The following is a 55,046-nucleotide window of genomic DNA, read 5'->3' on the forward strand; positions in this document are numbered from 1 at the left end:
CCCGCGGAGCGGGTACTCCACCGCTGCGCGGTGGAAAAGCGAACTACCCTGCTGCGCAGGGTAGTTGTGGCCCCTCGCTGCGCGAGGGGCCCGGCCGCTGTGCGGCTTGGCCACTTCCGGTGCTGCGCACCGGAAGTGATGCTCCGTTCGCTGCGCTCTCGGAGCACAGGGTGTGTCCGCTGCGCTCCCTCACCATGTGGGCCCGCTTCGCGGGCCTGGCTGGCTGGGAGGGTCAGGAGCGGGACCAGGGTCGGCGTCTGCTGGTGGTGGTGTGGCTGGTCCGGGCAGCTCCGATGCCGGCGAGGTGCAGGGCCAGGGCGGTGAGACCGAGGAGCATGATGTTCGTGGAGGAGAAGACATCGTTGGTGCCGATGTCGGCTGCGTTGATCAAGAAGGAGATGAAGAACAGGACGGCAGCGGCTATACCGAGCATGTGTGGGTTCCTTTCGGAGAGAGTGGCGTGCTCGCGTGTCCCGCGGTGGCATGGCGCCGTGGGAGCGGGGTGGGGGTGTGGGTGGGTTCAGGCTTGTTGGGGGTGGCCAGCGTCGCCTTCGACGACCAAGCGGTCGATGCCGGGCTGCTCGGCGCGTTCGACGATGGTGACGTCGATCTGTCCGTTGCCGGTGGTGTCGAATTGGTAGAGGTCGGCTTTGCCGTCGCCTGTGGTGTCGGTCATCCACACGTCGGGCTTGCCGTCACCGTTGGTGTCGGCGCTGAGGACGACATGGTGCTCATCGCCCTGGGTCTGGATCGCTTCTTCAGTGTGCGCTGAGGTGTCCATGACTGCCGGATGCCCCGGAGTGAAGGACGGAAACGAGCACGGGTCAAGGGAGCTTTAGGCAGCGGGAAGGTAGTGTGCCGCTCCGTTGGGCTGCGCACACGGGGGCGGCGCGGCTGCGCGAGGTCGGGGCTTTCGCTGCGCTCCAGCGCACGGGTGGCGAGGTCGCTGCGCTTCCCCGCCCTTGGCGGACTCTTCTGATGGTGTCTGCGGCTATTGTTTCGGCCTGCTGACGCGGGCCGGCTGATGGGGCTGGCGGTCAGGTTTGATCGGTCTGGTCTTCGGGCGTCCAGGCCCAGGGCTTTGCCGTGGGCGGTGGGCCCTCTATGGCGCTGCGGAACTTTTCCCTCAAGCTCTTCGGTGGTGCTTCCTTCTCTTCCCTTGAGTGCACGAGCTGGGCTGTGGTCACGCGTATGTGGCATTCGCGGTGGCGTTGCTTCACCAGCACGATCCATGCTCCGTCCTGGGTGAGTAGGGCGTGGCGGGCTGGTTCGTCTCCCGGGCGTGCGTGTCGGGCCAGGATGCCTGGTAGGTAGTTGAGGGCCGCGTCCTCGGCGGCCGCGGCCGCTTGTGTGCGGTTGGGGCCGATGCGGTGAGTCCCGGTGAGTGCCCAGTGGTGCAGTTTCAGTTCGGTGCCATCGGCGCGTTGGGTGGTGCGGGTGTCCTCCTCGATGAGGACGTACCAGTCGGCGGTCATGTCCGGACCTTATCCAGTAATGGGAGAGATGGGATGTCTGTTGGGTTGATGCAGTATGTAGAAGTAGCGGAATGAAGGGATATGCTGAGGGCTGTCTACTGGATCCAGATGCTGAATTTCGTTTTCGGTGGATCGCACTGGCCGTATTCGACGGCTTGCTCGATCGAGTGGCTCCCCAAGTACACACAGTCGGGGTAGACCGGCTGCAGGCCGTACCAGACGACGCTGATGAGCACGGTGATGGCGAGTGCGGCAGCGAGGTGCCTTCGGGTGGGAGGGCCTGCGACAGGACGGATCATGACGCCGATCATAGGACGGGAAGCAGGGAGCGTGATTTCACTCAGGGAACATCAGGTGGACCAGCGTTCGGCGTTTCGCAGGTGGGTGGGATTTCCCGCACGACGGCCTGTTCCCGCGCAGGGCGTGCGGGGCACGATCGTGTCGGCGACCGGTTCGGGCAAGACGATCACGGCCGCCGCGTGCGCATGGGAGTCGTTCGCGGACGGCCGGATCCTCGTCATGGTCCCGACTCTGGATCTGCTCGTGCAGACAGCCCAAGCGTGGCGTCTGGTGGGGCACCGGTCGCCGATGGTCGCGGTGTGCTCGCTGGAGAACGACACCGCGCTGAACTCGCTGGGGGTCCGAACCACGACGAACCCGATCCAGCTCGCCCTGTGGGCCAGAACAGGTCCCGTGGTCGTGTTCGCCACCTACGCCTCTCTCGTGGAGCGTGAGGGTCCGGAGGGCACGACGACCGGCCAGCGCAAGGTTCACGGGCCGCTGGAGGCCGCTTTGGCAGGCGGGGAGCGGCTCTACGGCCAGCGCATGAATGGCTTCGACCTCGCCGTCGTGGACGAGGCCCACGGAACCGCTGGTGATCTTGGTCGGCCGTGGGCGGCGATCCACGACAACCAGCGTATCCCCGTCGCCTTCCGGCTCTACCTCACCGCGACGCCACGCGTCCTCGCCACGCCCCGGCCGCAGAAGGGCACCGACGGCCAGGAGGTGGAGCTCGCGACCATGGCCGACGACCTGGACGGCACATACGGCGCGTGGATCGCGGAGCTCGGTCTGTCGGAGGCGATCGAGCGCGAAATCCTTGCGGGGTTCGAAATCGACGTGCTGGAGATCCGCGATCCTTCGCCGGTTCTCGGGGAGTCGGAGGAGGCGCGGCGTGGCCGGCGTCTGGCGCTCTTGCAGACGGCTCTCTTGGAGCACGCCGCCGCGTGCAACCTGCGTACGGTCATGACCTTCCACCAGAAGGTGGAGGAGGCCGCCGCGTTCGCGGAGAAGCTGCCCGAGACCGCCGCCGAGCTCTACATGAACGACACCTCCGACGCCGACCTGGCCGCCGCCGACAAGCTCCCGAAGTCGTCGATCGACGCGGAGTTCTACGAGCTGGAGGCCGGCCGCCACGTCCCGCCGGGCCGGGTGTGGTCAGCGTGGCTGTGCGGCGACCACCTCGTCAGCGAGCGGCGCGAGGTCATCAGGCAGTTCGCCAACGGCGTTGACGCGGCCGGGCGCCGGGTGCACCGTGCCTTCCTCGCCAGCGTTCGCGTGCTCGGGGAAGGCGTCGACATCACCGGCGAACGAGGAGTCGAGGCGATCTGCTTCGCCGACACCCGAGGCTCACAGGTCGAGATCGTCCAGAACATCGGCCGGGCCCTGAGGCTCAACCGCGACGGCAGCGCCAAGGTCGCCAGGATCATCGTGCCGGTGTTCCTGGAGCCGGGCGAGGACCCGACCGACATGGTCGCCTCCGCCAGTTTCAAACCGCTCGTGGCCGTGCTCCAGGGCCTGCGCTCGCATGATGAGCGACTGGTCGAGCAGCTCGCTTCCCGGGCGCTCACGAGCGGGAAGCGCAAGATGCACGTGCGGTGTGACGAGGACGGGCGGATCGTCGGCGTCGGCGGCACCGGCGACGGCGAGGATCAGGAGGACGACGACACCCAGGCCGCCGCCGAAGCGGCCCTGCTCCACTTTTCCAGCCCGCGCGACGCCGCGACCATCGCCGCGTTCCTGCGCACCCGGGTCTACCGGCCCGAATCCCTGGTCTGGCTGGAGGGCTACCAGGCCCTCATCCGGTGGCGGAAAGAGAACGAAATCACCGGCCTGCACGCCGTTCCGTACGACGTCGAGGTCGAGGTCGGCGTCACCAAGGACTTCCCGCTCGGCCGGTGGGTGCATCAGCAGCGCAAGGCGCTGCGGGCAGGAGAGCTGGAGGACCGGCGCAAGACGCTGCTCGACTTGCCGGAGGCCGGGATGGTGTGGGAACCGGGTGAGGAGGCGTGGGAGAACAAGCTCGCCGCACTCAGGTCCTACCGGCGGGCCACCGGGCACCTCGCACCACGGCAGGACGCCGTATGGGGCGAGGGCGAAACGATGGTGCCCGTCGGGCAGCACATGGCCAACCTCCGGCGGAAGGGCGGGCTCGGGAAGGATCCGGAGCGGACCGCCGTACGCGCACAGCAGCTGGCCGCGGTCGACGAGGACTGGAACTGCCCGTGGCCGCTGAACTGGCAACGCCACTACCGCGTCCTCGCGGACCTGGTCGACGCCGACGGCCACCTGCCGGCCATCGAGCCCGGGGTGCTGTTCGAGGGCGATGACATCGGGCGGTGGCTTCAGCGGCAGAAGAAGCCGGGCACCTGGGCACAGCTCCTCCCCGAACAGCAGGCGCGCCTGGCGAAGCTGGGCGTACAGGCATCACCTCCCACCCCGGTTCCGGCGCCGGTGGCGGGAGGCGCGGGGAGGGGGCCGTCCAAGGCACAGCAGGCATTCCAGCGAGGCCTCGCCGCCCTGACGCAGTGGGTCGAGCGGGAAGGCGCCGACCGGCCCGTACCGCGAGGCGCGGTCGCCGAGGTCACGGTCGACGGCGAGGCGGAGCCGGTGCCCGTGAAACTGGGGGTGTGGATCTCGAACACCAAATCCAGAAGAGACCGGCTGGATACCGACCAGCTCGCCGCGCTGCAGAAGCTGGGCATGAAGTGGGCGTGACACGGGCGATGGTCCGTCGTCAGGCCCTGGGTCGAGTGAAGTGCACAAAGACCCCGGGTGGTCGTGGTTGATGCCCGGGGTCTCATGCTGTCTACCGGACGGAAGACGGATCCTATCCGCCCCGGCTGACCTCTGACAGGCGATCTTGATCGTTTGCCAAGCGATCTCGACCGTCGGCCCGAAAGTGCCTACCCGCAGGCGCTGCTGCGGGATCGTGCTCAGCAGTACGTCTCGATGAAGAGAAGGACGCGGCCGTCGTCCGCCGTGAACTGGTACGCCTCATGGGCCGGCGGGTAGGCGGCGCCGAGGGTGGCCCGCGCTTTGAGCCAGATGGCCGGCCGCTCGGCCTCCGGCAGGAAGCGGGGAAGCCACCGTCCGACCTCATCGTCGTAATAGATCCCCATTGACATCACGTCGGCATCTGTGGCGAGCCGTTCGGCCCGACGGGGGCCCAGCGGCCCGCGGGCGAGCCGCCAGTGGGTGCCGTCGGCGCCGGTGAAGCCGCGGGCTGCCACGGGTGGGTCGACGTACGAGCTGCGTGGGCCCTCCGTCGCTGGTGGCGGCAGGGCCACGGCCATCTCGGCGAGGGTCGCCGCGCGCTTCTGCTTCTTCGGCATCTCCACAGGATGCCAGGCCTACTTCTGTTGACCTGCGGTCAAGATCGCTTGGCAAATGATCAAGATCGCCCACCAAAGGACAACCAGAGCCCCGGCGCCCGGCCCGTGGAAAGTCCCTCACAGTCACACAGATATGTGTTCATCTGACAGAACGATGCGTGAGCCCACAAAGAGCACTTACCAAGAAGTCTGGCAGTAAGTCGGACCTGACCTGCTTACCACGGCGGTTCCACAACGCTCGCCCCGCTGGCCACGCAAGGGCGGGTCGGGCGCAGAAGGGTCGCGGATCACCGGGCGAGGAGAGGTGGCAGCGAGGCCATTCTTTTGGCGCCTGGACGGCCGTGAACGGTCTGACGCGGCACGGGTGACGGCGAGCGCGTCAGAGGCGCCCTGATGGGCTTACCAGCGTGCTGACCTGCCTTGATGAGCGTGGTAATAGGCGCGATGGTAAGCGGGCCGACTCTTCGTAACGGGCGAGACTCGTCCGCTGAACACCGCCGCCCAACCCGGCCCGGCCCGGCTCATGGAGAACAGGCCTATCTCTGCGGCTGACGCGTAGAAATAGGTGTCGGCGCGGGAAACAGGCTTGCCCATAGAGTCTGGCCAGGCACGATACTCACGATCCAAAAATGGAGGTTCACTCCTGCGGGGCAACGCCCAATGCAACTCATAGAGCAATCCCGTAACCCCCCTCCGACACAACCCTCCCTATCCCTTTTGGGGGCATATTCGCGAAGCTTGCCCACCAGGCTTGCCCAAGCTCTCGAACCCGCGTCGGACCGGCTGTCACATGACCAAGCCCTTCGAACCTCAGGCGGGAGTCCGGGGGGCTTTGCCGAGGTCAAGGCGTCGCCCGCGCGTGACAAGCAGCTCGTGCGACAGGACGCGTGAATAGGTCGTGGGCCAAAGAGGCGGGCCCGCCCCCGGCTGGGGGGGTGGCCCGGAAGCCGGCCGCGCAACTCCAGCAGACTCCCCCCTCCCCGACACCCACTCCAGAGATGGCGGAGGGACCGGGACATGGCGAACGGCTCGCACCATCCGCCCGATGGTGCGAGCCGTTCGTCAACCCGAGAGCCAACCGGAAGGGGGATACCGGCGGGCCCTTCCTTCACAGGGGTCCCATGGACTCAACCGTCTCCTGCCCCCGAACCCCGCACCCATCCCCCCGACTTTCCAGGTGGCCACCGACCGGTCAGGGAAGGTCGCCCCGTTCCAATCCAAGCAACCCGGATCGCCTGGGCGCGGGTCGTACAGGGCACGTCCGCCCGGCCCGTAAGAGCCGGACACGGCGATCAGGGCGACGCCTCCGCCGATCTGCTCGCTCCTCCAGCCGGTGATGTCGAGCAGCTGCCCGTCCAGCGGTCCACCGACCAGCTCGGCGTAGCGATGACCGGGTTGTGGGCCGGGGTCGGGATCGTCCTGGTCGCTGCCGTAGACGCGGCGGCCGACAAGCAGGGAAGGGTGAGGGCAGGACGATCAATCGATCGACCAGCCGTGCTCCTTGTGTGCAGCGTCGGCTTCTTCCTCACCAAGCCAGACGGGGCTGAACCGCCGGCCCCGCAGTCGAAAGATCCCCTCTGACCAGTCGGCAAGCTCCTCGTCGAGCTCGTCAGCGGAGATGATCCCGTCATCGAGGTCGGGCAGCTGCTGGGCTGGGTCGACGCAGGACAACGCCCACTCGGGAAGCTCTTGCGGATTGCCCCACCGCCTTCGCCAGAAGGGCCCTTCTCTCCACCGGCCGAGTACCCGATCAGCTGTCGATCACCCGCTGAAAGATCTCGGAGAACTCGCCGTTCTCGATCAGTCCGGCGATCACGCCGGTCATGTTGTCAATGCCGGGATCCCTGACGATCAGGCCGTCCGGGACCCAGAAGTATCGGCCGCCGAGTGCCTCGTCGGTTCCTGCCCAGAGTTTCATCAGGCGCTCGACTTCCGCGACGGTGAACACGGTCGCGGTCCAACGAGATCCATCCTTCAGAGTCACGAGGACATCGATGTTGCAGACCTCGTCCAGGTCCTCGCCGTCGCTGGGAAGGAACGACGCCTGGAAGTCCTCCATGCGGACCCGATACCAGGGCTCGTCCCACGCTCGCCCGATCGGTTCAGACGGTGTGCTGTTGCTCATCGCGCGAGTGTCCCTGGGCGGGACATCGATCTCAACCGAGATCCTCTGCAGTGCTGCTGCCCACGGTCAGAGCTGGGGACGTCCGTCCGTACGCGGCTGGGGAAAAAGTCCGTACACCGACAGTCAGGGGGCCGCTGGGGATCGGTCGAGATCGGGACGCAGGGCAAGCCTCTCGATCCATCCATGCTTCCCGTCCGCAGTCGCCCGCCTCAAGGGACGACGGGCCGGTACCCACTCCTCCATGCGGGTGGGCAAGCCTCCCTTCCAGAAAGCTCGCCGAACACCGGACAAGGCTTGCCCGCTTCTGGGCAAGCCCCACCGGAAGAAGGCCTGCCTTGCATCAACCATGGCTTGCCCACCCCTTCGCTGCGGTGGCCGGACAGCTGGCTGGGCGTGGCCGATCCTCCCGCCACAATCGGCCGAACCGCAGTTCAGCGCCGTGGCCGATCCATGCAACTCCCGCCGCCGGTCATCGGCCACCGGCCATCGGCAGTCGACTCCCCAAGTGGCGCGGTGGCTTTAGGCTTACCCGGTTCAGCCGCGCAAACGGGAGAACCACCTGGTGGCCTTCTGGTTAGGCACCGCCTGGTCCTGCTCCCGGCGCTCCTGGGTGTCGGCCACTGGACGGAGCGGAACCCACCCGTGGAGAGTGGAGTCCGCTCAGCGGCTCGGCCCACCGCGTCCGGTACCGGGCTGCCCGGCATGCTGCCGGCGCTGCTGGTCCTCGAGGACCGGCCGGGGAGCGGGAGCTTCCGGGCGGGGCGCGTAGCGCTGTCGGAGTGCCTCGCCGCGTTCCTTCATCTCCTCGATGCGGGCCTGGATGCTGTTGATCTGCTCAGTGGTCAGGTCCTGCGCGCCCGTCTCGGCGCGCCCTCTGGAGTGCCCGCAGCCGCTCCATGTAGTCCGTCGGCTCGTCCCGACCTCCGGCTCCTCGATGTCGGAGGCGGTGTCGAAGACGGGGAGGAGCTGTTCGGGCATCGCGGTCTGCTGGTACGCGGTGACGCCCTCGTAGTAGCGGGCACGTCCCGTGCCGCGCGCGGCACGCATCTGGTGGGTGAGGGCGGTGCAGGCGATGACCGCGCGGTCGTAGCGGAGCGGGACGCGCGGGATGTCCGACTCCCCCATCTCCACCGGCAGGGCCGGACCGTCCGGGGCGGTGAGGCCGGCCGGTGGTCGACGTCGGGGGCCGCCTCCGGTGAGCGCCGGCGGGTGCGGGCGGGATCGGAGTGGATCCAGTGGGTGGTGTAGAGGCGGTAGTCCGCCAGCAGGCCGCGGGCGGTCTTCGGTTCGGTGATGTCCAGGCAGTACGCCACGATGGCCGCGTTCACGATCGTCTCGTCCAGGCCGGGCTCGCGGCGGCCGCGCTGGACCAGGGCGAGGAACCGGCGCGCCTCGGCGAGCAGATGGCGACGGTGGAAGAGACCGTTGCCGCTCATCACGAACACCATCGCGCTGACGCCGAGAGCCGCCAGGGCGACATCCAGGGTCTCGGCGACTTGGGCGCGGATCGCGGCGACGGCGGTCCGGGTCCGCTCCAACAGGCTGCCGACGAGATGCGCGGCCTCCCCGAGGAACTCCTTCGCGCCTGCCCCCCCCCAGTCGGTACGCAGCTGCGCGAAAGAATGGGCCTTCGGCTTCGGCGGGCGGGTCTCACGGGCGGCGATCCGGTTCAGCTTCGTGCGGGCCTGCTCGGAGACGACGGGTCCGGACCTGAGGTTGCCGTCCTCGTCGACGGTGGTGACGTACTCGTGCTCCAGTTCCTGGCGGCACAGGTCGATCTCCCGGCCGCGCTTCGACATCCAGCCGATCAGCTCGTGCGGCACCCCGCCGGTCTCCATCACCGGCCGGCGCCCCGCGTTGACCGTGCGCGGCTCGGAGGCCACGCCCAGCGCCTCGCACACCTCGGCCATGACGAGCTCGTTGTAGAGAGAGGAGGCCGCGACCACGTTCTCCAGTAGCGCCGTGAAGTGCACCGCACCCCACCTCCCGTCCGACCGCAGGCCCCGCAAGAACACCAGGACATGGTTGTGGAGCAGCGGCGTTCCGGCTCTCGACTCGTAGTGGCGGAAGCGCGCGAAGGCCAGACCGTGGACCGGGCGGGTGGGGTAGCGGCCCTGGGCGCCGACGCGGATGGTCGCCGCGTGGACCTCGATCCAGGCGAGCGTCGTCTCGATCGCCCGCTCGTGCGCGGCCTCGATCACCCGCCGCGTCTCCTCCTCCCCCAGCGCCCAGAGGAACTGGATGGTCGGCTGCGGGCGGAAGACGAGATCCGCTCCGGTGACCCGTGGATTCCGGGACCCGAGGAACGACGGACCCGCCCTGCGGGCACCGGTGGAGTCGGTGTCGCGGGCGGGTTCGGGGTCTGTCCAGCGCGGCGCGGCGCAGTGATGTGCGTGGTCACGGCCGGCGAGCGCCGGCACGGCGGATGCCGTAGGCCGAGGCGCCGGCCAGCAGGACAGCAGCGCCAGTGAGCACGGAGGGCAGCGGGAGGGCGAATGCCAGGACGAGGCAGCCGGTCAGACCGACGACGGGGATGATCCGGGCCGGACGGCCTTCGGCGGCGGTCAGGGTACAGGCGGAGGCGTTGGCGATGGCGTAGTAGGCCAGGACGCCGAAGGAGGAGAACCCGATCGCTCCGCGGACGTCCGTGGTGGCGGCCACGATGGCGACGACGGCGCCGACGAGGAGTTCGGCGCGGTGGGGGACCTTGAACTTCGGGTGCACGGCGGCCAGGGCGTGGGGCAGGTGGTGGTCGCGGGCCATGGCCAGGGTGGTGCGGGAGACGCCGAGGATGAGGGCGAGCAGGGAACCGAGCGCTGCGACGGCGGCACCGGCGCGTACGACGGGGATGAGCCATTCGGCGCCGGCGGCGCGCGCGGCGTCCGTCAACGGTGCCCCGGCGGCGGCAAGACCGTCCGGACCCAGGACCAGCAGGACGGAGATGGCGACGAGGGCGTAGACGACGAGGGTGATGCCCAGGGCGATCGGGATGGCGCGCGGGATGGTGCGGGCCGGGTCGCGGACCTCTTCGCCGAGGGTGGCGATGCGGGCGTATCCGGCGAACGCGAAGAACAGCAGTCCGGCTGCTTGGAGCACTCCGCCCGCGGTCGCGTCCGTCCCGACGTCCAGGCGGGCCGCGTCCACGGCGCCCGAGGTCAGGGAGGTGACTATAAGGGCGGCGAGGACCGCGAGGACGAGGGCCACGATGATGCGGGTGAGCAGGGCGGACTTTTGGACGCCGGTGTAGTTGACCGCGGTCAGGGCCACCACGACCGCGACCGCGACCGCGTGGGCCTGGCCGGGCCAGACGTAGGTGCCGACGGTCAGGGCCATGGCCGCGCAGGAGGCGGTCTTGCCCACCACGAAGGCCCAGCCGGCCAGGTGGCCCCAGAACTCGCCAAGGCGCTCGCGCCCGTAGACGTAGGTGCCGCCGGAGGCCGGGTAGAGGGCGGCGAGCCGGGCGGAGGAGGTGGCGTTGCAGTAGGCGACGACGGCGGCCAGGGCCAGTCCGAGCAGCAGGCCGGAGCCGGCCGCGCGGGCGGCCGGTGCCAGGGCGGCGAAGATCCCGGCGCCGATCATCGACCCCAGACCGATCGTCACCGCGTCCGGCACGCCCAGGCGCCTCTGGAGTTCGTCCGGCAGGCCGGCTGCGGGTGGGGGCGTGCTGCTCACGGTGTTCTCTCCTTGCCGGATGCGCTCGCGGACGGGTTCCGCGGTGCGCGGGCACGATAAGGGATCGACCTGAACGACACAGGGCTCGCCCGGCCTGTGGGACGGGGTCCTGGCGTCGGCGGGCGGTCTCTACTCGTCGTGTAGTTCAGCGCGGACGCGGCGCGAGGGCTGGAAGGCGTACAGGTCGAGGACGCCGGGAGGCTCTGCCACGCCGGGGCCGCCGTCTCGGATCCAGGCGGTGATGTCGGCGGCCGCCCCGGGGTCGTTGACCTGACCGAGCCAGACCGGCCGGCCTCCCGCCTTGCGTCCCTCGGCGGAGGGTTGGATCACGATGACATTGGCGCGCTCGCACGCGTCGAGGCAGTCGGTGCGCCGGATGGTCGCGATGCCGGACAGAGTGGTGCGCAGGTCGGTGAGCTGGGCCTCGTGGTCGAGACGGGGCACTTCGGCTACGGTGCCGCAGCAGCAGCCCCGGCAGATGGTGACCGTGCACCGTGCCGCCGCACCGGCTGCCCCGCCGGGAGCGGCCGTGTTGTCCCGGCGCGTGCGGCGGCTCACCTGGTCCCCTTGGCGAGGGGGTTGGTCCAGGCGCGTTCACTCAGGAGGCGCAGGCCGTTGAGGCCGACGATGACGGTGGAGCCTTCATGGCCGGCGACGCCGAGCGGCAGCGGGAGCGTGCCGATCAGGTCCCAGGCGACGAGGACGGTGATGAAGATCCCGGCGACGACCAGGTTCTGGACGACGAGGCGACGCGCCCGTCGGGAGAGGTCGATGACGGCGGGGATGGTGGCGAGTTCGTCGCGGACGACCACTGCGTCGGCGGTCTCCAGGGCGAGGTCGGAGCCGGCCTTGCCCATGGCGATGCCGGTGTGGGCGGCGGCCAGGGCCGGGGCGTCGTTGACGCCGTCGCCGACGACCAGGACCCGGCGTCCCTCGGCCTCCCAGCCCTGGACGGCGGCGACCTTGTCCTGCGGGAGGAGTCCGGCGCGGACGTCGGTGATGCCGACCTCGGCCGCCAGGTGGCGGGCGGCGCGCTCGTTGTCGCCGGTCAGCAGGACCGGCGTGCGGCCGGTCAGGGTGGTGAGGGCGGCGACGGTGGCCCTTGCGTCCGGGCGGAGCCGGTCGGAGATGCCCAGCACCCCGGCCGGTGCACCGTCGCGCAGCACGAGGACAGTGGTACGGCCCTGTTCTTCGAGGGCCTGCACCAGGTCGTCGGTCGCCGCATCGCCGGTGGTGGCGAGCCGGACGGGCGAGCCGACCCGGACGGTGCGGCCGCTCACGGTGGCGGTGACGCCGGCGCCGGGCTGGGAGGTGAAGTCGGTGGTTTCGGCGAGGGTGAGGCCGCGTTCGCGGGCCGCGGCGACGACGGCGCGGGCCAGGGGGTGTTCGCTGGAGTGCTCGGCGGCCGCGGCCAGCGCCAGCAGCGCGTCCTGGGCCAGGCCGGAGGCGGGCACGGGGTGGACGTCGGTGACGCGGGGGGTGCCCTCGGTGAGGGTGCCGGTCTTGTCGAGGGCGACCGTGTCGACCCGGCCCAGGCGTTCCATCACGACGGCGGACTTGGCCAGGACGCCGTGGCGGCCGGCGTTGGCGATCGCGGACAGCAGCGGCGGCATCGTGGAGAGCACCACCGCGCAGGGCGAGGCGACGATCATGAACGTCATCGCCCGCAGCAGGGCCGAGGAGAGGTCGTCGCCGAAGGCGAGCGGGATCCCGAAGACGGCCAGGGTCGCGACGACCATGCCGATCGAGTACCGCTGCTCGACCTTCTCGACGAACAACTGCGTGGGGGCCTTGGTCTCGGAGGCTTCCTCGACCATCTTCACGATCCGCGCGATGACCGAGTCGGTGGGATCACGCTCGACCCGCACGCGCAGGGCGCCGGTGCCGTTCACCGTCCCGGCGAACACCTCGTCGCCCACCTGCTTGGAGATCGGCAGGGGCTCGCCGGTGATGGTGGCCTGGTCGACATCCGAGGCCCCGTCGAGCACCTGCCCGTCGGCGCCGATCCGCTCACCGGGCCGCACCAGAATGGTGTCGTCCACGCCGAGGGAGTCGGCGGGCACCGTCTCTTCTCCGCCGCCGGGCAGGAGGCGGGTCGCGGTGGTGGGCGCCAGGTCGAGCAGCCCGCGCACCGAGTCGGCGGTGCGGGCGGTCGCGACCGCCTCCAGAGCGCCGGAGGCGGCGAAGATGACGATCAGCAGCGCCCCGTCGAGGGCCTGGCCGATGGCGGCCGCGCCGAGCGCGGCCACGACCATCAGCAGATCCACGTCCAAGGTCTTGTCCTTCAGGGCCCTCAGCCCCTCCCACCCCGGCTCCCAACCGCCTGTGATGTAAGTGGCGGCGAACAGCACGCTCCACAGCCAGGACGGGCCGCCCGACAGGTAGACGGGCAGCGCGAGGAGGAACAGGACCAGCGAGGCCAGCGCCCACCGGGCTTCCGACAGCGCCAGCACCCGTGTGCGGCGCCGCGAGGATGCCGGCCGGGAGTCGGCGGGTGGCGCGGGCCGCTGGACGAGGACAGAAGACATGACAAAACAACCCTTCACGGGCAGGTCGGAGCAGCGCCTCCACCATACAGGAACATTTGAATAGGTCTTCAGGTGTCATCGGTATGATGGCCCCATGGGCCACAAAACCGGCAGTGACAGCAACCCCACCACGCGCGAGCGCCTCGACGCGGTCGGAACCGCCGACGTCGCTGCCACCCTCCAGGCCCTCGCCACCCCCTCACGGCTCTACATCCTGGCTCGCCTCCAAGAGGGGCCGTGCTCCGTGAGTGACCTCGCCGAGACCGTCGGGATGGAAGCCTCCGCCTGCTCCCACCAGCTGCGCCTGCTGCGCAACCTCGGACTGGTCACCGGCGAACGCCACGGCCGCTCCATCGTCTACGCCCTCTACGACAACCACGTCGCCGAGCTCCTCGACCAAGCCCTGTTCCACGTCGAACACCTGCGCATGGGCGTGCGTGACGTCCCCGCCTCCGTGCCGGAGCCGGCCGTCGCCGACTGACCGGACCAGGGCGCCGGACAGGCGGATTCGGGCTTGACCTTCGAGTCGGGTTGAAGGTTTACCGTCAGCCGTGTGACGACCTACCGCATCTCGCAGCTGGCCGAGCGCTCCGGCGTTCCGGCCACGACGCTGCGCTTCCACGAGGACGCCGGTCTGCCGACCGCCGACCGCACGCCGTCCGGCTACCGGATGTACGGCGAGAATCGAGGTTGATCCCGGCGAGTGGACACCGGCTTTCATGCGACGAGTGACAGCGTACGCGTTGTGATCAGTCGTTGTTCGAACTCGGCTGGTGTGCGGTAGCCGAGTGCGGAGTGGCGGCGGCGCCTGTTGTCATACGAGAGCCGGCGGAACAGCTCGAGCCGGGTCTGTGCCTTTGAGGTCCAGCGGCGTCCGTGGAGCAACTCGCGCTTGAGGCCCTGGAAGAACGACTCGGCGAGAGCGTTGTCGTGACCCGAGCCGGCCCGGCCCGTGCCGTGACGGGCGCCGTGCCGGCGGCAGACCTCGGCGAAGGCGGCCGGGCCGTACTGGGCGCCCCTGTCGGTGTGAAAAACGACGCCGCGGACCCGGTCGCCACGGGCTGCCACGGCCATCTCGATCGCGTCGGTGACCAACGAGGTGCACATGTGGTCCGCGATCGAGCAGCCGACCACCCTCCTCGAGCAGATGTCGATCACCGTGGCACGGTAGAGCCAGGTCGCGCCGACGGCTGTACAGATGATGTCGCCGCACCACCTGGTGTTGAGTTCGGCGGCGGTGAATTCGCACATCACCAGGTCCGGCGCGGGCGACGCGGTCCTGTCCGCGATCGTCGTCCGTCTCCTCCTCCGCAGGTGCCGGCAGGCGCGGCCTGGACTTCGTCCTTGCGTGCCCACCGTCCGCAGCGGCTTCTCGGCGATACCGAGATCCGCGGCCACCGCCGCGTACGTCCGCTTCCCGGACACGGCGAGGTGGAGCGCGACCGCGTCCTGCCTGAACTCCTCCGGATACGGAGACCTGCGTCCCACCTGGACATCCCTCCCCGGGCCATCAAGATCCATTGTCAGGGTGTCCACTCCAAAGGATCAGCCTCGGTCCTGCTCTTCTCCCAAGGAATGGCCAAAGGAATGGCCACCCGTCAGGACTCCATATCCCGCGGACAGGCCTTCGCCTCCTACGAGCAGGTCCTCATGGAATCCGGCACCGACCGGACCCTCCTGCATCCGGGCGGGTTCGCCCCCCATGCCTACGTCTGAGCACCCTCGGTCGGGGGCCGAACCGTCACGCCGCCCTTCGGCAACGTCGGCCTTCCGGTCATCGACCCCGACGACATCGCCGCCACCGTTCTGACGCGGCCCGGCCACGCCAAGGTCACCCACGAACTCACCGGCCCTGCCTCGACCACCCCACTCCAGCGCGTCGCCGCCCTCGGCGAGCACGTCACTTTCATCGAACGATCCCTGGGAGGAGGTCCGCGCGCAGATGCTCACCTTCATGCCCGCCCCGGTGGTCGACAGCACCCTCGACATCATCGGCACCCCCGCCCGCGCGAGCAGGCTGTCAGCCCCGCCGTCGAACAGATCCTCGGCCGTCCCGCCACCACCTTCGAACTCCGGCTCACCAACAGTGTGGATGCCCTCTGCCGGCCCCTGCATCCGGGAACCGCAGTCGGACCGTAGAAGCGGGAGGGGAAGAGAAGCCACTTTCGAGGACAGGTGCTGGACTTGGCTGCGGCTCCCCCGAAAGGCGACGAGTTCAGTCCGGCGGATCACTCCGGGCACCGGCACGGGAGGCGTGGGGCGATGAACGGGCAGGGAAAAACGGTCCTGAGTATCGGAGACGTGCTTGTGGTGATCGTTCCGGCGGTTCTGGACGACGCGGCAGTCATCGCCCTTCAGGAGGATCTGTCCTTCCGGATCGTCGACCAGGCAGCCCGTGGTGTCGTCATCGACCTTTCCGCGGTCGACATGGTCGACACCTTCGTCGGACGCCGGCTCTCCCTGATCGCATCGGTCGCCGAGATGCTCGGCGCCCACCCCGTACTGGTCGGAGTACGCCCGACCGTCGCACAGACGGTGGTCCAGCTCGGCGTGGACTTCGACGACATGGCCGTGGCCCACGACCTCGACGCAGGTCTGAAACTGCTGAGCGCGCGCTGAGAAGCGGAGATGAGGACGAGGGGCGTGCCTTCGCTCGCGCGCGGCGAGGAAGTACGTGATCGACCAGGAGGAGGTCGGCGAAGACGACAAAGCCGAAGGTCAATGGCGCTGGAGGTGACCGCCGCCGTTCGCCGGGACCGACTCCGGCGGACAGCGGGTTCGTCGCACCGGATGACTGTCGCCCGGTCTCTCTTGAACCGATCCGCCCCGTACGTGAGCACACACCACCGCCCGTGGGCGTCCTCGCCCGGCTCCGGCGGCCCCCCGGCATGATCGCACGGCGCCGGGGGCAGGATCGGTGGGATTGCACAGTGCGGCGGTGGCAGCGGTCGGGTCGCACCGGGAAGGATCGCGGACAGTGATGAGGAAAGACACCGGTGTCGAGCAGGAGCACCCCGGTATCCGGCCGACGGTGCAGGAGACGTACGGGCCCTTGAACCTCGGGCACCAGCCGATGTTCGGCGGTGGCTTCATCAACTTCGGTTACTGGCAGGGCATCGATCTGGCCGGCCCGCTCGGCGAGGACGAGCGGGCCCGCAGCCAGCAGGCCCTGTACCGGCACGTCCTGGACGCCGCCGGGCCGCTGCGCCGACGGCAGGTGCTGGACGTGGGCTGCGGGCTGGGCATGGGCTGCGCGGTCGCCCTCACCGAGTACGAGCCCGATGGCGTCACCGGCATGGACATCCACCCCGACCAGCTGGTCCGGGCCCGCGAGGAGCAGGCCGTGCTGCTGGGCGAGCAGCCGGACCGGCTGCGGTTCGCCGAGGGGGCCGCGGAGCGGATGCCCTGGCAGGACGGGGCGTTCGATGTCGTCGTCAGTGTCGAAGCCATGCAGCACTTCCCCGACCTCGGCGGTTTCGCGGCCGAGACGACTCGGGTCCTGCGGCCCGGCGGAACCGTGGCCGTCACCAGCTTCTTCACCGCGGATGAAGCCCCCGGCCGACCCGAACAACTCGCAAGGCTGCTGGACACGTACGCGAGCGGTCTGGACATCGCCCGGCCCGTGACCGCCCTCTCCGAGGCCTTCACGGCCGCGGGCCTGGCCGAGGTGCGGGCCGTGTCCATCGGCCCGGAGGTCTGGCGCGGTTGGGACTGCTGGCTTTCTCGTTGGTGGGCCCCCGGTACTTGGCCGCGCAACTTCTTGCGCGCATATGAGGACAAGATCCTCGACTACTTCGTCGTCACGGCGCTCAAGCCGCTCTGACCTCCACCCCGACCACCGCCATCCCGGCTGCCTCCCCCGTACTCGTGCCCTGAACGTGCACGTCAGAGGCATGTTCCTGTCTTGAGTAAGCCTGGGACAGCGTCTCTCGCCACACCCCTGCGGGCCTTGCGCCGGACGATGGCCTTCGGTGCGGCCGCCCTCCTGGCGGCCGCCGGCCTCGCGCCCACCGCGGCCCGCGCAGACGTCGTCACGCCCTCGGCCGCGCCTTCCGTGCGGATGCTCACGTGCAAAACCTGCGGTGATCTGTGCGCGCACGAAGGCGTCACAGCGGCGCAGTGGGCCGCCACGATCAAGACCTCGGTGGACAATGGTCCGCCGACACCCCCTGCTGACCGAGGTCTGCTACGGCCAGTACGCCGCCCTGCGCGACAGCCTCACCGGCTGCCAGCCGGTCTGGCTCGCCACGAGCAGCGGTCCGGCAAGCTGCGGCGAGTGGACCAGTGAGGGCGACAAGCGCTTTGGCATGGCGGTGTTCGTCAAAAGCACCGCGCCCGTGGAGCCTCTGACCGCAGACCTGCCGGAGAGCCCTGCCGATTCCAACGAGCGGGCACTGCTCTGGGCCAAGGGCGGTATCGAGGGGCGCACGGCGCTGGCTTGCATGACCCACCTGACGCACAGGGGCGACAAGGGTGAGGACGACGAGGATCTGCTCGACACGGCCCGCGTCCAGCAGGCCCAGGTCGATGCCTGGGCCCTGCCGGTGATCCTGGGCGGCGACTTCAACGCCCACCCCACCGACCACCCCGAGATGGGCGAGTTCTACGGCTTCCAGGGCGGGAGGGGCCGCTACGGCGAAGTGGACGAGACCGACGAGGACCGGCCTGTGCGGGCCTGAGCTACTGCCGTTCCGACGAGCCCGTTCACGACAACGGGAAGCCGGACCACATCTTCGGGTCCGCCGACCACTTCAAGACCGTGCAGGGCGACGCCATGGGCCGCACCGCCAACATGTCCGACCACAACCTGCTGCGGGGCGCGGCAGTCTGGGAGGAGGCGTCCGAAGTGCCCGACCGGAGTGCAGCAGCCCACACATGCGGCATGGCCCGGCCGATGAGAATCGGGTGACCGAAGTCTGCACGCGGGAGGGCCCGACCGAGCTCGTCACAGCGGACACCCGCCCGGTCATGACCAGGCCGCCGCCCACCTTCGGACAAGGCGGGCGGCGATGTCCGGCTTCCCACGCTCCTCGGCCTGCTCGTCGGTCAGAAGCCGCATCGGTGCGAAGCAGGCCGGGGCCGGCCCCAGGGCGGGACCGGCCGCGCGTTTCACCGAATCCGGAGCAGAGAAGTCCGGTTCCGGAGGCGGTCAGGGCCTACGGGCCAGAAGGCCGGCGGGGGTGTCGGGTATCAACCGCGGAATGTCGTAGGCCGTGGGGAACAGGTCTGCGGCGAGAAGCAGGAGCTGCAGGGGTTGGTCCTGCAGGCCTGTCACTGTCGTCCTGCGCTGGGGTTCGCCCTGCGGGGCAGGACCGAACAACAGGCGCAGGCCCGCCACGTCGGTGAAGGACAGGTGTTCCAGGTCCCACAGCAGGTCGGTGACGTGGAGCGGCAGCCGGTCCACAGCAGCGCGCAGCGGAGGCAGGGTGTCGAGATCGATTTCACCCTGCGGAGTGATACGGGCCGTGGTACCGGTGATCGTGGTGGTGACGTTCATACTGGGCACGCCCCCTTCCGGGGGTTGATGAGCCCACAGACGAAACACCCCGGATCCGAAGACGAGGGGTGAACGACGATGGCGGGACCCCGGGTGCCCTGAGTGGGGGCAACTCCCGCATCCCAAAGGCCGCCGCCCATGGCGCCGACCGGTCTCGTGTCCTTTCAGCGTCCCACATCCACCCCCGCATGCGAAACAGTGAACAAATCACACAGTTGCCGGGGAACAAGATTCAGGTCGGTGCGGTGCTTCTTTCAGCCGGGCTGTACCCGCTCTCCCACAGCTAATGGACAGTGCGCGGTTCCGCGTCCCGGGCGAAGACGATGCCGACGTCAGCGCCCATACCGGGTGGGTGAGGGACCAGAGGTCCGCTTGACGAAACCCCTGGCCCCCGCCGCCTCCCTCCCTTATGCCGGGGCAGGGGTGTCGGCCAGGGCGAGACGGGCGGTGATGCGCTTGCCGACCGGTTCCTGCTCGATGAACAGTTCTTCGGCGACCGCTTTGATGATCTCCAGACCGTGCTGGCCGACCCGCCCCGGATCAGCGGCACGAGCAGCCGGAACGGCCGGATCGCTGTCCCACACGACGATGTCCACGCAGACGGCAGTGACGCGCAACTCCATCAGGACGGGACCCGGAGCGTACTTGTGGGCGTTGGTGACCAGCTCGCTGACCACCAGTTCGGCCAGATCCCGCGCCCGCTGCGACACCGGCAGACGGTGTTCGGCGCGGGCCCGGTCCAGGAAGGCGGTCGTGTGGTGGCGGGCGGCGGCGATACGACCGCCGTCGCCGTCCAGCGCGTAGCCGGCGCGCATCAGGTACCCGTCCGGAGGAGGCTGGGTGTCGTTGTCACCGTCGGTATGGGAGCCCATCGGTTTCGTCCTCGTTCCCGTTCACGCGACGCGGCTACCCGCCCGTATGATCCTTACCCGGCAGACGCTGATCGTGCTGCCATCGGAGTGTGCTGCTCTGGAAGGGTGGGGCGGAATCGTCCACGCTCACTCCTGACCCGGGGCAAGCCTAGGCGCTGATGAGGAGACCATGACCAGCAACGAAGAATCCGCGCGGTCCGACCGGCTCTCCGCGACGCCTCATACGATCAAAGATGTTTGTGTCGTGACACTGCAGGGCGAGATCGATCACACCACCAGAGACATCCTGGAACACGCCCTGCTGGGTGGGAACGTCGCCGCGGGACCGCTGCGGATCGTGGCGGATCTGGAAGGCGTGACCTTCATGGATTCCAGCGGTCTCAACGTCCTCATCTCCGCCAATCGGCAGGTCAACGAAGCAGGTGGCCGGCTGAGCATCGCCGCCGCCCAGGAAGCCGTGCAGCGTGTCCTGACCCTGGTCGGCGTCGACACCGTCATCGACTGCCACCCCACCCTCGAAGACGCGCTGCAGAGCTGATCCGCGGCGCATCGCGAAGAAGAAGCAGGGTGGTGACCGCAGTGAGCACGGTCATGTGACGGAAAACCGGAACCGTCCTTTTACGGTGAATGGTGGACCGGGTGGCTCATGGTTTCGAGGACCTGACGGCAAGGCCTCGGGGCATTCGCACCGACCGGGCCATGATCGTCGCCCGTCGGTGACCGAGTTGTTTACGACCCGGCGTCCGTGCTGGTCAAAGGCGTGCTGGTAGAAGAGCGGGCCTGCCGACGGCAGGTCCATGGTCAGCATGTCCGCAGGTGGCTGCCGTTCAGCTCCCTCCCTCCCTCCCTGCCTGCCTGCCTGCCTGCCTGCCTGCCTGCCTGCCTGCCTGCCTGCCTGCCTGCCTGCCTGCCTGCCTGCCTGCCACCGCGATACTCCCACCTTCGCGACAACCGGCTCCGGACCGACGCAGACAGCACCTTCGAGTCCCGCACTCCTCCCCCGTGCCTCCCTCGAACTGATGACGGCAGCCGTGCGGAGGTGCGCTCGTGCTCCCGGGTGGCTGAAGGAGTGCGGATCTCGATCAGGCTTCTGTCGGACCTCGGAACTCGCTGCCGTGAGCGGCCCTCGCCTCTGGGGAACGCGCAAGCCGCTGTTGCGGCATTCGCACCCCGCGGTGGCGTGCAGGTCGCTCACGGGTGGCTCGGTTCATACGAGGTGGCGGAGGGCGAGGCGGGGTGCCGATCGGACCAGGGCGGCCACGGACAGGCCGATGGCGGCGCCGGCGGCGACGTCGGAGGGATAGTGCGCGCCGCTGTGGATCCGTTCGATCGCCACCAGCACGGTGGGAACGGCGCACGCGGCTCCGGCCCAGGGCCAGGTGGGTGCGACGGCGGCGGTGAAGGCCACCGCGGCGGCGGTGTGCCCGGAGGGGAAGGAGGAGCTGTCGGGCCGGTCCTCGACGTCGTCGTGGGGGATCCACTCCTTGGGCGGCCGTCGTCTCTCGACGAGCTTCTTCACCACCGCGTTGGACAGCAGCTCCGCCACCGCCACGGCCGTGATCCCGGCTGCTGCTGCCCTGCGCCCGCGTAGGCCTCCGACGGCCGCCATCGTTGCGGCTGCTGCCCACCACAGCTTGGTGTGCTCGGCTGCTTCCTCCACCGGAGGCAGCAGTTGGCGGGCCCAGGCAGAGTCCCAGGCGGCCATGCGCCGGGTCAGGGAGTGATCGACGTTCCGCGGTGCGGCCAGGATGTCCATGCTTCGCCGTTTCCCCGGTCGTGGCCGTGCCACACAGAGCACATTACGGACAACGGTCTCCGTCATCCCGCGCGCAAGGGGCTCGGGGAGGTGCAGCTCCCCCGCCGTACTGCGAGGGGCTGGCTCCTGGACCGTGGCGAGAAAGTGCGCTTCGCCTGCAAAAGTAGTTCGTGCATACTTTTGCAGGCGGAATACGGCGTCTCGACCGGACCGCACTGACCAGGGGATATGCAGGTTATGGACAGCGGTACACCAGTCGACGGGGGCTTCGGCACGCTTCTGCACCGTCTGCGGACGGAGGCCAGGCTGAGCCAGGAGGAACTGGCGCATGCCGCGGGGGTAAGCGTGCGGGCGCTGTCGTACATGGAACGCGGGCATTCCCGCGGGCCTCAGCGTCGCACCGTGCAGGCATTGGCCGAAGCCCTCGTCCTGGACAAGGCCGGCGCACAGGAGCTGGAACGCCTCGCGAGCCTGGGCCGCCCCCGCAAGACCCGCACTGCGGATGCGCCGTCATCCACCTCGGCGCCGGGCGCTGTCGGCCAGGCCTCTGCGCCTGACCTGCTGCCGCGCGCACCGCGTGGTTTCCACGGGCGGGCGGCGGAGCTCGACGCCCTGTCCCGGGCCGCCGAAGGCGAGGCGCCCGTATGTCTCGTCGTCGGACCCGCCGGAGTCGGAAAGACGGCCCTCGTACTGCACTGGGCCCACCACAGCCCTGCCGGTTTTCCCGACGGGCGACTCTATGCCGACCTGCGGGGCTTCGGCGACACGGGCGAGCCCGCGCTCATGGAGGTGCTGCGGGAGTTCCTGCCGGCGCTCGGTGTGCCGCTCGACCAGGTACCGGAGTCGGTGAACGGGGCGGCTGCCCTGTTTCGTTCGCTCACCGCCGACCGTCGGCTTCTCGTGGTGCTCGACAACGCGCGAAACTCCGAGCAGGTCAGGCCGCTTCTTCCCGGTGGCAGCCGTTGCGTGACTGTTGTCACCAGCAGGCACCGGCTGCCGGGGCTGATCGTCACCGACACGGCTCGGCCCATCTCGGTGGACGTATTGGATCCGCAGGACGGCACGATGCTGCTCGCCGCGGTGCTGGGTGCGCAACGGGTCGGCGCGGAGCCGGTGGCCGCACGGCGGCTGGCCGAATTGTGCGACGGACTGCCCCTCGCGCTGCGGGTGGTGGCTGCCCGGTTGACGCAGTGGCCCGGCTTGTCTTTGGAGGCGATGGCTGAGGAGTTGTCCGACGAGACGCGCAGGCTGAGCCTGCTGGACGTGGAGGACACCGGCGTGCGGGCGGCCCTGCGCGTGACGCTGCAACAGTTTCCGCAGGACGTCTCCCGTCACTTCGCCCGTCTCGGCCGCCATCCCGGTGTCCATATCGATCGGTACACGGCGGCAGCCCTGGCGGACACGGATCCTCCGGCCGCCGAAGCCGCCTTGGAGAAGCTGGCCGCTGCGCACCTCGTCACGGAGACGGCACCCGGTCGGTGGATCATGCACGATCTGGTGCGGCTTTACGCACGGAGCCTGGAGGCCGCGCCCGAAGCACTTACATGCCTGCTCGACTACTACATCACCACGGGCCTCGCGGCCGTGGCGGCGGCCGAGCCCGGAAACGAGGAGTGCTTCCCTCTGCCGGCGGACTACCTGCCGCCTGCCGTGGTGCGGGAGTTCGGTGACCGGTCCGCCGCCGTGGCCTGGTATGCGGAGGAGAGGGACGACCTCACGCTGGCGGTCGCTGCGGCGCATGCCGCCGGACTGCATGACAGGGCCTGGCGGATCGTCATGACGCTGTGGCCGCTGATCGTGTGGCGTGTACGGGACGGCTGGGCCTCGCTCCTGGAGACCGGGCTGGAGTCGGCACGGATCGATGCCGATCAGCACGGCGAGTCACGCGTACTGAACGTTCTCGGCTGGGTGCTGATCGAAGAAGGGCGTATCGAGGAGGCCCTGACTCACCTGAAGGCGGCCTCTGCGCTCGCCCGCCGGACGGGCGACCCGGTGGCCGAGGCGAACGCCCTGATCGTTCTGGCCATGGCGCAGGCGGCTCTCGGCGGCTTGGACGAGGCCGCGCAGGGGTGCGAGCGGGCTGCGGACCTGGCTCGCAGAGCCGATGACCGGACCATCGAAAGACTGGCCCTGCAGCACCTGGCCCGTCATCGGGCCGACGCGGGGAAGTGGCGCAAGGCCCTCGACACAGCGACTGTGGCACTGGCCTTCGACGATCACTCCGGCACGGCCGACATCCCCCGGATACTGCTGCACATGGTGAAGGGAGAGGCGCTGTTGGGCCTCGGGCACGAAGCCGAGGGCATCGAACAGCTCGAGCTCGCAGCCCGGGAAGCGGAGTCCTCCGGCTATGAGGACGGCGCAGTACGAGCGCTTGGCGTCCTGCTGAAGGTCTCGAAGGACACAAGGCTCCAAGCACGGTATGACGCGGCAGTCACGCGGCTCACCACGCGTACGTGAAGCAGGTCGGCACCGGAACGCTTCCGCGGCCGGTGGAACAGATCATTCGTCACGCTTCCGGTCCAGAAGCGGGCTGACCGGCAAAATCCACCTGGCCCGCGACGGCCGCGGCCGCCCGCTCGGCTTCGTCGTGACGGGCGGCGACACCAACGACCGCACACGGTTCCCGAACGGGCCGACCAGGCCCGCAACCGGGCCCGGCGCGGCAGCCACGGACGCCGCCCGCCGGCCTTCGACCGTGAGGTCCACAAGCCCCGCAACGTCGTGGAACGGTGCTTCAACCGCTTGAAGCAGTGGCGCGGCATCGCCACCCGGTACGACAAGAACGCCGAGTCCTGCGCAGCCGCCGTCGCCCTCGCGTCACTCCTGATGTCGGCGTGACATTTGACGGCAGAACCTAGGCGCGCGGAGTGCGCCGGCCGGCGGCCAGCTCGCTGAGCGGCGCGGCGAGGGTGGAGTCGGACAGCTCGCTGAAGACAACGGTGGCGTGCGGGGTAGGGGCGGAAACGGGCTGTCCGTGGTTCGTCTCGGTCGCCTGGCCGGTGGCGGCGGCCACGGCTGCGATGACGACGCCACCGGCCATTGCCAGGGCACCGGCGAACGAAGTGATCTTCTGCTTCATGCGGATTCTTGCCTTTCGCTCTGCTCGACACTTCCCGCTCTTCCTTCCCGGACCATCCGAAGGAGGTCAGGCCGGCGCGCGCGGTGTCAGCGGTGAGGTTGTCCGCCGGTTCGGGGCGGCGCCCCTGCGGCAGGCACAGTCGATCACGGGGAACGGGTACGGTCCCATGCAGTTTCCCCTGCAAAAATACGGTCGGCGTTCTTCCGCCAGATGCACAGGAAGTACGGTTTCGTTCCGATCGTTTCGCGCGGGCCCATCGTTCGAACGCCTGAGTTCACGACGGGTCTTTGTGCAAGTCGGGGATGCATGCCACGCAAGCATCCCCTCGGTCGTCATCAGGCCGGGCAGGTAGCCTGCGTGACCTTGCCGACCTTGCCACCGGTCGTGGCGGGGCCCGGCGTCAGACACTTGCCGGTCCGCTGATTGATGAGGTGGTAGGCACGTGTTCTGCCGTACTGGCCCACCGGGGTGACGTTCCAGAGCTGGCTGCCGGAGGACCAGCAGGTCTCGCACTGCCACCAGAACAGCTGGGTGCCATTGCCGGGCGGGGTGCCGTTGTTGTAGGGCACGGTCAGGCAGGAGCCGTTTCCTGCCTTGATCCAGTAGAAGCCCTTACCTTCGTACGCCGTCGGTGGGGTGGCGGTCCACTTCATGTGGTGCTGTGCAGGGCCTGCGGTGGGTCGGCGCCGTTGGATGGGCCCGTGCGGTCGGGTCCGGCGGCGGAACCAGCCGCGGCCCCTCTCCGGCTCGGGGCCGTCCTGCGGCTCCGGCGCAGCGGCGGCCCGGAGGCGGGCGGCTTCCTCGCGGGCGACGTCGTCGGCGCGGCACGGCCCGCACACGGACTTGTCCCCGGCCCGTACGGCGGTCCGGTGCGGGGCGATCTTCTCCCAGCGCTCGTCGGTGAACTTTCCTCCGCATTGCTTGCACACCGGACACCGTGCCTCCCGCTCAGCGGCGCGGCGCCGCTCGTGCTCGGCGTCGGCGCGGGCCTCCTGCCCGCGTCAGAAGGCGTGGCCGTCGGGGTTGCCGAGCGGGGCCCGTGGCCCGGTCACCGCTTGCGCGGAGACTAGGGGGCCGACCGGGGTGCCTTCTGCCGTTGGTCCTTGTTCTTGGGCCCTTTCGGCTTCTTGGCCTGGCCCGGCGGTCGGTGCGGAGGCCCGACTTTCTCTGCGTCACGCGTTGTGGTGGCTGCGGGGCGGCGTGTGGTCTCCGGTTCGGAGGTCGGGCCGGTCGAGGCCTCAGGGGTGACTTCGGGTGCGGTGGGAGACGGTGCCGCCCGGGACACCGCGGCGCTCTCCCCTGGACCTGAAGCGGCAGAAGGGCCCGGCTCTCCGGCGGGAGCGCCAGTGGTCCCGGTCGCGCCCCGGTCATCGCCTTGGAATCCGGAACCACCGGCGACGGTGAGGGCGGTCACCGCGATGGCTGCGAGGACCACTGCGGTGCCGGCCGCAAGGGTGCGTCCGCGCGTGGACGCTCCTCCGGAAGCGACCCGTCCTTCAGCGGGGGAAGGATGGGCGCGCGTGCCTTCGACCGTCGGTGATGACCTTCGGTCGGCGACGAGGCTCGTGGCGTTCGCCGACGGCCCGTGCACGTTGTGCGTCCTCCCGGGCAGCGCCGCCAGGGCGCGTGCGCAGTCGAGGGCGGTAGGGCGGGACTCCTCGTCCAGGGTCGTCATCTCCCTGAGAAGGGTGCTCAACCCTTCCGGCAACCAGTGGGGGACTACAGGGCTCCGGTGCAGGCGCGCGATCGCGGATTCGAGGGGTGCGCCGTCGTACTCGAGCCTGCCCGTGAGGCATTCGATCAGCACCAGGCCAAGCGCGTACACATCGGCGGGCCTGCCGACCGGGCGACCGAGGACCTGTTCGGGAGAGAGGTAGGCAGCGGTACCGACAAGGGTGCCGGTAGCGGTGTGGGTGGTGGCATCCAGCAGTCGGGAGATGCCGAAGTCGGCCAGATGCGGACGGTGGGCGGTGTCCAGGAGGATGTTGGACGGCTTGACGTCCCGATGCACGATTCCCGCGTCGTGCGCGTGAGCCAGCGCCTGAGCGAGGTCGGCGCCGATCGCGGCGGTCTCCGCGAGGGGCAGCGGGCCTTGAGCGATGCGGTCCTTCAGCGTACCGCCCTCGACGAGTTGCATGACCAGGAAGGCATGTCCGTCGTGCTGTCCGGCGTCATAGGCGGCGATGAGTCCGGGGTGGTGCAGGCGGGCGAGGATGACGGCTTCGCCGTGCAGGCCCTCACCGATCCCGCCGTCGGCTCCGGACCTGAAGACCTTGACCGCTACCGGTCGTCTCAACCGCAGGTCGAAACCTCGGTGGACGTCCGCGGCCCCGCCCGAACCGAGCGGTCCGTCCAAACGGTAACGACCGCTCAAGATCTCGGCGGAACACGGGGCAGCGGTGGCCCGGGCCAAATCGTGGGTCCTCATTGCCTCTCCCACCGCGTCGACGGGTCCGTGTTCTCGGCGAGCCGTGGCCGACGTGCCGCGGTGGGGCGGGTACCCCCGGAAAGCCCGAGCATCCCCGCTTCTCGCGGATACGACCTCCCACCCTGTGCGCCGCGGAGCGCTGTTCTGTGTGGACCGGGGTCTCTTCGCGAAATGTTCGACCTCAGTGGTCAGACCCCGTTTTTGGGACACCGTCTCCCACCGGCGTGTTGCGAGGTTCACGAAACGCCACCGTCCAGCAACCCGAAAACCGCAGCGGTCCGTGGGGCCTGCCGACTCATCGGGTCCGGTCCCGGGGCGCTGCCTGTGGTGGGGGCTTGCTACGGCGTCCCGGTCAGGCGCAGGCGGGTGCGGGACGGCGCCGACGGGGGCAGTGCGTCGACTATCTCGGCGAGCGTGCTGGTGGCGAGGACGTGCCGCCAGGCTTCGTGGGCCCGGGCCATCTTCTCGGCGAGGATGCAGGGGTTCCGGCATTCCTCGGCAGGTAGCGCTCCCTGTCCCCGCTGACGGATCTCACGGCATTCGTACGGCGAGGACGCGCCGTCGACCGCCTCGACGATCTGCAGGAGCGTGATCTCGGAAGCGGGCCGGGCGAGGCGGAAACCGCCGCGTGGGCCGGTCGTCGCAGCCAGCACACCGGCCTTGACCAGCGCCTGGAGCTGTTTGGCGAGATAGGGCGCCGGGAGGTCGAAGTACCGGGCGAGCTGTGCCGCCGACGCGGTGCTTCCCACCTCGAGCTGCGCCAGTGACGTGGCGCAGTGCAACAGCCATTCCGTACTCACTGGCAGCTTCATGGCCTCGAGTCTATCTGAGACATTGCAGATCTTTTTAGTCCGAGATAGCGTCCGGTGCAGCAGACAGGAAGCAAGGGGAGAGAACACCATGCGAGTCGCCGTAGCCGGGGCCACCGGAAACATCGGGGCCCTCACCGTCGCCGCCCTGGAACGGGCCGGACACCACGTCGTGCCCATCAGCCGTTCAATCGGGGTCGACCTGACCACCGGCGACGGCCTCGACACCGCTCTGAGCGGTGTCGAGGCCGTCGTGGACGCCACGAACTGCACCGCGACCGAGCGGGACGAAGCGGTGGCGTACTTCGCCTCCACCACCCGGACGCTGCTCTCCGCGGAGGAACGGGCCGGCGTCCGCCACCACGTCCTCCTCTCGATCGCCGGTGTCGACCGCGTCGAAGGCAACGCTCACTACGCCGGCAAGCGCGAGCAGGAGCGTCTCGTGGCCGAAGGCCCGGTGCCCTGGACCATCGTTCCGGTCACCCAGTTCCACGACTTCGCCGCGATGGTGACGAGCTGGACCGAACAGGAAGGCACCGCCACCCTCGCACCGCTGCTCGTCCAGCCCATCGCACCCGCCGACGTGGCCGACATCCTCGCCGAGATCGCCACGGACGCACCGCAGGGACGCTACCGCGAGGTCGCCGGCCCCGAACCGCAGGACCTGGTGGACATGGCCCGACGCACCAACGACGCGCGCGGCCGCAAGATCAAGCTCGTACCGACGTGGTCGTCGCTGTTCGGCCCGGCGATGGCCGGTGACGTACTGCTCCCCCGCGAGGGCGCCCGCATCGCACCGACCACCTTCGACGCGTGGCTCGCACAACAGCGGTAGCCTCCCGCACCGCTGCGATCCCGATGGAGAGAGGACGGCGGAATCCGGGTTGCCGGAGCCTCCGGGGCGCAGTGGTGATCGTCAGCGGCGCAGGATCCGCCCTGTCGGCACCCGCCTCGGCCCCAAAGGTGTCCCCCGGGTACCCACACCCACGGGTCGTTCGTTCACCGTGACCGGATCAACCCGTTCCTGATGAACGAGTCGGAGGGTCGTCACTTCCGCCGTAGAGGCTCCCCATGAAAGGATCCGCCGCTATGGCGACAGGGGACTCGAACGTCTTGGACCGCCGGGCGCTCAACAGGAGCCTGCTGGTCCGCCAGATGCTGACCGAGCGGGTGGATGCGACGCCTGCCGCGGTGATCACGCGCCTGGTAGGCATGCAGGCCCAGGCCCCCGATCCGCCCTACATCGGACTGTGGACGCGGTTGTCCGGCTTCGTCCCTGAAGACCTTGCCGGACCCGTGCGGGGACGCGAGGCGGTACGGGTGGCTTTGATGCGAGGCACCATCCACCTCGTCACTGCGGACGACTGCCTGACACTGCGGCCGGTCCTTGCCGGCGCTCTTGTCCAAGGCCTCAAGGGCACCTTCGGCCGCAAGCTCGAAGGACTCGACCTGGCGGAGGTGGCTGAGCTGGGTCGAAAGCTGGTCGAGGAGGAGCCCCTCACGCTGGGTGGGTTGGGCATCCGGCTCGCAGAACGCTGGTCCGGGCGCGATCCGTCCGCCCTGGCGAACGCCGTACGCAACCTGACGCCGCTCGTGCAGGTGCCGCCGCGCGGGCTCTGGGGCGAGAGCGGTCGGGCGGTACACACCACGGCCGAGTCCTGGCTCGGCCGTCCCCTCGCAGCCGGCGTGTCCCCGGATTCGATGGTTGAACGCTACCTCGCGGCATTTGGCCCGGCGTCCGTCAAAGACATACAGGTCTGGTCGGGAATGACGAGGATCGCCGAGACCGTGCGCCGGCTGCGTCCGCGGCTGCGCAGTTTCCGCGATGAGAATGGCGTGGAACTCCTGGACGTGCTGAACGCGCCTCTGCCCGACCGTGATCTCCCGGTCCCGGTGCGCTATCTGCCCGAGTTCGACAACATTCTGCTGTCCCACGCCGATCGCAGCCGCATCCTCACCGAGGAGCAACACCGACTGGTCTTCACGCGCAACGGTCTGATACGGGCGACCTTCCTCCTGGACGGCTTCGTCCGCGGCATCTGGCGAATCGAGCAGCAGCGACGCAAGGGGGCTGTTCTGGTTCTGGAGCCCTTTGCTTCGCTGACGAAGAAGGAGCGCGAGGTCCTCGTCCAGGAAGGCGAGGATTTGCTCGCCTTCCTGACCGCACCCGACGGCGCACGCTCCGTCCGCTTCGACTGAACCACGTAGGGCATGGCCGCAGGAGACGGGTCGGACAGGTCTTGCGGCGGGACCGGCGCGCGCTGGATGGTCGCCCCACCCGTCGGTGCGGTGGTGTCATCGGCGGTATCCGGACCGCCGAAGTGGGGAGTGGAGCCGGCTCCGAGTCGCCGGCGGCCCCTGTTCGGCGATGGTGTGTCGAAGTCCAACGCCTTCACCGGGTCTGGACGGCGCGGTACTGCGAGTCCCGGAAGCCTCGCTCTTCAGGCCGTGTTGGGGATCTGCCGCAGCCGCGCCCTGAACCTCGCCGCTCACCCGGACCGCGGGCGGCCCGGGTGGGCCGGCGTCTCGACCGTCGGATGTGGGCGGGCCTCCCCTTCCCGTGCGGGGTTCGCCGGCTCGTGCGGCCGTCCGGTTCCGTCTCGCGCGGCCATGGCACAGGTCTTCACCTCCGGCAGGGCCAAGCACCCTCACCTCCTCGACCTGCCGAAGGCAGAGCTCCTCCCAGCCCTCACCCGCCCATGCGGTGACAGGGAGGTGACGACCCCTTTCCGTGGCCCCGGTCTACCAGGCAGGGGCCGCCGCCGAGATAAGGACGACCACCTTACGGAGACCGAGGCCGGCACGTACAGCCGCTCCCCGACCCTGCCCCGGTCAGCCTCCCGGTGCCCATCGTGACTGCATACCCCCAGGTCAGCGGGATCCTCGTCGCAACCACCAGCAGAAGTAAGCAGGACGGTACTCCTGCCTGGGGAACTGCGTGGTCCCGTTCCCCTCGACCGTGTTGGCTGGAGGAACCGGGGGCCGGTCGGGTCGAGACCGCTCCGCCGGTCCGTACACCGAACCGTCCTTCCGGCTCGTGGCACAGCCTCCTGCGCCCAAGACCGCCTCGCCTCTGGAAACAACATGCACATAACCGATCACTTCAGAATGACCTGCTTGGCCAGAGAGTTGCGTGCTGCGAAGATGCGGCCCCGATCGGACGGTGGGGAACGGGGACACCGGATGACGCGGTGGCAGCTTTTGCAGGGAGACGTCCTGATCGGTGAGCTCGATGAGTACGGCTGTGAGCATCCGTTCTTCCTGGCGCACTTCACCCCGGGCTCGGGATGGGAGACCGTGAGGCCGTTGTTCGAGTCGTGGGCGGCCTACAGAGGTCCTGACCCGGAGGGGTTCGGATCCGTCGCTCCGGTCGGGCCGTTGCGGGATGTGGGACTCACGCTTGCTCCGATCGGCGGTCGGCAGCCTCCGTTGCATCTCTTCGAAGACTGCGTGGTGTGCATCGACGGGCCCGAGGCCCGCCTCCGCTATTCGACGATGTGACCGGGGAAGAGTCCGAGGAACCAGCAGTGGACGACGATCCCGACAACGACTGAACGCCCGGCCTGATCGTCTGTTGTCCGTAGCAGAGCCGAGCAGGATCTTCGTGTCCGGCTCCGGGCCCAGCCGGGGCCGGAGAGGACGGGGGACCACGAGGGCCATGACGGCGAGGATGCCGCCGAAGAGCCAGGTCTGCCACCAGGCCCACCAAGGCGGTGCGCATGGACACGGCGGGGTGCGCGGGAGTCGTCCAGGACCAGGACGCCGTCGACATCGCTCGGGCCGCCACCGCAGACAAGACGGAAACAGGAAGCCGTACCAGCGGGCAACACTCGAATCGGGTTCGACGAGTTCACGAGCGTGCGGCAGTGGACGTGCGAACACGTTCTCGACACCACCCCCGCCACCGAGGGGAAAAGCCGGAGGTCCGGATGAGCCGGGCAGAGGGGTGGGTGATGCACTACACCGCCGTCCACCAGTACTACCAGCGCGAAGGGCGTTTGACCGTGCCGAGGAAACACGTCGAGACCGTCCTCCCCGGCAACGACGAGGACGAGGGCCAGGAGCGGCGGGAGGTGTCGCTCAAGCTCGGCGCGCGGGTCGGCGACCAACGCTCCCGGGCGGCGTCGCTGACGCCGGAGCGGATCGAACAGCTCTCCCGGATCGGGATGGGGCGGGCGTGATAGGCGTGGTCGTGGCTCTCGCCGCCCGATGCCTCCTCGGCCGGGTGCGCTCGTGACGGCGGCCGGGTGACTGGGCGGCGGTCGACGAGTTCCGGTTCACCGGGTCCTAGGGGGTGTCTTGTCGATCGGGCCGGATCGGGGAGCGATGTCCGGTGGCATGCGTCGCGAGGCGGAGGGGGCGACGCGGAGCGTCGGCGAGTGACGACGACGCGGCGGGGTGCGGTGCCGGACGCCGCGAGCCCGGCATGATCGGCGAGACGCCTCCTGGGTGCTCGGCGGCCGGGGCCGCCAGGCCATCGTGGTCGTGGCCCATCTCCTCACCTCGCCGTGCGCGAGCCGGCAGGTCGCACGGGCCTCGGCCGTGAGGACGCCCCGCGGGCGTCGGCATCGGTGCCCGTGCGCGATCCGAAGCGGGCGGCGCGGCGGGCCCGGAACGACGAAGGAGGAACGCCGGCGGTGGGGAGAGCGTGTCGGCCGGGCTCAGCGCCCGGGGCAGCCGGCTCCGGCCCCTGCCTGGCGCAGGGTGGAAGCCAGGACCGCGACGAGAGCGGTCGCGGCCGCACTCCCGATCATGATCATTCCCACGCCGATCACAAACAGGCCACTGGAGTCGTCCGACCAGTCGTAAGCGGCAGCCAGTGTCAGACCGCCCGGGGTGCCCAGCACCGCGGCCGCCCCGTGTCCTCGAAACGCCGCCCAGCACACCGGTACCAGCAGGCCCAGTCCCAGCCCGATGACCTGCCACGCCTCGTAGGGACCGGTCGTAGAGCCGTCGGGACGCACGTCGTAGTGCTGGTCCCAGCCCAGCCAGACCGCCCACATCACCACCGCTGTGCCGGCGAGCAGCACGGTCGTCATCGACAGGGGCGCGGGGTTTCGCCGTTCGTTCGTCATGGCCCCAGCCTCCCGGCATCCCCCCGACCCCCGTCAGAGCACAGATACTCAACCGCACCCGAGTAGGAAACACACAGCCATGTGCGTGGCCGCACCAAGATGCGTCCGCTGTCGACGGGTCGGTCCCCGTGAACGCGGAGAGCGGGACGCCGGTTCCTCGCTCGAAGGGATCGCAGAGGGCGCGCCCCCATGATCGCCCGGGCCCCGCCTCCGTCAGTCGGCTTCGCGCGCCTCGTCCAGCGAGGCCCGCAGGACTGCGGTGGCGCGGGTGAGCCAGTCCGAGAGCACCGCGATCTCCGAGGGAGAGTAGTCGGCGAAGAGGTCGGCCATGCGGCGGTAGTTGCCTCCGTACGCTTCGAAGAGGCGGGCGGAGGCTGAGGCGTCGGAGACGACGTACACCCGTCTGCGGTCGTTCGGATCGTTCTCGCGCCGGGCGTATCCGGCACGTTCCAGCCGGTTGATCACACCGGTGATCGCCCCGGTGGTCAGGTTCGCCCGTTGTGCCAGATCGCCCGCGGTGACGGATTCCCCGGTTCCCTCGGCCTCCAGGACGAAGCCGAGGCAGGTGAGGTCGGTGACGTTCAGGCTCAGGCGTTGCGCCATGTGGTGCTGCGCGACGATGCCGAGCGCGATGAACCGGTCCATCTGGGCGTGTGCCTGCTCCGGGGTTCCAGGAGGGCGCGCCTTGTCAGCCAATGCACGATTCCCTTACAGTCTAAGTAACTTAGCTCGTGAGATAAAACTTCTCTTGAGCCAGCCTATCCCTGTTGTCAGGAAGGACCTTCCATGAGCGCGCACGGTGACGTGGACCTCGGTCACACACTGGCCGGCTGGACGGGTACGGCGCTCGCGGTCGCCGGCCTGAGCGCCCTCGGCGCCTCGGTCGTCGCCCTCTCTCCGTCGCTGCTCCTGCTCGGCACCGGTCTCGCCCTCCTGTCGGGTTTCACGACCTGGGCGCTGCACCTCGCCGGATGGGGCAAGTCGAGCGGCCCCCGGCCCCGGGAGCAGTGGCCATGGCGGGTGCGTGACCTCGGGGCGCGTCGGGGCCACCCCGACTGCCTGGGGTGCCGCATGGCGGGCCGACGACCCGCGACCGCCACGGGCTTCATGGCCGGCCGGGTGACAGCGGTGGATCAGACTGCCTGCACGGTGCCGGGCCCTACCCGGCAGGGTCGGGGAAACTCTCCCGTCCCGGAGTGGAACTGACCGCACCCCGAGACGGGAGCAGGGATATCAAGTGACCATCACCTCCCGGGGTCGCCGAGACCGCTCAGACGCCGAAAGCGGTCTCCCGGGCCGTTGCGGCTCGGGCTCGGCGCCTGACGGTTTGGCGGATCCGGTCGGCGTAGGCGGGCGCGCTGGTGTAGGGGCCCGGTCCGGCCGAGCACGCGACGTCCGGAGCGCCGGGACCGGAGGCGGCTCCGATGAGTTCCCACCGGCCCGGCCCACCCTTCCGGAGCTGCCGTCCACCGGAGTCCCCCGTACACGCCATGGCCCCGGGCACCCGGCTGATCGTGCGCAGCCGGGTGCTCGACGCGTAGCATCGAACACGAGGGGTCTTCCGGCAGTGGATGCGAACGTGTGCGTCCATCCTGCCAGCCGCAAGATCCACCGGACCATCCGGACAGCGACCCGGCTTCTGCGGAGGAACCCGGTCTCGTCGTCCCCTCCGCCCGCTCGCAGGGCGGCTTCCGCCTCCACACCGAGACCGACCGTCGCCCGCCTCGTAGTCGTCCACCGGACGAAGCCCCTGGGCTTCCCCCTGGACCAGACGTGCGACCTGCTGGAAGCCACCGACCGGCTCGATGTCGATGAAGCGCTTGGCGCCGACGAGCGCGAAGCCCTGCTGGACCGCGTCCGCACCCATCGGCAGGCCACCGCCGAACGGGTCGAGAAGCTCCGGGTCCAGCTCGCGCGTGCCGAAGCCTTCGAAGGCACCCTTCGCAGACGTCTGCCGAGGTCCGCACCCGCCAGCGGCTCCTGACGGTCGCCCGCGGAAAGCACCCGTCCGCGGCGTCCCTCCACGGTCCGGTCAACGCCTCGGCCCCGGCCTCCCCGGCATGCCACCGCGAGCCGGGCCGGGCGGCCCGCGGGGACTTCGTCGGCCAGCGCGCGGAGCTGGAAAACCGTCGCGCGGGGCGGGACGGTTTCACGCGCCTCGCCCCCGGATGACGGAAGCGGTCAGCCGTTCGGACTCGTCCAGCCTGCGGGGAGGTGGGCGATGCGCACCCGCTGCGGGTGGTCGCCGACGGGCACGGACGTGATCTTCTGGCCGGTGGCGAAGCTGATGGCGGTGACCTGGTCGGCGCCGCTCTCGGAGATGACGCAGGCTTGGCCGTCGCCGCTGACGGTGGCCCAGTAGGGTTTGGCGGCCGGGACCAGGGGGCCTTCTTGGAGGGTGGTGCGGTCGACGACGGCGGCGTAGTTGTCCATGGTTCCGGCGATGCACAGCTTGGTGCCGTCGGGGTTCATGGACATGCCGTGGTGGCGGGAGTCGTTGACGTAGGTGGTGCGGTCGTCGCTGGTGGCGGCGTTCTTCGGCAGGGTCTTCATGCGGGTGATCCTGTCGGTGGCGACGTCGTATTCGAAGAAGCCGTTGAAGAAGGAGACCTGGAAGTACATCTTGGACTCGTCCGGCGTGAAGGCGACCGGCCGGATCGAGTCGGAGTGGTCCTTTCCTCCGGGGAAGGCGTTCAACCGGTCCCGCATGTCGATGGTCTTGACCACCTGGAGGGTCTGGGCGTCCGCCACGGTGATCTTGCGGTCACCCTTGAGGAAGTCCTGCCAGGGCGCGTCGAAGTCGTTGTTGACCTCGCCGATCGACATGTTCCAGATTTTTCCGTCGCGGGTGAAGACGTTCTCGTGGGGCTTGTCGCCGGTGGCGAAGGAGCCGATCTGCCGGCCCGTGCGGATGTCCAGGACGTGCACGGTGTTGCCGGTCGAGGCCGACACCGCGACTCGAGACCCGTCGGGAGAGACGGCCATGTGGTCGGCCCGGTAGCCCGCGACACGGAAGCGCCACTTGAGCTTCCCGGTGGCGGTGTCGATGGAGGCCACGTCGCCGAAGCTTGGCCGTGACACCACGATCGCCGAGCCGTCGGGGGTGGTGTACATGTCGTCGACGAACTGGTCGTGGCCCTCGCCGGCGGTCTCCCGGATGCCCAGGAAGAAGACCAGCCTGACCGGGTCGGTGTAGATCTCCCACAGGCGCTGGCTCTTGTCGGGGACCAGGTTGATCCGGCCGACCTTGGTGAAGTCCCCCGTGGACTTGATGACGTCGGCGGTGCCCTCCCAGTTGTTGCCGACCAGCATCACCTCCTGGAGGGTGGGCGCCGCCTGCGCGGTGCTCGCGGGCACGATGGCGCCGGCGGTCAGGAGAGCCGCCGCGGCAATGCTCCACAGTCGTCGGCGGCGGATGGTGCTGATCCGGTTGTTGACGGTCTGCTCGGGACTGCTCGGAGCGGGGGCTGATGATGCAGCGTGCATGTTTCGCTCCTCCAAAGGGAGTGGTGCCGAGTCGGGCAGGAAACTGGAGCTGCTGTGCATCGAGCCGGCCTACGGCGCTGAAGCACGCTCTGCCATGAGGCGCGGCAGCGACGGTCCGATCGCTGGTCGTTGGCGGTTCCAGGCGTTCTCGGGCCCGGGGGTCGCTCGCTTCGTTGGCTTGTACACACCCTCCAAGTCTGAACACCGTCAATTTCAGACTTGGATTACCGGATAGTAGGAAGGTGCCCGCGGGCGGCGCAAGGCCCGTGCGGGAGGATTGCGCGTACCACCAGGTAGGGGGATTGCGATGACGGGAAGAACCGCTCCGGCACAGGGCCGTTACGGGGGCAGGGACGCGGCCGAGAGGCGGGCCGAGCGACGTGAGCGGTTCCGCGAGGCGGGCCTGGACCTCTTCGGTACCGGCCTCGGGTACCGGGCGACCAGGCTCGGGGACCTGTGCAAAGCGGCCGGACTGTCGACCCGCCAGTTCTACGAGGAGTACCGCACGCTCGAAGACCTGCTCGCAGACCTCCACCTGTACGTCAACGAGGTCGCCGAGAAGGCAGTCATCGACGTGCTGCCCAAGGTCGAGCACCTTCCTCCGCCGGAGCGGATCACCGCCTACGCCCACGCCTACGTCAAGGGTGCCGCCAGCGACATGCGCCATGCGCGCATCGCCTATGTCGAGATCGTCGGGGTCAGTCCGCGCATCAACCATCAACGCCTTGAGCGTCGCGCCGTCTGGATCGAGTTGCTGAATCGGATCTCGGGAGACGCCGCCGATCGCGGCGAGATTCCGGCGGGCGACTACCGCATCACCGCCGCGGCCCTCATCGGGGCCGTGAACGGCCTGATGCACGACTGGGTCGTCGGATGGGTCGACGCCACTCCGGAGGAGATCGCCGACGAGTTCCTGCAGCTCATCCTCGGCAGGTACGGACTCCGACCGTCCACCTGACCGGGCTCCCCGTCGCTGGCACCCTCGTCCGGTCCACTCGCTGATCCAAACGAAACGGCCCGGAGCCTGTCCGGGCGATCAACTTCGGAGACAGATGGTGAGGGCCGCCACGGTCGCGTTGCCGAGGCAGACGTGGCGGCGTTTGTCACAGCGAGTGGCGACGGACCGATGCCGTCTCAGGCAACCTGCACCGGATCTCCCTCACAGACCCCTCGACCGGACCTCTCAGCCCCGGCTCGTGGGGAACGCCGAGTCGAGCGGGGGGGCGCGACCGCCGCATGCGCTTGCCGATCGGCTCGCGCTCGATGGACGGCTTCTCGGCAACCTCCTTGATGGTCTCCAGACCGCACTGGCCCGCCCTGCCAGGGTCGGCGGCATGAATCACCGGAACAGCCGGGTTGCCGTCCCGCACCACGACATCCGCACCACCGCCACTGGTACGCAGCTGCATCAGGACGGGACCCGAGGCGTACTGGTGGGCATGGGTGACCAGTTCGCCGACCACCAGCTCGGTCGACTCCCGCACCCGCTGCGATACCGGCAGACCCTACTCGGTGCGGATCTTCTCCAGAAAGGTCGCGGCGTGGTGACGGTCAGCTGCGATACGGCTGCCGCCGCCCTCCAAGGTGTGGTCGGCGCGCGTCAGGTCCCCTTCCGACGGAAGCCGGGCACCGCTGCCACAACCGGCATCGAGCTCCACCGGGTCCGGCCTCCTTCCCGCTCACACGGCGCGGCTCCCCCGCCCGATCGATCCTCACCCGGCTCCGCCCGGATTGTCCGCAGGGCCATCCGGGTGTGCCGGGCCTGGGCAGGTAGTGCACAATCGTCCGCGCACGCCCCTGCGAGAAGGCAGTTCAAGCGCTGTCGAGGAGACCATGACCAGCAATGACAAAGCGGAGCGGACAGCACGGCTGTCCGTGGCGCACCGCGTGGTCGACGGCATCCGCATCGTGACCCTGCGCGGAGAGATCGACTACGACGAGCAGGACCTCCTGCGCGAGGCCCTTCTTCCCCAGGGCGAGCCGGTGCTGCCGGTCGTGGCCGACATGAGCGGCGTGAGCTTCATCGACTCCAGCGGCATCAATGTCCTGCTCAGGGCGGGCCGGCAGATCAGCCGGGTACAGAGCCGGCTGCGTGTCGCCGCCCCCGCCGAATCCGTCCGGCGCGTGCTGAGCCTGGTAGGCGCCGACTCCTTCATTCCCTGTCATCCCACCGTCGAAGACGCCCTGAGCACCTGACACGAGGGCCACAACGAGAGGACGGCGGCCCGGGAGAGCCTCGGGCGGCCGTCCTCTCGTCGCACCGAGCGGGTCAGGCGGGTGTGGAGGAGGCCAGGACGGGGTTGGTCGATGTGCTGCTGCTCGATGTCAACGCCGTGTGCGCCCCGCCACGCCTCCCCGGGTGGGACCCGTCCCCGCCCTCGGTGCCGGAACCCGCCCGACCAGGCTCGCTCCCCTTCGGATCTCTCCCACCAGTAGTCGGTGAACAGGAAAACCCCGCCCGGCGTGTCGGCAGCTATGACGAAGCCGGAGGCGGGTAGGCAGAGCGTGACGACATCACGGTACGACCTCGGAAAGTGACCCACCATGACCGACGACGCCTACCTCTTTCTCGCCGACACCACCCTTGGTTCAGGCTGGCAGGGCACGCCCGTCTCCCTCGCCGGGGAGCTGGAATGCCTGCGGACCCCGGCCGTGCGGGCCTGGCTCGACGCTCACGAGACCGACGTGACCTCCCCGGCGCTGCGCATCGTGGCACCCGAGCAGACCGGAATGATCCCCGAGGGGGCCGAGCGGCTGCCGGTGCCGCTGGCCGGGGAGGAACTGGAGCGGGTGCGCCGGGCCGGCGCCACCGAGCCGGTGGCGGCCGTCGAAGAGGAGCTGCTGGCCTACCGCGACAGTGAGGAGGGCCGCAACGCCCTGCTCCACAGGGCACTGGCCGTCGGCGTACCGGCGCACCGCATCGTGGAACTGTCCGGAGTGGACCCCACGGCCCTGCCCGCCACGTCCCGCTCCTGAATCCCCTGGCTTGATCGTCAAGACGCGCCGTCGAACGGTGCGTCGTACTTGATCACTCGGTGCGATATCCGCCGTACACGGAGGCGGCCTTCGTCTGAACGTCTGTTCCGGCCAAGGAACACACACGTTCAGCACGAAGGCCGTGGGGATGCGTCTGCCGCATCGCGATGCCCTGCGGGAGGCCTTGGCGGAACCGTCACGCTTCCGGGGCGAGCTCTACTCCTGTCCCGCCGTTCGTTCGGACGCCCTGTTCGAGCGGGCGGATGCGGTCTTGCGCGGAGACGGGCCGGTGAGGCCACGGGCCGAGTTGTCGCTGGTGGGGAAAGACCGACGCGGTCACGGTGGGCTCTACGCCGCCCTCGTCCAGGACCGCTCGTGGATCCGGTGTCGTACTGCGGGTTCCGGTTCCCACCGGAGGTCGTCTCTCATCGTGTGTGGCTGTACCACCGGTTCAGTCTGAGCCCGTGGGATGTCGAGGAGCTGACGCGCGAGCGCGGCATCGAGGTGACTTACGGGACGAACCATCAGTGGACGCGCCGGCTCGGCCCCGCCTGCACGGCCGTCTTACGCCGACGCCACCCGCAGTCAGGTGACAAAGGGCACCCGGGGTCCCCCAGCAGCCCGCCCGGCACCGGGAACGTGCAATGAAGGGCCTCCGCTGGATGGGCGCGGCCGGAGGTTCCTCAGCGCGTTCAGCAAGCTCTCACCGCACCTCCGGCCCCGGCGTCCCTTCGTGACGGCCGCCCTCCACCGCACCGAGATGGTGGTCCGCTCCGCCATCTGGGACCAGATCACCCATACCAGTGGCGTGCCCCCTACAGGCTGAACCGCAGCCACCACCACGGTCCGAAGCACGCCGGACCGGCCCACCTCACGGACAGCTCACTCGACCTGGCAATGCCAGTATGTGGTGTACGTCCCCTTCTCTTGCTGAAGGCCCGGACGATCTTCCAGGCGGCTATGCCGCGTCAGCGTCGGCTTCGCCGTCCCGGTTCCTGTCCAGGAGGCCGAAGTCGAGGAGACCGGTCGCCTCGGCCCGTGTCTGCTCCGCGATGCGCGCCGCATCGGCAACGACGTCACCGCGTTCGGCTATCAGCAGGTCGTAGATCGGTGCGGCACTGGTGATGGTGACGTTCACGTGGGGCGTCCGTTTCCTGGATGTCAGGGCAAGTGGGGAAGGCTGGCGGATCAGGCGGCGTTCAGGACCGAGTCGTCCAGGGGCCGGGCGTCGAGCAGCTGGTGACGGGCGGCGTCCAGGGCCGCGTCGACGCTCCGAGTGCCGGTGGACACGCACAAGGTGTAGGCGACGTCGTCCACACGCTGCCGCAACTGCGCGCTGTCCCCGTCGGCGGCGCCCGCGGCCGTGAGGGCCTCGTACTGGTCGATCAGCTCCCGCAGAACCGCGGGGTGGGCCATCAACATCACAGAACCGTCCTTCCACGCCGGCGCACATCTGACGCAAGACCATGCACCCGGCTACCCCGGTTCCCGCCTCGCATTCCCTACCGGTCGCGCAACCGCTCGGAGGCCGACTTTCGCCCACCGTCACAGAACCACGGCCGAGCATCACCGAGCGGTCCGACCGCGACGTATGGCCCCGCACCGGGCCTGTCCAGTCAACGGTTCTGTCTCGCATCGGGCCTTGAGCGCGAATCCCGGACACGGGTTATGCGGCTGGCGTCAGCGTAGTCGATGTCGCTCGGGGCGCTGTCTCGAAGGCGACCGGGCTGCGGTGTCCGAGGCGGAAGTGACCGCGTCGGGTGTTGCAGCGGTGGATCCGGCGGAACGCGTCGAGGCGGGACTCGTGCTCGCTGGACCAGGTCTTTCGACCCCGGAGCGTCTCGCGTTTGGATGTCGCGCCGAACGACTCGGCGAGCGCGTTGTCCGCGACCGTCCAGCCGGCCGGGCGGCGTGAGGCGAGGTCGATGACGGTGGCCGGGTAGAGGAACTTCCCGACGTCCAGTGGGAGACAGGTGATGTCGCCGACGTCCTTCGTGTTCGGCTCGATCGCGGTGAAGTCGCGTCCGATCAGGTCCGGGGTCTTCGCCGCGGCCGGGTCCGCCCCCGTGGTGCGGTGCCTGCGCCGCAGCCGCGGACCCGCCGGGCCCGCCGGGCGCATCACGCGGGCGACCCGCTTGTGGTTGACCCGCTCGCCCCCGTCACGGAGCTCGGCGGTGATCCTGGGCACAGCGTAGGTACCGTCCGGTTCGAGGTGCACGCCCGTATCCGGGCGTCGGCAGTCTGCCGGGCGGCCCGGGCCGCAGCCGTTCGGCGCCAGTGGTGGAAACTCGAGCGGGTGACGCCGAGGACGGCTCACAGCCGCTTCACGCCGTGGCGGCGCTGGTGATCGGCGACGAACTGGAAGCGGTTCACCTGCGCGTCTCCCCGGCGAAGTACTTCGCCGGGGAGACGCGCAGGTTCTCGCGTTCCTCCTCCAGCTCACGGACCTTCTTGCGAAGGGCCGCGTTCTCGCCTCCAGTGGCGTGGGCGGCTTGGCGGACGCCTCAGCCCGGCTTCCCCTGGCCGGCTCGCGCCAGGCGCTCGGACCCAGTTCCGCAGCGTCTCCGGGTTCACCCCCAGATCAGCGGCGGCCGACTCGATCGTCGCCTCGGGCCGCGACTCGTACAACGCGACCGCATCCGCCTCGAACTCCGGCGGACAGTGCTTCATGACCACGGAACATCTGTTCTCCTGAACTCGAAATCCAAGTGTCCGACATCCGGGGTCAAAGCCCGTTCGAGGCCGGGTCGTTCAGGGAGTGGAAGCCTTCTCCGTCTGATTGTCCGGTGCGGTGCCGGCGGCGGTGTGGGGGCTGCGGGCGTCCTGGGTGAGGTGGTCGGCGATGCCGGTGAGCTCGAGAATGCGCGTCATGTAAACGGGCCGGTGGTCCAGGTGCAGCGTGATGCCTGCGGGATGGGTGCGGCGATGCAGGAGGAGCAGGGCGCTCAGGGCGCTGGAATCGATGCCGGTCAGGCCGCTGAAGTCCAGGTGCAGGTCCCGTAGGACCGGTCCGTGCTTTTGGTGGTGGGTGTCCAGTGCCTGGTCGGTTTCGTGGGTGAACTGCCTGGCGCTCTCGTAGTCGAGGTCTCCTGCGACGGCCAGGTGCAGCGCGTGCGGATGGGTGCTGCGGGCGGTGACGGTGAGGTCGGTGGGCAGGTAGGTCATGCGGTGATTCCCGGGCCGGTGTGATCGGAGGTGGTGTGCAGTGCGTCGGTGGCTGCTGTGAGGAAGGTCAGAGCGCGGGGGAAGTCGCGCAACTGTCCGGCCAGTACGTCCATGCCCAGGCGCAGGCCGGCGGCGGGAACACCGCGGGCGGTGAGGATGCCGGCCGTCCAGGTGGTGAAAGTGGTGAACAGCTCGGCGTCATCGACGTAGAGGGCGGTGGCGAGGAAGTCGATGATGTGGGCGAGGTCCTCGGTGGTGCGGTCACGCTGCGCGGTGCTGTAGGTGCGCATCGCGGGCCAGCGTTCCTCCAGCGTCTCCAGGCTCTGCTTCACCAGAGCAGTGCGCCGGGTGGTGACCAGGGTGTACTCCTGGTCGGTGAGGTGGGGCAGGTCGTCGTGGATCTGCTGGCGCTGCCCGACGCGGTGCCGTGTCAGGCCCTGGTCGAGGTGGTCGGCTGTCTCCCGGGCGTCAGGGGCCCAGGCGTCGGCGCGCAGAAGTCGGGCGTAGCGGCCGTCAGGGCCGAAGGCACGGCCACCGGCCATGACGGAGACGCCGATGGACTGCAGAGCACTGATCGCCTTGTGGGCGGTGGGCAGGCGGGTGGGCAGGGAGGCGGACAGCAGCACGGCTGCGGGATTGGTCTGGTGGACGTGGGCGACCAGATGCGGGGTGGGGGTGTGGCCGCCGAGGAAGTCGACCTGCCAGCCGCGGTGGGTGAGGACCTCGGCCAGCAACCGGGCGGGCAGAACATGCCACTCGCCCTCCACGCACGCCACCGTCACACGGCCTCGGATGCGCAGTCGCCGGGGGGCCTGGTGGTGGGCGAGGGCGGCGAGGACCCGGTCGGTGATCGCGCTGGCGGCGTGCTCGTCTGCCACGCTGATGCGGTCGGCGGCCCACTCTGCGCCGACGCGGTGCTGCACGCCGGCCACGACATCCAGCAACAGCGCTTCGGTGTCCGCTCCGGCATCGGCTGCCGCCGTCACCAGGCGCATCGCGGTCTGCTCGTCCCGGCCGATCACCGCCGTCCACAGCCGCTCGGACAGCTCCGGCAATTCAGGCAGGGAGTGGAGTGTGGTAATGGTGGTCATCGGTCTTCCCTGCTGGACGTACGGGGACTGTTCTGCCTGCCCACGATGTGCAGTGCACCGTGGCCGCTGGCCGGATTGGTGATCGCCAGGGTGGCCATGTCGTCGTGCTCATGGCCGCCGAGCCACTGCGAGGCCAGCATCTGCACCCGCTCCACCACCGCCTCCGCCGGCATCCGCACACACTCCCGCAACGCCGCCCGCAGCCTCTCCTCACCGTAGAGCTGATCCCCCAGCGGCCCGCCGCGGGCTTCGGTGATGCCGTCGGTGTAGAGCAGGCACGTCTCCCCGGGTGCCAGCACCACCTCCGAGCTCCGGGTGTTGATCTCGGGGAGAGCGCCGATGAGGGTGCCGCAGGTGCCGGTCTCCTCCACCTGGCCATCGGTGCGGACGACGAGCGGAGGCAGGTGGCCGGCGCTGGTCAGGCGTAGCCTCACCTGTCCCTGGCGGCGCTGGACGGAGGCCAGGACCAGGGTGGCGAAGCGGGTGTGGTGGGAGGTGAGCACTGCGTCGTTGAGGAGGTTCAGGACGCGCTGGTGATCTGCGGACAGTGGCAGCAGTGCGTGCAGGACGCTGCGGATCTTTCCTGTCATGACGGCTGCTTCCAGGCCCTTACCCGCCACGTCGCCCAGGACGACGAAGGTCTCCTTCGTAGCGTCGGCACCGGGGTGGACGTCGTAGAAGTCACCGCCGACACGCTCGTGATCCCTCGCGGCCCGGTAGATGCCGGCGTACTCCACGCCGTGGACGCGTTCAAGCTTCGGCGGCAACAGTTCGCGCAGCAGCGTGGCGGTGATCGAGGCCTGCTCGGCATAGAGGCGGGCCGCAGACAGGGCGGCGCCGGCCCGGGCGGCGAACAGCCGCGCGAAGACTTCTTCGCCGTCGGTGAAGGCCTGGCGAGTGCTGGAGCGCAGCAGGATGAGCACGCCAGCGGGCATGCCGTAGCCGGGCAGGGGTGTGACGATGACCGATCCGATCGGGCCGGTGAAACCGGTCGGGACGGCCCAGTCGGGGATGTCGCCCGGATCGATCCACCGTGTGGGCACGGGGGGAAAGCCCTGCAGGGCCTCGGTCAGGCCCGGAATCGTATGAGAGTCGATCGATGCGGTCTTCTGCGTGACCTCACCGCCGACCTGGGCGTAGGTGAGGGTGTGACGGCGCCCCTGGGAGGGGGCGACGATGAGGGCGGCGTCGGCGAGATGGTCGGCGGCCATGCGCACTGTCACCTCCGTACACCGTTCGACGTTGAGCGAGGAGAACAGCGCGGTGGAGATGTCCACCAGCAGTGTGGTGCGCGCCCGTTCGCCCCGCAGGGCTTGTTCGGCCAGGTGCAGGTCGGTGTTCTCCACCAGCCACCACACCGTGCACCCGCCCTTGCCCGGCGACGGGTGCGCCTCGAACGCGCGTCCCGCCACCGTGCCGGAGACGGTCTGCGGTGGGGTGGTTTCCGGTGCCGTGTGCTGGTGGGCGCGGGCCAGCCAGTCCGGCAGCGCGTCGGCCGCCGGGTCTTCGCCTGCCTGGGTGAACAGGTGGCGGGCGGCCTCGTTGGTTTCCACGACGTTCCCGTCGCGATCGACGACGAGAACGGGATAGGGGGCGTTGCTCCACGCCGTACTGACGTGAACGCCACCACCACGCGGACTGTCAGGGGTACCCGGGAAGGGAATCACATAGGAGGGGACGCATCGTGCGCACCCCACCACCTTTCTGCCGCTGGAAAATACTTGTCTGACCGCAACCGTCTCGCATCCGCAAGCCCTATGCAATGTCAGGCCAAAGCCAGCACGACTTCCCCACACCATAAACGACATATCATCCTCTTACAGGCCTGGGAGCACAGGCCCTCACGGGCAAGGCAGTGACGTCGGTCTCTTCTTGGGCCTCCCCGCCCGGCGATGCGCGCGAGATCGTGGCGAAGGACGCCCCGAGCTGGCTCGCAGAGGCGCCGGTCTGTAAAAATGCCCGGATGAACAACGACGTGGAAGTGACTGTTGCCATGGTCGACGGCATACGGACCGTGCATGTCGCTGGTGAGTTCGACACCGACGAAGCCGACGCCCTGGCCCATGCCCTCGCCCTGCTCCCCGACGGTTCTCCGGCCGGTACTGTCGTGGACCTGTCCGGGGTCACCTTCGCCGACTCCTCCTTCCTCCACGTCTTGTTCACCGCTCAGCAGCACCATGCGCGGGCCGCCGTCCCCTTGGCCCTGGCCGGGCTCACTCCGTTCCTGCAGCGGATGCTGGAGCTGACCGACCTGACCCGCGCCTTCACCATCACCCCCACCGCGTCCACGGCCACGGACCTCATCCGTGCGCACATCCCCCAGCCTCGCCGGCGGTGAACCGCGTACAACCCGCCCGCACGGGAAAACGCGAAGGTGACCATACGAAGGGGAGAGGCGGACAGACATGACGACGACGGAACCCCGTGCGAGCCGGCACGCGCTGCCCGCCACCGTCGGCGCGGCCCGCGATCAGGTCCGCGATCTCCTGCACACCACCGGCCGCGCTCCCCCGCCCCGAACGGTCACCGACGACATTCTCCTGGTCGTCTCCGAACTCGTCACCAACGCCTTCCGGCACGGCGGCGGGTTGACCGGATTCACCGCCCACCTCACCGACGGCGCCCTCACCGTCCGCGCCACCGACGCCTCCCCCGTGATCCCACAGGCGAGAACGCACAGTCACCCCACCGCGCCCGGCGGGTTCGGCTGGCCGCTGATCCAGAAGCTCAGCCGCCAGGTCACCATCACGCCCCTCGGGGCGGGAAAGACCATCCAGGTCGTCCTGGACACCACCGATCAGGGCTCGTGAGCGGACACCACGATCGTCGTGGAGCGGGCCCGCTACGAAAAGCAGGCCCAGGGGCCTTCTGTCTCAAGACGGTTCGGTCCGAGTCGCCCCTGAGGTGTCGACGCGTACAGCGGGCAGAGTGACGTCGTCGTGGTGACCGGGGTCGGCGATCTGCTCCAGGAGACCTTCCACCGGCGTACTGCTGCTCTCGGCGAGCAGTCGGGACACCTGCTCGATCGTCCACTCGGAGGAGGCGCCAGGTTCTTCGACCGGGCCGCCGGCGCGGAGCGGCAGACCATGTTCTGGCGCTGGCGTCCGGGCCGGCCGAGTAGGTCTACAGTGAGGGATGCAGCACCGGGAATACCTGACCACAGGTTCACCGGCCATACGGCAGGGGACCTCGCCGTGCTCCACGTCACTACACGTGCAGGCGACCGGATCACCGCCCTGCTGCCCGAGAGCGTCGATCTCCACACCGCACCCCTGCTGCGTGCTGTAGGGGGCCGCATGATCGACGAAGGCTGCCGCCACCTGGTCCTGGACGCCTCCCGGAGTCGTTTCCTCGACTCCAGCGGCGTCACCCTGCTCATCCACTGGTACCAGAGCCTGACCCGGCTCGAGGGCACTCTGAGCGTGACCGGAGCCAATGCCCACGTCTACGACCTGCTCCACCGCCTCGGCCTGGACACCGTCATCACCCTCACCCCCCACGCGCCCACCCCCGATCCGTCCGCCCCGTGGGCGCCCCCGCCCTCGCCGGACAGTGGCATATGACGCGATCCGGCTTCGAACCGGGCAGCGGCAGCACCCTCCACGAGTCGACGTCCTGGTGGCACTACAACGGTGAGTTCCGCCGGCCCACCGCCGTGACGATGCGCGGCCGGCGCGCCCGCGGCCGGCGCAGGACGAAGACGCACCCGATCGACGGGGAGAAGGTCCGTGAGGACGACGCCCCCGACGCCTACGGCACCACCGGTCCGTACGCGGAGTGAGAAACCCACCCCGCCGACGTCGTCGAGCGCACGGTGGCGCTGCCCGAGGATCTGGCGGCGCCACCGGGGCAGGCCCGGGAACGGATCGACCAGCTGTGGCCGGGGACGATCCGGCGCGTCGGTAAGCGGCAATGCCGAGGGCCTGTAGTGAGCCGGAGGCGATCGTCGCCGAGACCGGTGCCGAAGCCGCCCGGGCCCAGGGCCGTGAGCACGGGGGCGGCGATGTCCGCGATCGCCGAAGCCCTCGGCACGGCCGAGAAGGCTTCGCGCGCCTCCCTCCTGCGCTACGAACATCTCACCTGGCGCTGAATCCTGCCGATCAGGGATGACCTCGTACGGTCTCGTCCTCACGGGTGAACCCGTACACGACAAGGCGGAACGTTTCTCCGCCGAACTCCGACGCCTCGCCCGGTCGATGAGCACCCCGGGCCCGGCGTGTCGGCGGGTCCGGGCACGCCGTGTCCACGGGCGTGATCACCCACATGCCGCGCGAAACTGCCGCGTTCTGCCTGGCCCTGACCCCGCTCGCCCTCTCTCTCCCCCCCCCCACCGCCGCCAGCACCGCCAGCACCGCCACCGCCGCCAGCGCGCCTATGGCCACAGCGGGGGCGTCTGTTCCGGCGGTGCTCCCGCTGGAGGACGCCGTCGGCCGGCTCCCCGTCGCCGAGGAGGGCCGCACCGGCTGCACGCGTGCCTCCTTCCGGCACTGGAACACCGGCCTGGACCCCGCCGACGGCTGCAACACCCGCAACGAGGTCCTGCCCGCCGAAGCCGTCCAGGAGCCGACCGTGGCGGCCGGCTGCAGGCTGACCGGCGGAAAGCGGGTCTCCTACTACGACATCGTCGAGGTGGGCGAGGCGGGCGAGCTCGGCATCGACCACATGGTCCCCCTCGCGCGAAGCCGGGGACTCCGGCGCCCGCACCTGGAACGCCAAGCGCCGCGAGGCCTACGCCAACGACCAGGGCGCCGCCGCCTCCCTCGTCGCGGTCACCGCGCGCACCAACCGCTCCAAGGCGGACCAGGACCCGGCCACCTGGATGCCGCCCTGGCCGACGCCCACTGCCGCCACATCGGCGAACGGACCGCCACCAAGCCGCGCTGGAACCTCACGGTCGACCAGACCGAAGGTGTACGCCGAGGCCTGCGAGACCATCGTCGTCCACTACAGCCCCGCACCGTAGATCAGGCGCGGGAAGATGTCGCGCCCCGCACTGGGGTGGCTCGGTAAGGGGCACGTGTGAGTCGCGCAGGGTAGGGCGCGCCAAGCCGAGGGACGGGCTCCTGTCTTCACACGCGGGCGCGGACCGTTTTCGCCGACAGGCCGACCTCGGCGCCGATCGCCTCCCAGGACAGGCCGCGGGCGCGCAGCGCGCGGATCGTGTCCGCGTCGACGTCGGGGGCCGGCCGGTTCAGCCGCTGCGCCTGGAGGTGGGTGCGCCGCTCGTGTTCGGGGATGCGGCGCAGGATGGTGCGGCAGTCCACGCCTGCGGCGCGGCCGATCGCGGTCGCGGACTGCCCGTCCCGGTCACGGGCCAGAATCTCCTCGTCCGAGGGTGATAGCACCATCCGGGCACCTCCCGGCCTCGGCTGCACAGGACCAGGCGGTGGGGCGGAGGCTTTCCCGGCTGGACGGCCACGCAGGTCGGTGTCGGGGATTCGTGTCCGGAACGTGTGCGCGGAGACGCCGAACTCGCGGGCGAGCACGTAGGCGCTCTCCCCCGCCGCGTACCGGCGGCGGGCTCCTCATCGACCAGCACCCGCCGCGCCCGGGGCCGGGACTTCGGGGAGCGGACGCAGGAGCGGATCAGGTCCTCGGGGATCCTGCGCCGGATCGTGGAGGGACGCACTCCGTAGAGCCGGCCGAGCTCGGCCATGGTGGCACCCTGTACGTACCGGGTGATGACCTCGTCCTGCGGCAGAAGCTCGCCCTGCTGTTCAACGGCGAGACGGGCTGCTTCCTGAGGGGAACGACGCTGGGCCGACTCCAGCCGGGCCACCACCGCCCCGACCGAAATCCCTAGCGTGGCCGCCACCCGCTGCTGCGGCATCCCCGAACCGTACAGACGCACGACCCGGGCCCGCGGCGCCTTCTCGTACGGCGGCTCCGGCCGGTTGGAGTGCCGCTGGCGCGCCGCGGCCGCGGCATCACGCCGCTCCTGCACCGGCACATGACGCTGCACGGTGGACTTCGACACCCTCGGCTCTCTGGCGACCACCGCGATACTCGCGCCTTCGCGACACCGACTACGGATCAGCGCCGACAACACCTTCACCTCCCGGGCCGCTTCATCTCCTCCCTCCCTCCGGGCCAACGAGGCGCTTATGCGAGGGATGCGTGGGGGTGGCGACGACTATGAGGGCGGCTCATCCTTGCGGAGGGCGGGCAGCCATGCCGTCTTTACATTACTGAGCACTCCGTCGCTCACTGCGTGGTGCTGCGGTGCTGCGGTGCTGCGGTGCTGCGGTGCTTCAGCGTGTTCGATGTGCTCCGACGAAGGACTGCGGGGCTTCTTCGGTGTGTGGGAGGCCGAGTTCGCTCAGCCGGTCGGCGGATGAGCGGATGGGCGGATGAGCCGGGCGTGCCGATGGCCGACCAGGTCGTGCAGTAGTTGTTGCTGTGCCGCTGTCAGATCGGTGTAGCGGGGTGCGGGGCGTGGCTGTGGAACGGGGAAGAGCTGTTCGAGCGCTTTGCGGGTGCGGGACCCGTAGGTGTCCCAGGCGGTGCGGGGCAGGCACGTGTCGAGCGTCTCGCGTACGACGGCCGGGTCCGGGCCGGGCCGCAGGGCGTGCAGGGGGTGCTCGATGTGGGCGTGGAGGTCACCTTCGCAGTAGTCGGTCACGCGGTCAAACGGACCGCGGGCCGCAGCAGCGAGTTGCGCGACGGCCCGGCCGAGCAGGCCGGGGCCGACAGGGGTTCCGTCCAGAGCGGCGAGGTCAAGCCTCGCCGGTCGGCAGTCCTGAGCAGGTCGGCCCACCCGGATTCGCCGAGGATGTCCTGGAGCGCGGGCCAGGCGAGGGGGGGGGTCGTGCAGGTCGCCCGACTCCGACCGGTGGCGCTTGAACCACCCACCACGGAAACCTCTCCGGCGTCCTCGGCGCCCCCGCCATGACCGCATCCGCCCTCGCCCCCTTCGCCGCCGTCCTCTCGCACCACCCCTGGGCGGCACCTCCACCTCTTCGTCTTCCTGGCCGCTCTCGCTCTCGCATCCGCGTTCGTGGCAGTCGGAACGTCGTCCCGCAGCCCGGCACAGCCCCCGTCCCAAGCCCACACCACCGCGGTCGGGATTTGCCCACGCCGATCCGCACCAACGCTCTTCACGACAGGAGACTGTGACACCGTCCGAGGCCGGGTCCGTATCGACGGGCATGGATGACCTGTTCCTGAACGAGCTCGTTCAGGGGAACGTACCGGCTTGGCCGCCAGAGCGAATCAGGCCGGTCATGGGGCTGAACGATCCGCTGGTCGAGAAGCCAGTCGGTGGCGGCCGCCGCCCGCGCGGGAGCGTCCTCGACCAAGGTGGTCCGCTCCGCAATGATGATCGCACTGCCGCTCATGACCGCGAATCTCAGCTGCTGGTCTCACTCTGGGTGTGGCTCAGGACCCAGACGCCGTAGGCCTTGTTCGCGGGGTGCAGCTGGTAGGTGCCTGCCCGCAGATCGACGCGGAGTCCAGCGGCCGCGAGATCTGCCTCGAACTCGGCTGCGGTGTAGGCGTGAGCGTGCGGGGGCCGGTCCTGGAGGTGGAAGCCGATCAGGATCCGGCCGTTTTCGCCGAGAACGGCGCGCATCGCGTGCAGGGCCGCGCGTTCGGTTCCCTCGGCCAGGTAGAGCATGACGTTGCCCACGCAGACGACCAGGTCGAACGGGCCGTCGTCGGGACCGAGGTCGAGGATGTTGCGTTCCTGGATCGGCAGCCCGGGGTAAGTCTCCCGAGCCTGTCGGACCAGTGCCTCGTCGGGCTCGATCGCGACCACGTCGTGCCCGCACCGCAGAAGTGCCGCGGTGACCCGGCCCATGCCGGCACCGGCGTCGAGCACTCGGGCGCCGCGTGACAGGAGCGTGTCGGCGAGCCGGGCTTCACCGTCGATGTCCTCGCCGGCGGAGACGAGCTCGGCGAACCGCTTGCCGAAGTCTCCGCTGTTGCCCGCCTCCTGCCAGCGGGTCCGCCGCGTCATCATCGGCATGCTCTTGTGTGTGCCAGCGTGGTCCTGTTCATGCTCCACATCCTAGGACCGGCGGCGTACACATGAACGTGACCAGCGGGAACTCTGCGGCAGAAGATCATCTCGACGACACGATCGGCCGGTCCGTGTAGCGGCGACGCAGGGGGGCGATCGAGATGATGCGGTGGTGGGTCGGTGGACACCGGCGCGGTCGTCCATCAGGTGTTTTGCAGTTTGAGTCGGTGAACCTCTTTCAGCCTGAATAGCGGCAGGTCAGCAGGGTGTGGACAGCCTGGACGAGGGTGTTGACGCGATGGGTGGAGCATCGGGCGCGGCGGAGGATTCGCCAGAGCTTCAGTCGGGCGAAGGCGCGTTCGCCAGGCGCCCGCAGCCGGGCGTGGTCACGGTTGAACTGCTGGTGGTGCTCGGGCTGTTCGCGATGGTTCTTGTACGGGGTGCGAACGGTGGCGCCGGCGCCCAGCTCGTCACCACCGGCCGATGCCGCTACCTCCGCCTCGCCCGTCACTGGCCCTGGACCGACGTGATCACCACGGCCTTCGAGCGTCTGCGAGCCCTGCCACAGCCAGGCTGACCAGCCACAGCACTCCCGTCCCAGCGAGAACCAAACCCCCGGAATCGTGGAACCCGGCGCCCACCTGATGCGACATTCGGGCCACCGCCCTGCCCCTCACCGGCCCGAGTAAGCCGAAACGGCCCGCCGGGTGAACCGACGGACCGTCACGAAAGATCGAGGCTGACCAGCCCATTTCACCCTCCAGCACAGGATGAAAGGGGATCAGTCAGGGATGTTGACCCACCAGTTGGTTGCTGTCGTTCCGCTCGGGCATAGAACATAGGGCTGCTTACCGCCGGGCTGCATCCACTCGCTGGCATAGTAGTTGCCGTTGGAACAGCGCACCAACGCCTGGTAGGCGTAAGTGTGGTAACAGTAGGCCCAAGAGCCCTTCTGATCTGTGACGAAGCCACCCGAACAGCCAGGCGGAACATAACCGTCAGCAGATGCGGTGGGCGCTGTTCCGAGTACCAGTGCCGCGGCAGCCGCCGCAGACGAGGCCAGAACTGCCAATTTTCGCCGAGCCCTCATAGCTTTCCTCCCTTTCGACAGAGGGTGTGCTTCGAGCGTAGGAGTGCATAAGTTGATCGGCTAAGGTACCGGCCAGACAAAAGGTGTCCGAAAAGTGAGTACTGAACTTGTTTGGGTGATGTCGGAGTCGTTCGCGTGGCGGCGGCCGGTCCGCTCCGGTGGCCCTGACCACGAGATACGCACGGGGCGGCGGGTTGACCGACGCCGGGAGGACCGCGAGGGAGCGGGGTCGGCTTCAGGCCGTGACACGCTTCCAGGGCGGGCAGAAGAACAGGGAGAGCGCTGCGCCGCTTCGGGCCGGCGAGTGGTCCGTGGAATGGTGGCGCCGTCAGCGGCGCGAGCGCGGTGCCTCGGAGGTCCTGTCGAAGGGATCGCCTGGGCGGCCGAGATGCGGCGAAGCACAGATCGCGAGGCTGGAACGGGAACCGGAGCGTGGGCCGCTGGTCCACGGCTGGGCCGACAGCGGTGGGCACCGGCCCTGACCAAGGCGCTGATAGACCAGCTGTTCCACGTGAGCTACACCGCGGAGGGCACGTGGCTGCTGCTGAAGCGGCAGGACTGGTCCTGGCAGCAGCCGGGCCAGCCGGGCCAGCCGGGCGATCGAACGCGACGACACGGCGGTCGAGGTCTGGAGGGAGGAGACCTGGCCGCAGGTAAGAGCACCGCGGCGGCATGCAACGGCTGGATCGTCTTCGAGGACGAAGCCGGGCGGTCGATGACGCCGCCGCGAGCGAGAAGCTGGGGACGCAAGGGCTCAACGCCAGTGGTCCGGGCCCGTGGCCGGGGCTCGGGCCGGGTGTTCACAGCCGGGTTGACCTGCTACAAGCCGGGGAAGCGGTCCCCGACGTTCTCCTCGGTCCGCGAGTACCGGGGCCGCAAGGGCGAGCCGAAGGGGATCGGGTGGCACGACCTGCGTGACCTGCCGGTCAGGGCGCACCTTCGGTTCGGCGGCCCGATCGTGCTGGTCTGGAACACCCTGCGCATCCACCTGGTCGAACCGATGCGCCAATTCATCGCCGACCACGCGGACTGGCTCACCGTCTTCCGGCTTCCGAGTCACTCACCGGACCCGAACCCGCGGGAGGGCATCTGGTCGCGTGATCACCGCACCACTCCACGGGGCATGACCATGACTCCGGCCCCACCCTGTCGGCACGCCTTCGCTCTCTGGACACCGGAGCCTGGAAGGCGCCGAAAACGGATGGCCGGCAGCCTCCCGTCCGGTCATCCTGACCCGATGGGAGACAGAGCCAACATCCTCGTGGTCCGTGAGAGCGGCACACATGAGCTGTACCGGACCGGCTGGGCGGTCGGAATCGACCTCGACCTGCTGGAAGGGCCGACACCGGTTCTCGCCATGCTTTCCGGACTCCGCCGGGACGGCTGGTGGTTGGACGAGACCATGGCCCAGGGCGGCATACTGCTCGACCTCGGCCGGAAGGCACTCCTGTTCTTCGCCTGGGAGGGACCCAGCACTCAGCTCCGCCACCGCGCGGCCGTGTTCGAGCTGATCCGAGCCGCATGGCCGGGCTGGGAGGTCCGCTGGCTGTACGACGGCTCGGCCGAACTGCGTGAGTACGTGGGGCTGGACCCGGAGTACGTCCGCTGCCGCGATCCAGCCCCCTCTGTGGCCCCGTTCCTCGCCCCCGGCGACGAGGACTTGGCCGGGCCCGATCCGGGCGGTGTGGTGATCACGGTCAGCACCGGTCGCTGCCACGTCGCCTCTGACGCCTTCGACCATCCTGTCAGCGAGGGCGCCGCCCTGCTCGACCGCCTCGCGGACGCTCCCGGGCACGGAGGCTGCCACCTGCACGTCAGCTCCGGCATTCACATCGACCCGGAACGCCGCCATCTGGGCTGGTGGTCTCTCTACTCCTCGCCACAGGCTCACCAGACACCAGAGTTGTGGCCGGGCTGGACGGTGGAGTTCTGGCAGGACGACTGGGAACGCCACGTCAGAGCCAGCGACCGCTTCTCTCCGGCGGCGTTCGACGCCGGAGAGAAAGCCAGAGCCGCGGTGCTCGTCGAGGCCGGGCAGCGCCGGACCGTTCGGGCCCGCAACCGTGCCCAGATCACCCGTCTACGGACCGCACGGGCTCGATCCCAGGCTAGATGATCGAAGACGGACCTGCGATACAGGTGGGAGACCCCGCACTGGACTTCCTCGTAAAAGCTCGCAGGCAGTGGGTGAGCATCGAGACCCTGGTGCGGACATGGGACGGCGACGGCCTCGACACCTTCCTCTCCTCACCGGCCGAGGACTTCCGCGGCTGGGAAAAGGAACGCGCGGCTGGCGCTCCCTGGAACGCGACCTGACGATCTCGGCGGAGCACCGCCCGGGCGGC

55 protein-coding genes and 8 pseudogenes (1 of these 63 running past the window's edge) are annotated in these 55,046 nt (G+C 69.4%); 26 read left to right on the forward strand and 37 right to left on the reverse strand.

What is annotated here, in order from left to right; genetic code table 11:
• Positions 1-232: 232 nt before the first annotated feature.
• The 4 genes from ACIQKA_RS30110 to ACIQKA_RS30125 form a co-directional block, all read right to left on the reverse strand.
• Complete coding sequence (locus ACIQKA_RS30110; protein WP_383157765.1) at positions 233-433, reverse strand: hypothetical protein; 201 nt, start codon at positions 431-433, stop codon at positions 233-235.
• 87 nt (positions 434-520) lie between these two features.
• The gene (locus ACIQKA_RS30115) at positions 521-781 is read right to left on the reverse strand and encodes a hypothetical protein (protein ID WP_383157768.1); all 261 of its coding nucleotides are present in this window, start codon (positions 779-781) and stop codon (positions 521-523) included.
• 256 nt (positions 782-1,037) lie between these two features.
• The gene (locus ACIQKA_RS30120; protein WP_390111174.1) at positions 1,038-1,475 is read right to left on the reverse strand and encodes a hypothetical protein; all 438 of its coding nucleotides are present in this window, start codon (positions 1,473-1,475) and stop codon (positions 1,038-1,040) included.
• A 95-nt stretch (positions 1,476-1,570) separates the two neighbouring features.
• Positions 1,571-1,774 (reverse strand): hypothetical protein, encoded by a 204-nt coding sequence (locus ACIQKA_RS30125; RefSeq protein WP_402542961.1) that lies wholly within the window; start codon positions 1,772-1,774, stop codon positions 1,571-1,573.
• Between ACIQKA_RS30125 and ACIQKA_RS30130 the strand changes: the two genes are divergently transcribed.
• Positions 1,773-4,472, forward strand: coding sequence for a Helicase associated domain protein (locus ACIQKA_RS30130; RefSeq protein ID WP_402542962.1), 2,700 nt, complete (start codon positions 1,773-1,775; stop codon positions 4,470-4,472). The two genes, ACIQKA_RS30125 and ACIQKA_RS30130, sit on opposite strands and share 2 nt — an antisense overlap.
• 218 nt (positions 4,473-4,690) lie before the next feature.
• On the opposite strand, the gene ACIQKA_RS30135 is transcribed toward ACIQKA_RS30130, so the two are convergent.
• The 8 genes and pseudogenes from ACIQKA_RS30135 to ACIQKA_RS30170 all read right to left on the reverse strand — a co-directional run bounded on the left by ACIQKA_RS30135 (position 4,691) and on the right by ACIQKA_RS30170 (position 13,414).
• Positions 4,691-5,089, reverse strand: coding sequence for a hypothetical protein (locus ACIQKA_RS30135; RefSeq protein ID WP_383157779.1), 399 nt, complete (start codon positions 5,087-5,089; stop codon positions 4,691-4,693).
• A gap of 1,206 nt (positions 5,090-6,295) precedes the next feature.
• Positions 6,296-6,544, reverse strand: a pseudogene (locus tag ACIQKA_RS30140) (hypothetical protein); the annotation flags it as partial.
• Positions 6,545-6,565: 21 nt separating this feature from the next.
• Positions 6,566-6,760, reverse strand: coding sequence for a hypothetical protein (locus ACIQKA_RS30145; RefSeq protein WP_402542963.1), 195 nt, complete (start codon positions 6,758-6,760; stop codon positions 6,566-6,568).
• Between the two features lie 79 nt (positions 6,761-6,839).
• A complete protein-coding gene (locus tag ACIQKA_RS30150) occupies positions 6,840-7,214 on the reverse strand; it encodes a hypothetical protein (RefSeq protein WP_402542964.1) in 375 nt (124 codons plus the stop codon).
• Between the two features lie 842 nt (positions 7,215-8,056).
• Positions 8,057-9,634: a MobF family relaxase gene (gene mobF / locus ACIQKA_RS30155; protein WP_402542965.1), complete on the reverse strand. Its 1,578-nt coding sequence runs from the start codon at positions 9,632-9,634 to the stop codon at positions 8,057-8,059.
• Positions 9,612-10,886: an APC family permease gene (locus ACIQKA_RS30160; RefSeq protein WP_402542966.1), complete on the reverse strand. Its 1,275-nt coding sequence runs from the start codon at positions 10,884-10,886 to the stop codon at positions 9,612-9,614. Before ACIQKA_RS30160 ends, mobF begins: the two co-directional genes overlap by 23 nt.
• A gap of 129 nt (positions 10,887-11,015) precedes the next feature.
• Complete coding sequence (locus ACIQKA_RS30165) at positions 11,016-11,444, reverse strand: (2Fe-2S) ferredoxin domain-containing protein (protein ID WP_391096856.1); 429 nt, start codon at positions 11,442-11,444, stop codon at positions 11,016-11,018.
• Positions 11,441-13,414 carry a heavy metal translocating P-type ATPase gene (locus ACIQKA_RS30170; RefSeq protein ID WP_402542967.1) on the reverse strand — a complete coding sequence of 658 codons (1,974 nt, stop codon included), beginning with the start codon at positions 13,412-13,414 and terminating at the stop codon, positions 11,441-11,443. The genes ACIQKA_RS30165 and ACIQKA_RS30170 overlap by 4 nt, the downstream gene beginning before the upstream one ends.
• A gap of 94 nt (positions 13,415-13,508) precedes the next feature.
• On the opposite strand from ACIQKA_RS30170, the gene ACIQKA_RS30175 reads away from it, so the two are divergent.
• A complete protein-coding gene (locus ACIQKA_RS30175) occupies positions 13,509-13,895 on the forward strand; it encodes a metalloregulator ArsR/SmtB family transcription factor (RefSeq protein ID WP_366378035.1) in 387 nt (128 codons plus the stop codon).
• Between the two features lie 72 nt (positions 13,896-13,967).
• The gene (locus tag ACIQKA_RS30180; protein ID WP_391096855.1) at positions 13,968-14,108 is read left to right on the forward strand and encodes a MerR family DNA-binding transcriptional regulator; all 141 of its coding nucleotides are present in this window, start codon (positions 13,968-13,970) and stop codon (positions 14,106-14,108) included.
• 23 nt (positions 14,109-14,131) lie between these two features.
• On the opposite strand, the pseudogene ACIQKA_RS30185 reads toward ACIQKA_RS30180, so the two are convergent.
• Both ACIQKA_RS30185 and ACIQKA_RS30190 read right to left on the reverse strand, forming a co-directional pair.
• A pseudogene (locus ACIQKA_RS30185) lies at positions 14,132-14,734 on the reverse strand (IS3 family transposase); the annotation flags it as partial.
• Positions 14,735-14,959: 225 nt separating this feature from the next.
• The gene (locus ACIQKA_RS30190) at positions 14,960-15,529 is read right to left on the reverse strand and encodes a hypothetical protein (protein ID WP_402542968.1); all 570 of its coding nucleotides are present in this window, start codon (positions 15,527-15,529) and stop codon (positions 14,960-14,962) included.
• Positions 15,530-15,715: 186 nt separating this feature from the next.
• Between ACIQKA_RS30190 and ACIQKA_RS30195 the strand changes: the two genes are divergently transcribed.
• From ACIQKA_RS30195 to ACIQKA_RS30205, 3 genes are all read left to right on the forward strand, one after another.
• Positions 15,716-16,033: an STAS domain-containing protein gene (locus tag ACIQKA_RS30195; RefSeq protein WP_402542969.1), complete on the forward strand. Its 318-nt coding sequence runs from the start codon at positions 15,716-15,718 to the stop codon at positions 16,031-16,033.
• Positions 16,034-16,394: 361 nt separating this feature from the next.
• Positions 16,395-17,237 carry a methyltransferase domain-containing protein gene (locus ACIQKA_RS30200; RefSeq protein ID WP_391096852.1) on the forward strand — a complete coding sequence of 281 codons (843 nt, stop codon included), beginning with the start codon at positions 16,395-16,397 and terminating at the stop codon, positions 17,235-17,237.
• 328 nt (positions 17,238-17,565) lie between these two features.
• Entirely contained in the window at positions 17,566-18,093 is a 528-nt protein-coding gene (locus ACIQKA_RS30205; protein ID WP_402542970.1) for an endonuclease/exonuclease/phosphatase family protein, read from the forward strand.
• Between the two features lie 470 nt (positions 18,094-18,563).
• Here ACIQKA_RS30205 and ACIQKA_RS30210 read toward each other — a convergent pair whose 3' ends face one another.
• Positions 18,564-18,911 carry a hypothetical protein gene (locus tag ACIQKA_RS30210; protein ID WP_383157813.1) on the reverse strand — a complete coding sequence of 116 codons (348 nt, stop codon included), beginning with the start codon at positions 18,909-18,911 and terminating at the stop codon, positions 18,564-18,566.
• 407 nt (positions 18,912-19,318) lie between these two features.
• Positions 19,319-19,783, reverse strand: a complete 465-nt coding sequence (locus tag ACIQKA_RS30215) for an ATP-binding protein (RefSeq protein WP_383157814.1) — start codon at positions 19,781-19,783, stop codon at positions 19,319-19,321.
• 169 nt (positions 19,784-19,952) lie between these two features.
• Here ACIQKA_RS30215 and ACIQKA_RS30220 point away from each other — a divergent pair, with 169 nt between their 5' ends.
• On the forward strand, positions 19,953-20,321 hold the full coding sequence (locus ACIQKA_RS30220) for an STAS domain-containing protein (protein ID WP_383331280.1): 369 nt from the start codon (positions 19,953-19,955) through the stop codon (positions 20,319-20,321).
• A gap of 669 nt (positions 20,322-20,990) precedes the next feature.
• Here the strand turns inward: ACIQKA_RS30220 and ACIQKA_RS30225 are convergent.
• Positions 20,991-21,539, reverse strand: a complete 549-nt coding sequence (locus ACIQKA_RS30225; RefSeq protein WP_383157820.1) for a phosphatase PAP2 family protein — start codon at positions 21,537-21,539, stop codon at positions 20,991-20,993.
• 237 nt (positions 21,540-21,776) lie between these two features.
• Here ACIQKA_RS30225 and ACIQKA_RS30230 point away from each other — a divergent pair, with 237 nt between their 5' ends.
• Positions 21,777-23,999, forward strand: a complete 2,223-nt coding sequence (locus ACIQKA_RS30230) for an NB-ARC domain-containing protein (protein ID WP_402542971.1) — start codon at positions 21,777-21,779, stop codon at positions 23,997-23,999.
• A gap of 58 nt (positions 24,000-24,057) precedes the next feature.
• Positions 24,058-24,380 (forward strand): annotated as a pseudogene (locus tag ACIQKA_RS30235) (transposase); the annotation flags it as partial.
• 16 nt (positions 24,381-24,396) lie between these two features.
• Here the strand turns inward: ACIQKA_RS30235 and ACIQKA_RS30240 are convergent.
• From ACIQKA_RS30240 to ACIQKA_RS30255, 4 genes are all read right to left on the reverse strand, one after another.
• A complete protein-coding gene (locus tag ACIQKA_RS30240; RefSeq protein WP_391096848.1) occupies positions 24,397-24,621 on the reverse strand; it encodes a hypothetical protein in 225 nt (74 codons plus the stop codon).
• A gap of 335 nt (positions 24,622-24,956) precedes the next feature.
• The gene (locus tag ACIQKA_RS30245) at positions 24,957-25,550 is read right to left on the reverse strand and encodes an RICIN domain-containing protein (protein WP_402542972.1); all 594 of its coding nucleotides are present in this window, start codon (positions 25,548-25,550) and stop codon (positions 24,957-24,959) included.
• Between the two features lie 137 nt (positions 25,551-25,687).
• Positions 25,688-27,049, reverse strand: a complete 1,362-nt coding sequence (locus tag ACIQKA_RS30250; RefSeq protein ID WP_402542973.1) for a protein kinase — start codon at positions 27,047-27,049, stop codon at positions 25,688-25,690.
• A gap of 338 nt (positions 27,050-27,387) precedes the next feature.
• The gene (locus ACIQKA_RS30255; protein ID WP_383435095.1) at positions 27,388-27,861 is read right to left on the reverse strand and encodes an RrF2 family transcriptional regulator; all 474 of its coding nucleotides are present in this window, start codon (positions 27,859-27,861) and stop codon (positions 27,388-27,390) included.
• An 88-nt stretch (positions 27,862-27,949) separates the two neighbouring features.
• Here ACIQKA_RS30255 and ACIQKA_RS30260 point away from each other — a divergent pair, with 88 nt between their 5' ends.
• The 3 genes from ACIQKA_RS30260 (at position 27,950) to ACIQKA_RS30270 (ending at position 32,039) form a co-directional block, all read left to right on the forward strand.
• Positions 27,950-28,693 carry an NAD(P)H-binding protein gene (locus ACIQKA_RS30260; protein WP_366378022.1) on the forward strand — a complete coding sequence of 248 codons (744 nt, stop codon included), beginning with the start codon at positions 27,950-27,952 and terminating at the stop codon, positions 28,691-28,693.
• Between the two features lie 254 nt (positions 28,694-28,947).
• On the forward strand, positions 28,948-30,057 hold the full coding sequence (locus ACIQKA_RS30265; protein ID WP_402542974.1) for a winged helix DNA-binding domain-containing protein: 1,110 nt from the start codon (positions 28,948-28,950) through the stop codon (positions 30,055-30,057).
• Between the two features lie 1,730 nt (positions 30,058-31,787).
• The gene (locus tag ACIQKA_RS30270; protein ID WP_402542975.1) at positions 31,788-32,039 is read left to right on the forward strand and encodes a helicase associated domain-containing protein; all 252 of its coding nucleotides are present in this window, start codon (positions 31,788-31,790) and stop codon (positions 32,037-32,039) included.
• Between the two features lie 480 nt (positions 32,040-32,519).
• On the opposite strand, the gene ACIQKA_RS30275 is transcribed toward ACIQKA_RS30270, so the two are convergent.
• Positions 32,520-32,933: a hypothetical protein gene (locus ACIQKA_RS30275; RefSeq protein WP_402542976.1), complete on the reverse strand. Its 414-nt coding sequence runs from the start codon at positions 32,931-32,933 to the stop codon at positions 32,520-32,522.
• A 213-nt stretch (positions 32,934-33,146) separates the two neighbouring features.
• The gene (locus ACIQKA_RS30280; protein WP_402543006.1) at positions 33,147-33,578 is read right to left on the reverse strand and encodes a MarR family winged helix-turn-helix transcriptional regulator; all 432 of its coding nucleotides are present in this window, start codon (positions 33,576-33,578) and stop codon (positions 33,147-33,149) included.
• Between the two features lie 141 nt (positions 33,579-33,719).
• On the opposite strand from ACIQKA_RS30280, the gene ACIQKA_RS30285 reads away from it, so the two are divergent.
• Together ACIQKA_RS30285 and ACIQKA_RS30290 are read left to right on the forward strand one after the other, a co-directional pair.
• Positions 33,720-34,139, forward strand: a complete 420-nt coding sequence (locus ACIQKA_RS30285) for an HGxxPAAW family protein (RefSeq protein WP_390111228.1) — start codon at positions 33,720-33,722, stop codon at positions 34,137-34,139.
• A gap of 438 nt (positions 34,140-34,577) precedes the next feature.
• A pseudogene (locus ACIQKA_RS30290) lies at positions 34,578-34,917 on the forward strand (MerR family transcriptional regulator); the annotation flags it as partial.
• A 197-nt stretch (positions 34,918-35,114) separates the two neighbouring features.
• Here ACIQKA_RS30290 and ACIQKA_RS30295 read toward each other — a convergent pair.
• Positions 35,115-36,419, reverse strand: a complete 1,305-nt coding sequence (locus ACIQKA_RS30295; RefSeq protein WP_383157634.1) for a YncE family protein — start codon at positions 36,417-36,419, stop codon at positions 35,115-35,117.
• A gap of 307 nt (positions 36,420-36,726) precedes the next feature.
• On the opposite strand from ACIQKA_RS30295, the gene ACIQKA_RS30300 reads away from it, so the two are divergent.
• A complete protein-coding gene (locus tag ACIQKA_RS30300) occupies positions 36,727-37,377 on the forward strand; it encodes a TetR/AcrR family transcriptional regulator (protein ID WP_402542977.1) in 651 nt (216 codons plus the stop codon).
• Positions 37,378-37,522: 145 nt separating this feature from the next.
• Here the strand turns inward: ACIQKA_RS30300 and ACIQKA_RS30305 are convergent, their stop codons facing one another.
• Both ACIQKA_RS30305 and ACIQKA_RS30310 read right to left on the reverse strand, forming a co-directional pair.
• On the reverse strand, positions 37,523-37,882 hold the full coding sequence (locus ACIQKA_RS30305) for a hypothetical protein (protein ID WP_402542978.1): 360 nt from the start codon (positions 37,880-37,882) through the stop codon (positions 37,523-37,525).
• Positions 37,883-37,924: 42 nt separating this feature from the next.
• Entirely contained in the window at positions 37,925-38,077 is a 153-nt protein-coding gene (locus ACIQKA_RS30310; protein WP_402542979.1) for a hypothetical protein, read from the reverse strand.
• Positions 38,078-38,252: 175 nt separating this feature from the next.
• Here ACIQKA_RS30310 and ACIQKA_RS30315 point away from each other — a divergent pair, with 175 nt between their 5' ends.
• From ACIQKA_RS30315 to ACIQKA_RS30325, 3 genes and pseudogenes are all read left to right on the forward strand, one after another.
• Positions 38,253-38,615, forward strand: coding sequence for an STAS domain-containing protein (locus ACIQKA_RS30315; RefSeq protein WP_383157641.1), 363 nt, complete (start codon positions 38,253-38,255; stop codon positions 38,613-38,615).
• A gap of 348 nt (positions 38,616-38,963) precedes the next feature.
• A complete protein-coding gene (locus ACIQKA_RS30320; RefSeq protein WP_402542980.1) occupies positions 38,964-39,395 on the forward strand; it encodes a DUF6003 family protein in 432 nt (143 codons plus the stop codon).
• A 148-nt stretch (positions 39,396-39,543) separates the two neighbouring features.
• A pseudogene (locus ACIQKA_RS30325) lies at positions 39,544-39,768 on the forward strand (transposase); the annotation flags it as partial.
• A 585-nt stretch (positions 39,769-40,353) separates the two neighbouring features.
• Here the strand turns inward: ACIQKA_RS30325 and ACIQKA_RS30330 are convergent.
• From ACIQKA_RS30330 to ACIQKA_RS30355, 6 genes and pseudogenes are all read right to left on the reverse strand, one after another.
• Positions 40,354-40,533 (reverse strand): hypothetical protein, encoded by a 180-nt coding sequence (locus tag ACIQKA_RS30330; RefSeq protein ID WP_383157649.1) that lies wholly within the window; start codon positions 40,531-40,533, stop codon positions 40,354-40,356.
• Positions 40,534-40,583: 50 nt separating this feature from the next.
• Positions 40,584-40,817 (reverse strand): DUF5133 domain-containing protein, encoded by a 234-nt coding sequence (locus tag ACIQKA_RS30335; protein ID WP_390111242.1) that lies wholly within the window; start codon positions 40,815-40,817, stop codon positions 40,584-40,586.
• Between the two features lie 244 nt (positions 40,818-41,061).
• Positions 41,062-42,071: pseudogene (locus ACIQKA_RS30340) on the reverse strand (IS3 family transposase).
• A gap of 75 nt (positions 42,072-42,146) precedes the next feature.
• On the reverse strand, positions 42,147-42,560 hold the full coding sequence (locus ACIQKA_RS30345) for an STAS domain-containing protein (RefSeq protein WP_391096836.1): 414 nt from the start codon (positions 42,558-42,560) through the stop codon (positions 42,147-42,149).
• A complete protein-coding gene (locus ACIQKA_RS30350) occupies positions 42,557-43,651 on the reverse strand; it encodes a B12-binding domain-containing protein (protein WP_402542981.1) in 1,095 nt (364 codons plus the stop codon). Before ACIQKA_RS30350 ends, ACIQKA_RS30345 begins: the two co-directional genes overlap by 4 nt.
• Positions 43,648-45,318 (reverse strand): PP2C family protein-serine/threonine phosphatase, encoded by a 1,671-nt coding sequence (locus ACIQKA_RS30355; protein WP_402542982.1) that lies wholly within the window; start codon positions 45,316-45,318, stop codon positions 43,648-43,650. Before ACIQKA_RS30355 ends, ACIQKA_RS30350 begins: the two co-directional genes overlap by 4 nt.
• Before the next feature lie 296 nt (positions 45,319-45,614).
• Here ACIQKA_RS30355 and ACIQKA_RS30360 point away from each other — a divergent pair, with 296 nt between their 5' ends.
• The 5 genes and pseudogenes from ACIQKA_RS30360 (at position 45,615) to ACIQKA_RS30380 (ending at position 48,614) form a co-directional block, all read left to right on the forward strand.
• Entirely contained in the window at positions 45,615-45,989 is a 375-nt protein-coding gene (locus ACIQKA_RS30360) for an STAS domain-containing protein (protein WP_402542983.1), read from the forward strand.
• Positions 45,990-46,056: 67 nt separating this feature from the next.
• The gene (locus ACIQKA_RS30365; protein ID WP_383157663.1) at positions 46,057-46,461 is read left to right on the forward strand and encodes an ATP-binding protein; all 405 of its coding nucleotides are present in this window, start codon (positions 46,057-46,059) and stop codon (positions 46,459-46,461) included.
• A 384-nt stretch (positions 46,462-46,845) separates the two neighbouring features.
• The gene (locus ACIQKA_RS30370) at positions 46,846-47,214 is read left to right on the forward strand and encodes an STAS domain-containing protein (protein WP_402542984.1); all 369 of its coding nucleotides are present in this window, start codon (positions 46,846-46,848) and stop codon (positions 47,212-47,214) included.
• Positions 47,211-47,432, forward strand: a complete 222-nt coding sequence (locus tag ACIQKA_RS30375) for a hypothetical protein (protein ID WP_402542985.1) — start codon at positions 47,211-47,213, stop codon at positions 47,430-47,432. Before ACIQKA_RS30370 ends, ACIQKA_RS30375 begins: the two co-directional genes overlap by 4 nt.
• 482 nt (positions 47,433-47,914) lie before the next feature.
• Positions 47,915-48,614, forward strand: a pseudogene (locus ACIQKA_RS30380) (HNH endonuclease family protein).
• Between the two features lie 106 nt (positions 48,615-48,720).
• Here the strand turns inward: ACIQKA_RS30380 and ACIQKA_RS30385 are convergent.
• The 5 genes and pseudogenes from ACIQKA_RS30385 to ACIQKA_RS30405 all read right to left on the reverse strand — a co-directional run.
• Entirely contained in the window at positions 48,721-48,999 is a 279-nt protein-coding gene (locus tag ACIQKA_RS30385; RefSeq protein WP_402542986.1) for a hypothetical protein, read from the reverse strand.
• A 971-nt stretch (positions 49,000-49,970) separates the two neighbouring features.
• Positions 49,971-50,273: a hypothetical protein gene (locus tag ACIQKA_RS30390; RefSeq protein WP_402542987.1), complete on the reverse strand. Its 303-nt coding sequence runs from the start codon at positions 50,271-50,273 to the stop codon at positions 49,971-49,973.
• Positions 50,274-50,748: 475 nt separating this feature from the next.
• Positions 50,749-50,988, reverse strand: coding sequence for a hypothetical protein (locus ACIQKA_RS30395; protein WP_391096830.1), 240 nt, complete (start codon positions 50,986-50,988; stop codon positions 50,749-50,751).
• A gap of 11 nt (positions 50,989-50,999) precedes the next feature.
• Positions 51,000-51,617 (reverse strand): class I SAM-dependent methyltransferase, encoded by a 618-nt coding sequence (locus tag ACIQKA_RS30400; RefSeq protein WP_383157678.1) that lies wholly within the window; start codon positions 51,615-51,617, stop codon positions 51,000-51,002.
• A gap of 232 nt (positions 51,618-51,849) precedes the next feature.
• Positions 51,850-52,074, reverse strand: a pseudogene (locus tag ACIQKA_RS30405) (transposase family protein); the annotation flags it as partial.
• A 1,138-nt stretch (positions 52,075-53,212) separates the two neighbouring features.
• Between ACIQKA_RS30405 and ACIQKA_RS30410 the strand changes: the two are divergent.
• The 3 genes in view from ACIQKA_RS30410 to ACIQKA_RS30420 are tightly spaced (at most 2 nt apart) and all read left to right on the forward strand, a layout consistent with a single transcriptional unit that may run on beyond the window.
• Entirely contained in the window at positions 53,213-54,817 is a 1,605-nt protein-coding gene (locus ACIQKA_RS30410; protein WP_402542988.1) for a transposase, read from the forward strand.
• Positions 54,814-55,017, forward strand: coding sequence for a DUF6228 family protein (locus ACIQKA_RS30415; RefSeq protein ID WP_402542989.1), 204 nt, complete (start codon positions 54,814-54,816; stop codon positions 55,015-55,017). The genes ACIQKA_RS30410 and ACIQKA_RS30415 overlap by 4 nt, the downstream gene beginning before the upstream one ends.
• Positions 55,018-55,019: 2 nt before the next feature.
• Positions 55,020-55,046: the beginning of a DUF6228 family protein gene (locus tag ACIQKA_RS30420; RefSeq protein WP_402543007.1), read on the forward strand. 144 nt of this gene lie beyond the right edge of the window; the window shows 27 of its 171 coding nt (coding positions 1-27); it begins with the start codon at positions 55,020-55,022; its stop codon lies off the right edge, out of view.

It is taken from the genome of Streptomyces sp. NPDC092045 (assembly GCF_044756005.1).
In the GTDB taxonomy this organism is placed as follows: domain Bacteria; phylum Actinomycetota; class Actinomycetes; order Streptomycetales; family Streptomycetaceae; genus Streptomyces.

Coding starts and splice junctions, on each gene's coding strand:
- ACIQKA_RS30120 (WP_390111174.1), bottom strand. CDS start 1,475: ATGACCGCCGACTGGTACGTCCTCATCGAGGAGGACACCCGCACCACC.
- ACIQKA_RS30215 (WP_383157814.1), bottom strand. CDS start 19,783: ATGGGCTCCCATACCGACGGTGACAACGACACCCAGCCTCCTCCGGAC.
- ACIQKA_RS30210 (WP_383157813.1), bottom strand. CDS start 18,911: ATGAACGTCACCACCACGATCACCGGTACCACGGCCCGTATCACTCCG.
- ACIQKA_RS30395 (WP_391096830.1), bottom strand. CDS start 50,988: ATGAGCGGCAGTGCGATCATCATTGCGGAGCGGACCACCTTGGTCGAG.
- ACIQKA_RS30345 (WP_391096836.1), bottom strand. CDS start 42,560: ATGACCTACCTGCCCACCGACCTCACCGTCACCGCCCGCAGCACCCAT.
- ACIQKA_RS30230 (WP_402542971.1), top strand. CDS start 21,777: ATGGACAGCGGTACACCAGTCGACGGGGGCTTCGGCACGCTTCTGCAC.
- ACIQKA_RS30170 (WP_402542967.1), bottom strand. CDS start 13,414: ATGTCTTCTGTCCTCGTCCAGCGGCCCGCGCCACCCGCCGACTCCCGG.
- ACIQKA_RS30255 (WP_383435095.1), bottom strand. CDS start 27,861: ATGAAGCTGCCAGTGAGTACGGAATGGCTGTTGCACTGCGCCACGTCA.
- ACIQKA_RS30320 (WP_402542980.1), top strand. CDS start 38,964: ATGACCGACGACGCCTACCTCTTTCTCGCCGACACCACCCTTGGTTCA.
- ACIQKA_RS30115 (WP_383157768.1), bottom strand. CDS start 781: ATGGACACCTCAGCGCACACTGAAGAAGCGATCCAGACCCAGGGCGAT.
- ACIQKA_RS30315 (WP_383157641.1), top strand. CDS start 38,253: ATGACCAGCAATGACAAAGCGGAGCGGACAGCACGGCTGTCCGTGGCG.
- ACIQKA_RS30270 (WP_402542975.1), top strand. CDS start 31,788: ATGAGCCGGGCAGAGGGGTGGGTGATGCACTACACCGCCGTCCACCAG.
- ACIQKA_RS30225 (WP_383157820.1), bottom strand. CDS start 21,539: ATGGACATCCTGGCCGCACCGCGGAACGTCGATCACTCCCTGACCCGG.
- ACIQKA_RS30125 (WP_402542961.1), bottom strand. CDS start 1,774: ATGATCCGTCCTGTCGCAGGCCCTCCCACCCGAAGGCACCTCGCTGCC.
- ACIQKA_RS30220 (WP_383331280.1), top strand. CDS start 19,953: ATGACCAGCAACGAAGAATCCGCGCGGTCCGACCGGCTCTCCGCGACG.
- ACIQKA_RS30135 (WP_383157779.1), bottom strand. CDS start 5,089: ATGCCGAAGAAGCAGAAGCGCGCGGCGACCCTCGCCGAGATGGCCGTG.
- ACIQKA_RS30250 (WP_402542973.1), bottom strand. CDS start 27,049: ATGAGGACCCACGATTTGGCCCGGGCCACCGCTGCCCCGTGTTCCGCC.
- ACIQKA_RS30365 (WP_383157663.1), top strand. CDS start 46,057: ATGACGACGACGGAACCCCGTGCGAGCCGGCACGCGCTGCCCGCCACC.
- ACIQKA_RS30350 (WP_402542981.1), bottom strand. CDS start 43,651: ATGACCACCATTACCACACTCCACTCCCTGCCTGAATTGCCGGAGCTG.
- ACIQKA_RS30285 (WP_390111228.1), top strand. CDS start 33,720: ATGAGCGCGCACGGTGACGTGGACCTCGGTCACACACTGGCCGGCTGG.
- ACIQKA_RS30240 (WP_391096848.1), bottom strand. CDS start 24,621: ATGAAGCAGAAGATCACTTCGTTCGCCGGTGCCCTGGCAATGGCCGGT.
- ACIQKA_RS30265 (WP_402542974.1), top strand. CDS start 28,948: ATGGCGACAGGGGACTCGAACGTCTTGGACCGCCGGGCGCTCAACAGG.
- ACIQKA_RS30295 (WP_383157634.1), bottom strand. CDS start 36,419: ATGCACGCTGCATCATCAGCCCCCGCTCCGAGCAGTCCCGAGCAGACC.
- ACIQKA_RS30335 (WP_390111242.1), bottom strand. CDS start 40,817: ATGTTGATGGCCCACCCCGCGGTTCTGCGGGAGCTGATCGACCAGTAC.
- ACIQKA_RS30400 (WP_383157678.1), bottom strand. CDS start 51,617: ATGCCGATGATGACGCGGCGGACCCGCTGGCAGGAGGCGGGCAACAGC.
- ACIQKA_RS30190 (WP_402542968.1), bottom strand. CDS start 15,529: ATGCAGGGGCCGGCAGAGGGCATCCACACTGTTGGTGAGCCGGAGTTC.
- ACIQKA_RS30110 (WP_383157765.1), bottom strand. CDS start 433: ATGCTCGGTATAGCCGCTGCCGTCCTGTTCTTCATCTCCTTCTTGATC.
- ACIQKA_RS30385 (WP_402542986.1), bottom strand. CDS start 48,999: ATGGTGCTATCACCCTCGGACGAGGAGATTCTGGCCCGTGACCGGGAC.
- ACIQKA_RS30415 (WP_402542989.1), top strand. CDS start 54,814: ATGATCGAAGACGGACCTGCGATACAGGTGGGAGACCCCGCACTGGAC.
- ACIQKA_RS30150 (WP_402542964.1), bottom strand. CDS start 7,214: ATGAGCAACAGCACACCGTCTGAACCGATCGGGCGAGCGTGGGACGAG.
- ACIQKA_RS30280 (WP_402543006.1), bottom strand. CDS start 33,578: ATGGACCGGTTCATCGCGCTCGGCATCGTCGCGCAGCACCACATGGCG.
- ACIQKA_RS30200 (WP_391096852.1), top strand. CDS start 16,395: ATGAGGAAAGACACCGGTGTCGAGCAGGAGCACCCCGGTATCCGGCCG.
- ACIQKA_RS30360 (WP_402542983.1), top strand. CDS start 45,615: ATGAACAACGACGTGGAAGTGACTGTTGCCATGGTCGACGGCATACGG.
- ACIQKA_RS30275 (WP_402542976.1), bottom strand. CDS start 32,933: ATGACGAACGAACGGCGAAACCCCGCGCCCCTGTCGATGACGACCGTG.
- ACIQKA_RS30175 (WP_366378035.1), top strand. CDS start 13,509: ATGGGCCACAAAACCGGCAGTGACAGCAACCCCACCACGCGCGAGCGC.
- ACIQKA_RS30260 (WP_366378022.1), top strand. CDS start 27,950: ATGCGAGTCGCCGTAGCCGGGGCCACCGGAAACATCGGGGCCCTCACC.
- ACIQKA_RS30130 (WP_402542962.1), top strand. CDS start 1,773: ATGACGCCGATCATAGGACGGGAAGCAGGGAGCGTGATTTCACTCAGG.
- ACIQKA_RS30205 (WP_402542970.1), top strand. CDS start 17,566: ATGGTCCGCCGACACCCCCTGCTGACCGAGGTCTGCTACGGCCAGTAC.
- ACIQKA_RS30300 (WP_402542977.1), top strand. CDS start 36,727: ATGACGGGAAGAACCGCTCCGGCACAGGGCCGTTACGGGGGCAGGGAC.
- ACIQKA_RS30375 (WP_402542985.1), top strand. CDS start 47,211: ATGACGCGATCCGGCTTCGAACCGGGCAGCGGCAGCACCCTCCACGAG.